Genomic DNA, 56,056 nt, shown 5'->3' on the forward strand with positions numbered 1-56,056 from the left:
CGACCGTCCGGTCATCATGGTGCTGCTCGATTCGAGCGGCAAGTACTCGCGCTTTGCCGACGCGACGCGCGTGCGCGCGTGGCTCGACAACGGCGGCGCCGATCAGCAGCCGCGTATCACGAGCGCGGATGCGGGCGGCGCGGGCACCTGAGCGAACGGCAGCGGCTGCACTTCAATGCAAAACGCCCCGCAGATGCGGGGCGTTGTCGTTTGAAGGCGTGAAAAGCGGCGGGCGGCGCAGACCCGCTCAGGCCGGCTGCGCGCTGCCCTCGGCGGCCTGCGAATGGTAGCCCAGCGACTCCGAGATCACGAGCGCCGTCTTGCTCAGCTGGCCGAGCCAGGAGTCCTGCAGGCGGTCGGCCGGCGCGGAGAGCGAGAGCCCGGCAACCAGCTTGCCCGTGTCGTCGTAAATGCCGGCCGCGATGCAGCGCACCCCCAGCTCCAGTTCCTCGTTATCGCGCGCGCAGGACTGCTGGCGCACGTGCGCGAGTTCGCGCTCGAGGCGGGTGAGGTCGGTGATGCTGTTGCGCGTATGGCCCGAGAGGCCCGTGCGCGTGGCATAGGCGCGCACGCGGTTCGCTTCGTCGGCGGCGAGAAAGAGCTTGCCTACCGAAGTGAGGTGCAGCGGCGCCCGGCCGCCGATCGCACGCACCACCTGCATGCCCGAGCGCTCGGAGTAGGCGCGTTCGATATAGACGATTTCATCGCCCTGGCGCACCGAGAGGTTCACCGTCTGTCCCGTGAGCCGGTGCAGCTCGCGCATGGGCGTGAGCGCGGCGTCGCGCACCGAAAGGCGCGCCTTCACGAGATTGCCCAGTTCCAGAAGACGCATGCCGAGCCGGTAGGTGCCCGGGTCGGAACGGTCGACGAGCCGGCAGCTCACCATGTCGTTCAGAATGCGGTGCGCCGTGGACGGATGGAGTTCGGTGCGCTGGGCCAGCTCCTTGAGGCTGACGGGGTCGCTGTGCGCGGCTAACGCGTCCAGCAGGCGCATCATGCGCTCGATGACCTGAATCGAGGTCTTCGGATCCGGCGTGCTTCCACTTTCGCTCATGGTTCAGATTCGCTTGGCGCTTAAGGCGGATGGGGCATTGTATCTCGTATCGTGAAAAAAGTAAGCGGCTGGCGGGATGGGCGCCGCGTCGCACCATCGACGGCGCGGGTAGACGATGCGTTGGTGCTTGCCGGGAAACGTCGGATAATCGGGGACGGTTTTTCAGAGGAGTCCCCATGCGAGTCGGTTTGTTCGTGACCTGCCTCATCGACACGATGCGCCCCGAAATCGGGTTTTCGGCGATCAAGCTGCTGGAGCACGCGGGCTGCGAGGTGCACGTGCCGCCCGCGCAGACCTGCTGCGGGCAGCCTGCCTACAACTCCGGCGAGCGCGGGCTCGCGCGCGACCTCGCCGAAAAGACCCTGCGCGAGTTCGAACAGTACGACTACGTGGTGGTGCCGTCGGGCTCGTGCGGCGGCATGATCCGCGCGCATTACGGCGATCTGTTTCGCGACGACCCTGAGCTGATGCGCCGCTACGGCCTCTTGCGCGAGCGCGTCTACGAGCTCACCGACTTCCTCGCCAACGTCGCGAAGGTATCGCTGCCCCCCGGCGAATTCCACGGGCCGGTTACTTATCACGATTCCTGTTCCGGCCTGCGTGAGCTCGGCGTGAAAGCGCAGCCGCGCGCGCTCCTTGCGCAGCGCGGCGTCGAGGTGCGCGAGATGAAGGACTGCGAGCACTGCTGCGGCTTCGGCGGCACGTTCGCGGTGAAGTACGGCGCGATCTCCACCGCGATCGCCGACGAGAAATGCGCGAACGTGCGCGCGAGCGGCACGGGCGCCGTGGTGCTGGGCGACCTCGGCTGCATGCTCAACATCGAAGGGCGCCTGCGCCGCACCGGCGACACCGCCACGCGCGTGCTGCACGTGGCCCAGGTGCTGGCCGGCGACGTCTGACGGCCGCTCGCTTTCCTGCGTCCGCCACTTCGCCCCCTTCGTTCCGCAGCCCTTCGCCCCAGGATCCCGCAACCATGCAAGTCCAGTCGATGCAGTTCAAGGCGCGCGCCGGCCAGAAGCTGGCCGACCAGCGCCTCCAGCAGAACCTCACGAAGCTCTCGACGAAGTTCGTTTCGGCGCGTGCCGAGGCGATGACCGCGCTCGACTTCCCGGCCACGCGCGCCGCGCTCAAGGCGCGCCGCAACCGCGCGCTGGACAACCTCGACGTCTGGCTCGAGCAGTTCGAGACCGAGGCCACGCGCCGCGGCGTGACGGTGCTCTACGCGGAAACGGCGCGCGACGCCGCGAAGCTGGTCGCCGACATTGCGCGCAAGCACGACGTGCGCAAGGTCATCAAGACGAAGTCGATGGTTTCCGAGGAGATGCAGCTGAACACCGTGCTCGAAGGGATGGGCGTGCAGTCGGTCGAGACCGACCTCGGCGAGTACATCCTGCAGATCAACGGCAACGAGCCGCCGAGCCACATCATTGCGCCCGTCGTCCACAAGGACAAGGACGAGATCGCCGACCTCTTCGCCAAGACGCATCACCGGCCGCGCCTGACCGAGATTCCCGACATGACGCGCGAGGCGCGCGAGATGCTGCGCCCGCATTTCCTTTCGGCGGACATGGGCGTGACGGGCGGCAACTTCCTCGTGGCGGAAACCGGCTCGGTCGTGCTGGTGACGAACGAGGGCAACGAAGGCATGTGCACGGTGATGCCGCGCGTGCATGTGGCGGTTACCGGCATCGAAAAGGTGCTGCCCACGCTCGAGGATCTCGCGACGGCCATGCGCCTCTTGCCGCGCTCGGCGACAGGGCAGGCCACCTCGAACTATTTTTCGGTGCTCACGGGGCCGCGCGGCAAGGACGACCTCGACGGACCCGAGCACATGTACGTCGTGCTCGTGGACGCCGGCCGCACCGGCCTCATCGGCGGCGAATTCCAGGAAATGCTGCGCTGTATTCGCTGCGGCGCCTGCATGAACCATTGTCCCGTCTATCAGAAAGTCGGCGGCCACGCCTACGGCTGGGTGTACCCGGGGCCGATGGGCTCGGTTCTGACGCCGAGCTATGTGGGCATCGAGAAGGCGCTCGACCTGCCGCAGGCGGCCACGCTTTGCGGCGAGTGCAACAGCGTCTGCCCCGTGGGCATCCCGCTGTCGGACCTGCTGCGCAAGCTGCGCGAGAAGCAGACCGAACGCCATCTGCGTCCGTGGCGCGAGCAGGCCGTGCTCGCGGTGTGGGGCTGGTTCGCGCTGCATCCGGGTGCCTACGCCATGCTGACGAAGCTCGGCGTGCGCGTGCTGGAGCGCATGGGCGGGCAGGCGCGGCTCATCCGCAGGCTGCCGCTGGCGCGGGGCTGGACCGAGGGCCGCGACATGCCCGCACCGGTCGGGCGCACCTTCCGCGAGCTCTACGCGGCTCAGCGCACGCATCTCGATGCGACGCGCCGGCAGACGGATGCGGGCTGACCCGCTGCCGAATCGAACTCGTCCACTGTTTAACTTGCGGCAACAGTGTGTTCGGCGTTGCCGGGTTTTTCCTGATTGCGGATGTCTATATCATTTCGACTGGCGATAGTGCGTCCCGCACTGGTCGCCCTCTAGTCGAGAGAGTCCGCATCATGAAAAAGAAAATATCGGTGTACTGGCCGCTGGCGCTGATCGTGCCCTGTGCGGCAATCGCATGGTCCCATGCATGGAATACGACGCAGCAGCAGATGCCGCTCGCGGCCGACCAGCTAAGCGCCGAACTGGCGCGCGCCGTGTCGTACGGCCTCGTCGGCAGCGAAGGCCCGGCGCCCGTCAAAGCCCCCGTCAAGGCGATCGGCGCCGGCGAGGCGTTGCCGCCCGCACGCGCCATCTGAGTGCCCGGCGCGATTGCGCCGGGCTTTGTATAATTAACAGTTTGGCTCGCTGCTCAAGAATGTCGATTCGATGAATAAAGTTTCCGTCTGTTTTGTGTGCCTCGGCAACATCTGCCGCTCGCCCACGGCTGAAGCCGTGATGCGGCACATGGTCGGGCAGGCGGGGTTGGACGGGCGCATCGACATCGATTCAGCGGGCACGGGCGACTGGCATCTGGGCGACGCGCCGGACGAGCGGGCTCAGCGCGCGGGCCAGCGCCGCGGCTATGATCTCGCGCCGCTGCGCGCCCGCCAGATCGGCGCTGGCGATTTCGAGCGCTTCGACTTCGTGGTTGCGATGGACGAAGCGAACATCACGGCGTTGCAGCAGGTGGCGCCGCCCGCGGCGCGCGGCAAGATCCGTCTGCTGATGGAGTTCGCGCCGCAGCTGGACACACGCGTCGTCGCCGACCCTTATTTCGGCGGCGAGGCGGGCTTCGAAACAGTGCTCGATCAGTGCGAAGCGGCCTGCGAGGGCTTGCTGGCGGCGCTGCGCGCCCGACTGGCCGAATAACGGGCTGAAAACGGGCCAGGTAGCGCAATGGCCGGCGCAAACCACGATTCACGGTTTGCGCTGTTTGGCTGCTGTGGGCTGCATGAAGCTTTTCGCAACATGCCTAATAACCCATCTGGCGGCGCGGATACTTGACTAAACTAGTCATGTATTTATACTTGACGAAAATTGTCGAGAATTGCGGTTCCCCTACATCATGAGACTCACCACGAAAGGCCGTTTCGCCGTCACGGCGATGATCGACCTGGCCCTGCGCCAGGAGCAGGGCCCGGTGACGCTTGCGGGTATCAGTCAGCGCCAGCACATCTCGCTGTCGTACCTCGAACAGCTGTTCGGCAAGCTGCGCCGTCATGAAATCGTCGAATCGGTTCGCGGGCCGGGCGGCGGGTACAACCTCGCGCGCCGCGCGGAGGATGTCACGGTTGCCGACATCATCATCGCCGTGGACGAGCCGCTCGACGCCACCCAATGCGGCGGCAAGGGCGCCTGCGAAGGCACCAAGCAGCACGACGGCCACTGCATGACGCACGAGCTCTGGTCCACGCTGAACCAGAAGATGGTGGAGTACCTCGATTCGGTGTCCCTCAAGGATCTGGTGGACAAGCAGCGCGCCCGCGAAGGCGCCGCGCCCACGGTCCTGCGCGACCGCCGCGCCGAGACGCCGGCCGTGGAGCCGGTGCGCACGGTCCCGCTTGGGCCCAACTCCATATTCAACATGGCCGGGTCCTGATCCCCGCGATCCCGAACCACGGCCAGCGCAATACACAGAGCAGCAGACAGAATCCCCGGAGCGATAGATGAATAACGACATTCCCCACCTGCCCATCTACATGGACTACAGCGCGACGACGCCTGTGGATCCGCGCGTGGTGGACAAGATGATTCCGTACCTGCGCGAGCAGTTCGGCAATCCGGCGTCGCGCAGCCACGCCTACGGCTGGGATGCGGAACGCGCCGTCGAGGAAGCGCGCGAGAACGTCGCCGCGCTCGTCAACGCCGACCCGCGCGAAATCATCTGGACCTCGGGCGCCACCGAATCGGACAACCTCGCGATCAAGGGTGCAGCGCACTTCTACAAGAGCAAGGGCAAGCACATCATCACGGTGAAGACCGAGCACAAGGCCGTGCTCGACACCTGCCGCGAACTCGAACGCGAAGGCTACGAAGTCACCTATCTGGACGTCAAGGACGACGGCCTGATCGATCTGGAAGCCTTCAAGGCCGCGATCCGTCCCGACACGATCCTCGTTTCCGTCATGCACGTGAACAACGAGATCGGCGTGATCCAGGACATCGAGGCGATCGGCGAGATCTGCCGCGAGAAGGGCATCATCTTCCACGTCGACGCCGCGCAATCGACGGGCAAGGCGCCCATCGACCTGCAAAAGCTCAAGGTCGATCTGATGTCGTTCTCGGCGCACAAGACCTATGGCCCGAAGGGCATCGGCGCGCTGTACGTGCGCCGCAAGCCGCGCGTGCGCATCGAAGCGCAAATGCACGGCGGCGGCCACGAGCGCGGCATGCGCTCGGGCACGCTGGCCACGCACCAGATCGTGGGCATGGGCGAAGCGTTCCGTCTCGCACGCGAAGAAATGGCCACCGAGAACGAGCGCGTGCGCATGCTGCGCGACAAGCTGCTGCGCGGCCTTTCGGAGATCGAAGAGACCTATGTGAACGGCGACATGGAGCAGCGTGTCCCGCACAACCTGAACATCAGCTTCAACTTCGTCGAAGGCGAATCGCTGATCATGGCGGTGAAGGACGTCGCGGTGTCGTCGGGCTCGGCGTGCACGTCGGCTTCGCTGGAACCGTCGTACGTGCTGCGCGCACTGGGCCGCAACGACGAGCTGGCGCACAGCTCGATCCGCTTCACGGTGGGCCGCTTCACGACCGGGCAGGACGTGGACTACGTCATCAACCTGCTGAAGTCGAAGATCGCCAAGCTGCGCGAGCTGTCGCCGCTGTGGGAAATGCACAAGGACGGCATCGATCTGTCGACCATCCAGTGGGCCGCGCATTAACACGGCAGCGCCGAACAACGACCCGGCCGCAGCGCAACTGTGAAGTGCAGCGCGGCCAACGAATCGAAGGAGTGTGATCATGGCATATAGCGAAAAGGTTCTGGACCACTACGAAAACCCGCGCAACGTCGGCTCGTTCGCGAAAGACGACGACACGGTGGGCACCGGCATGGTCGGCGCGCCGGCCTGCGGCGACGTGATGAAGCTGCAGATTCGCGTGGGCGCGGACGGCGTGATCGAAGACGCGAAGTTCAAGACTTACGGCTGCGGTTCGGCGATCGCTTCGAGCTCGCTCGTGACCGAGTGGGTGAAGGGCAAGACGCTCGACGAGGCGCTCTCCATCAAGAACACGCATATCGCGGAAGAGCTCGCGCTGCCGCCGGTGAAGATCCACTGCTCGATTCTCGCGGAAGACGCGATCAAGGCAGCCGTGGCCGATTACCGCCAGCGTCATACGACGGACGCGAAGGCCGAGGCCTGAGCGGGTCAGCGGGCGAGGCAGGAGCGCGGCGTTCGGCCAAAGCCGCGCGCTGCGGGATTAACGACTTTGAATGCAGGCAGGGTTGCGCTGCGGCGTGACGAAAACGCTATGGCAATTACGTTGACGGAAAAAGCGGCACAGCACGTGCAGAAGTACCTGACCCGGCGCGGCAAGGGCGTGGGTCTGCGTCTTGGCGTGCGCACGACGGGCTGCTCGGGGCTCGCCTACAAGCTCGAGTACGTGGACGAACTCGCCGCCGAAGACAACGTCTTCGAAAGCCATGGCGTGAAGGTCATCGTCGATCCGAAGAGCCTCGCCTATATCGACGGCACGCAGCTCGACTTCGTGCGCGAGGGGCTCAACGAAGGCTTCAGGTTCAATAATCCGAACGTGAAGGACGAGTGCGGCTGCGGCGAGTCGTTCCGCGTCTGAGCCCGCGCGATGTAGGTGTAAAGGCGGCCTGTGCCGCCTTTTTGACTTTTGATGGATGCGGCACACAATTCGATGACCTCGCGATGACCTCGCTTTCTTCGCTTTCCGATAGCCATTTCGTTCTCTTCGGCCTGCCCGGGCAGTTCGCGGTCGACGCCGACGCGCTCGATCGTGCGTACCGCACCGTGCAGGCGCAGGTGCACCCCGACCGTTTCGCCGCCGCCGGCGAGGCGCAAAAGCGCGTCGCGATGCAATGGGCCACGCGCGCGAACGAGGCCTACCAGACGCTGCGCGATCCGCTCAGGCGTGCGAAATACATGCTGCATTTGCGCGGCATCGACGTGGGCGCGGAGAACAACACGGCGATGGAGCCCGCCTTCCTGATGCAGCAGATGGAATGGCGCGAGGCGATCGAAGATGCCGTTGGCGCGAAGAACGTGGATGCGCTCGACGCGCTCATGAGCGAACTGCGCGACGACGAGCGCGCCCGGCTCGCGAAGCTCGCGGCGCTGATCGATAGCGGCTCGAACCAGGCGGCCGCCGAGGCGGTGCGCCAGCTCATGTTCATCGAGCGCGTGGCGAGCGAGATCGACGCGCAGATCGAGCGTCTGGAAGGCTGAAGGGGGCTGGCGTCGGCCCGCGCGGCGGGCAGGGCGCGAACCTGAACGATGACAGGACAGGGGCCGTCAAGGCCCGCACAAGACACATAGATGGCACTACTGCAAATCTCCGAACCCGGCATGGCGCCGGCGCCGCATCAGCGGCGGCTCGCGGTCGGCATCGACCTCGGCACGACGAACTCGCTGGTCGCCGCGGTGCGCAGCGGCGTGCCCGACGTGCTGCCCGACGAGGAAGGCCACGTGCTGCTGCCGTCCGTCGTGCGTTATCTCGCGAACGGCGGCCGCCGTATCGGCCGCACCGCGAAGGCCGAGGCGGCCACCGATCCGCGCAACACGATCGTTTCCGTCAAGCGCTTCATGGGTCGCGGCAAGACCGACGTGGAGGGCGCCGCGAACGCGCCCTACGAATTCGTCGAAGCGCCGGGCATGGTGCAGATCCGGACCGTGGACGGCGTGAAGAGCCCCGTCGAAGTTTCGGCCGAAATTCTCGCGACGCTGCGCCAGCGCGCCGAAGACACGCTCGGCGACGAACTCGTGGGCGCGGTCATCACGGTGCCCGCGTACTTCGACGAAGCGCAGCGCCAGGCGACCAAGGACGCGGCGCGTCTCGCGGGCCTGAACGTGCTGCGCCTCCTGAACGAGCCGACGGCGGCGGCGATTGCCTACGGCCTCGACAACGGCGCCGAAGGTCTGTACGCCGTGTACGACCTTGGCGGCGGCACGTTCGACCTGTCGATCCTCAAGCTCACGAAGGGCGTGTTCGAAGTGCTCGCGGCGGGCGGCGATTCGGCGCTCGGCGGCGACGATTTCGACCACGTGCTCTTCGACTACGCGCTCGCGCAAAGCGGCGTGGAGCGCGCAGCGCTCGCGCCTGAAGACGTGCGCCTGTTGCTGGACCACGCGCGCGAGGCGAAGGAAGCCCTGTCGTCGGCGCCCGAAGCACGCATCGACGTGACGCTGTCGAGCGGCAAAGTGATCGCGCTGACGATCGACGAAGCGTGTTTCGAAGCGCTGACGCAGGCGCTCGTGCAACGCACGCTCACGCCGACGAAGAAAGCCCTGCGCGACGCGAAGGTCACGCCGAAGGACGTGAAGGGCGTGGTGCTGGTGGGCGGCGCGACGCGCATGCCCGTGATCCGCCGGGCCGTCGAGCAGCATTTCGGCCAGCCGCCGCTCACCAACCTGGATCCGGACCAGGTGGTGGCGCTCGGCGCCGCGATCCAGGCCGACCTGCTCGCGGGCAACCGCGGCGGCGAAGACGACTGGCTGCTGCTCGACGTGATTCCGCTTTCGCTCGGCGTCGAGACGATGGGCGGCCTCGTCGAAAAGATCATCCCGCGCAACTCGACCATTCCGGTCGCGCGCGCGCAGGACTTCACGACGTTCAAGGACGGCCAGACGGCCATGGCGATCCACGTCGTCCAGGGCGAGCGCGAACTGGTCTCCGACTGCCGTTCGCTGGCCCGCTTCGAGCTGCGCGGCATTCCGCCGATGGCGGCCGGCGCGGCGCGCATTCGCGTGACTTACCAGGTGGACGCGGACGGCCTGCTCTCCGTGTTCGCGCGCGAGCAGCATTCGGGCGTGGAGGCGTCGGTCGTGGTGAAGCCGTCCTACGGTCTCGCCGACGACGAAATCGCGAAGATGCTCGAAGACAGCTTCAAGACCGCCGAGGTGGACATGCGCGCCCGCGCGCTGCGCGAGGCGCAGGTGGAGGCCGAGCGCATCCTTGAAGCGACCACGGCGGCGCTCGCTGCCGACGGCGAACTGCTCGACGCCGATGAACGCAAGGCGCTCGACGCGCTCATGGCCGCGCTGCGCAACGTCGCAACGGGCGACGACACCGATGTCATCGAAACGGCGACGAAAGCGCTCTCCGAAGGCACCGACGAGTTCGCCGCGCGCCGCATGGACAAGGGCATCAAGCGCGCGCTGTCCGGCAAGCGCCTCGACGAGATCGGCTGACGCGTCACGCGAAGAACCGCGATGGAAGCGCGGGATAGAAGCGGCGTGAGGACGATTCCCGCGCCGCGGCGCCTGCGTGCTTTCCCGATGCAGGAAACCGCGCGGCGCCAGTAGAATGGGCTCAGGCCGCCGTCGAGGACGGGGCGCTGCGCCCGATACGAATGTTATTGGATACGGAATTCACAATGCCTCAAATCGTGGTGCTGCCCCATGTCGAACTGTGCCCGGAGGGCGCGGTGATCGAAGCGAAGCCGGGCGAGAGCGTGTGCGACGCGCTGCTCGAACACGGCATCGAGATCGAGCACGCATGCGAGAAGTCGTGCGCGTGCACGACCTGTCACGTGATCGTGCGCGAAGGCTTCAATGCGCTCGAGCCGTCCGAGGAAGCCGAGGACGATCTGCTCGACAAGGCGTGGGGTCTGGAGCCGACCTCGCGGCTGTCCTGCCAGGCGCTCGTGCCGGAAGACGGCGACCTGGTGGTCGAGATTCCGCGGTACTCGATCAACCACGCGAAGGAAAACCACTAAGCCCAACGAGGAGCGTGCAGCCATGAAATGGACCGATGTGCAGGACATCGCGGTGGCACTGACGGACACTCACCCGGAGGTCGATCCGCAATACGTGCGCTTCACCGATCTGCATCGCTGGATCACGGAGCTCGAAGGCTTCGACGACGATCCCGAGCGTTCGAGCGAGAAGATCCTGGAGGCGATCCAGGCGGCGTGGATCGAGGACGCCGACTACTGAGCCCTTCGATCGGCTCATGTTTTGCATGACGTAAAAAGGCGATTCGCCCCGAAGGGCGAATCGCCTTTTTGTTTGTGTTTGCCTTGCCTGCGGTGTCAGACCGCAGCGTTAGCCCGCGACGAGCGTGCCGTTCTCCACGCGCACGCGCTCGCCTTGCTGGAACGGCGGCGCGTCGTGGTACGTGAAGTAGCGCGTCTTGCCGTTTTCCATGTGCACGCGCACCGAGTAGCTCGTCGTGCTGCGAATGTGCTTTTCGACCGAGTTGCCGGCGAAGCCGCCGCCGACCGCGCCCAGCACCGTCATGGCGGCGCGCCCGGTGCCGGCGCCGAACTGGTTGCCGATCAGGCCGCCGGCCACCGCGCCGCCCACGGCGCCGATGCCCGTGCCGTGGCCTTCATGCTTGACGGCGGAAATGGCTTCGACCGTGCCGCACGATTCGCACGGGGCTTGGGCGGGGGGCGCCTCCTGTGCATCTTGCTGCGCCTGCTGGCCATACTGCGGGGGCGGGGCGGCCGCGGCGCCCGGAGCAGGCTGCGCGGCCGGCGGCGGCTGCACGGGCGCGACCGCGGGCGCGTTGTTCTGTGCCACCTGTGCGCCTTGCGGGGGCGCTGCCGGCAGGGTGGAGTCGACAACCGGCTGCGAGGCCATCATGGCCGTCGTGGCCGTTTGGCCGGTCTGCGACTGCGCATTCTGTTCGGCGGTGCTGGAAGCCTTCGGGAATACGCCGGTGATGGCCGCCGTGGCCGCGAGACTCGCGACGATGACGGCCGCTGCCGCCGTGGCGATCAGAGGGTGAAGGCGTTTGCGTGAGGTGTTCGGGTCAGTCTGGTTCATGACAGGCTCCGTCTTTTAGCAGAGTTGGTTTTTGTAAGACATAGTCTGAGCCAGAACGATTCCCGGCGGGTTTCAATTTGTAACCCAAGCTGAGCGGCCTGCGTCATCCAACGGATGCATACGGGCGGCAGAGTTCGGCAAGGCGCTTCTGCACGCGTTGCGAAAGGTATGGCCGCGGTAGACCCATGTTCCGACCCCGGCAGCTTTTACCGATAGTTACAAACCAGGCGGTAAAAAAGCAAAGGGGCGCATGCGGCGTGAACCGCGTGCGCCCCTCGAACTTTCCGGCCGGCGCGGGCGGGGCGAGGATCAGTCCTCGCGGCGCAGGTGCGGGAACAGGATCACGTCGCGAATGCTCGGGCTGTCGGTCAGCAGCATCACGAGACGGTCGATGCCGATGCCGCAGCCGCCCGTCGGGGGCATGCCGTATTCGAGCGCGCGGATATAGTCGGCGTCGTAGAACATCGCTTCCTCGTCGCCGGCGTCCTTTTGCTCGACCTGTTTCTTGAAGCGCGCGGCCTGGTCTTCCGGATCGTTGAGCTCGGAGAAACCGTTGGCGATCTCGCGGCCCGTGATGAAGAGTTCGAAGCGCTCCGTGATGCCCGGCTGCGTGTCCGAGGCGCGCGCAAGCGGCGACACTTCGACCGGATAGTCGATGATGTAGGTCGGCTCCCACAGCTGCGATTCGGCCGTTTCTTCAAAGAGCGCGAGTTGCAGCGCGCCCACGCCGGCGTTCAGGAACGCGGGCTGGTTCGCGTCCACGCCGAACTTTTTCAGTTCGGTGCGCAGGAAGGCGGCGTCAGCGAGTTGCGCGTTGGTGTACTGCGGCGCGTACTTCTGGATCGCTTGCGTGATCGTGAGGCGGTGGAACGGCTTCGACAGATCCAGCTCGCGGCCCTGGTAGGTCAGCACGGCGCTGCCTTGCGCGTCGATGGCGGCCTGACGGATCAGCGCCTCGGTGAAGTCCATGAGCCACGTGTAGTCGGTGAACGCGGCGTAGAACTCCATCATCGTGAACTCCGGATTGTGGCGCGGCGAGACGCCCTCGTTACGGAAGTTCCGGTTGATCTCGAACACGCGCTCGAAGCCGCCCACGATCAGGCGCTTCAGATACAGCTCCGGCGCGATGCGCAGGAACATCTGCATGTCGAGCGCGTTGTGGTGCGTGACGAAGGGCTTGGCCGCCGCGCCGCCGGGAATCGGGTGCAGCATCGGCGTTTCGACTTCCATGAAGCCGGCGTCGGCCATGAAACGGCGCACCGACGAGATCGCCTTCGTGCGCGACACGAAGGTGTTGCGCGCCTCGGGCGTGGCGATCAGGTCGACGTAGCGCTGGCGGTAGCGCATTTCCTGGTCGGCAAGGCCGTGGAACTTGTCCGGCAGCGGGCGCAGCGCCTTCGAGAGCAGGCGCAGTTCCGTGCAGCGCACCGAGAGCTCGCCCTTGTTCGTGCGGAACAGCACGCCGCGCGCGGCCACGATGTCGCCCAGGTCCCACTTCTTGAACGCTTCGTAGGTTGTCTCGCCCACGTCGGCGGGCGTGATGAAGAACTGGATCTGGCCCGAGCCGTCGCGCACCGTCGCAAAGCTCGCCTTGCCCATCACGCGCTTGAGCATCATGCGGCCCGCGATCGACACTTCAAGCGCCTCAGCTTCCAGGGCGTCCTTGTCGGTGTCGGCGTGGTCGCGCTGCAGGTCGGCGGCGTGGTGGGTGGGACGGAAGTCGTTCGGGTAGGCGACGCCCGCTTCGCGCAGCGCGCGCAGCTTTTCGCGGCGCTCGGCGATGATCTGATTGTCGTCCGGTTCGGGCGCGGACGGCTGGGTCGGTTCGGTCATGTTGGCTCGGGTTCGGTGATGCAGATTCGATGGTCCGCGCGGGGCGCGATGCGCGCCGCCGCGCCCGGAGGAGCGGCCTCAGCAGCTTAGATGCCCTGTTTCAGGCTCGCGCTGATGAACTCGTCGAGGTCGCCGTCGAGCACGGCCTTGGTGTTGCTGATTTCGACGTTGGTGCGCAGATCCTTGATACGGCTGTTGTCGAGCACGTAGGAGCGGATCTGGTGGCCCCAGCCCACATCCGACTTGCCCGCTTCGAGCTTGTCCTGCTCCGACTGACGCTTGCGCATTTCGGCTTCGTACAGGCGCGATTTCAGCATGGCCATGGCTTCGGCGCGGTTGCGGTGCTGCGAGCGGTCGTTCTGGCACTGCACGACGATGCCCGACGGCATGTGCGTGATACGCACGGCGGAGTCGGTCTTGTTGATGTGCTGACCGCCCGCGCCCGAGGCGCGGTACGTGTCGATGCGCAGGTCGGCCGGATTGACCTCGATCTCGAACGAATCGTCGATCTCCGGATACACGAACACCGACGAGAACGACGTATGGCGTCCGCCCGACGAGTCGAACGGCGACTTGCGCACGAGGCGGTGAATGCCGGTTTCGGTGCGCAGGAAACCGTAGGCGTACTCGCCCTCGACCTTGATCGTCGCGCTCTTGATGCCGGCCACGTCGCCTTCCGACTCTTCGAGCACTTCGGTCTTGAAGCCCTTGCGCTCGCAGTAGCGCACGTACTGGCGCAGCAGCATCGAGGCCCAGTCGCAGGCCTCGGTGCCGCCGGCGCCGGCCTGGATGTCGATGAACGCGTTGTTGGGGTCGGCCGGGTTCGAGAACATGCGGCGGAACTCGACGTCGGCGACGCGCGCCTCGATCGCGGCGGCGTCGGCTTCGCAGGAGACGAGCGTGTCGTCGTCGCTTTCCTCGCGCGCCATGTCGAAGAGATCCTGGGTGTCGCGCACGTCGTTCTCTATGCCTTCGAGCACGTGTACCACGCCTTCAAGCAGCTTCTTTTCCTTGCCGAGTTCCTGGGCGTGCTTCGCGTCGTTCCAGACGTTCGGGTCTTCGAGCTCGCGGTTGACTTCGATCAGTCGCGTGGACTTGGCATCGTAGTCAAAGATACCCCCGTAGCTCGCCTGCGCGCGTGCGCAGGTCCGCCAGAGAGGCTTCGATCGCGTTGAGACGTTCCGCTTCCATTTGTGTCGTGATCCGGGGCGTAAAACCTTGAATTATAGCCGATTGGGCCTGCATCAAGGGCGTGGCGGCCCCGTCGCCGCCACGCTTGCGGACCCCGGTTGTCCGAGGGTTGTCTCCCGACGGCGCCTCAGTCGGCCGCGTGCTCCACCACGAGCTGCACGCGCGAAACGCCGTTCCAGGTGTCGCGCACGAGCCGGTAGGCGACGGTGGTGCGCTGCGGCAGCGGGTCGGTGTGATTGAACCAGATCGCATTGAAGCGCTGACGGCCGCGCAGGAGCTGCAGTTTCAGGTGCTTGTCCTTCACGAGCGCCTGCGAGGCCACTTCGAATTCGCCCGCGAACACCGGGGCCGGAAAGCCCTGGCCCCAGACGGCCGCGTCGAGCATTTCGACGAAAGCGGGCGTGAAGTAGGCGTCTTCGAGGTCGCCGTCGGTTTCCACGGTGCGCGCGAGCGCTTCCGCCGAAAGCCATTCGCGGCCCACGCGCTCGAAGGCGTCGGCAAAACGCGGCACGTCCGCGGCGGCGAGCGTGAGACCGGCCGCCATCGCGTGGCCGCCGAACTTGTGGATGATGCCCGCCTCGCGCTTCGAAATCAGGTCGACGGCGTCGCGCAGATGGAACCCGGGGATCGAGCGGCCCGAGCCCTTCACGAGTTCGCCGCCTTCGTCGGCGGGCGCGAACGTGAACGAGGGGCGGTGGAACTTCTCCTTCAGCCGTCCGGCCACGATGCCGATCACGCCCTGATGCCAGCCCGGATTGAACAGCGTGAGCGTGGCCTTGCCTTCCGGGTCGATGTCGGCGAGATCGGCGAGCGCCTGCTGCTGCATGCCGGCCTCGATCTCGCGCCGTTCGCGGTTCATCGTGTCGAGCTGCTGCGCGAGCGCCCAGGCGCGGCCCACGTCGTCGGTGGTCAGGCACTCGATGCCGAGCGACATGTCGGAGAGACGGCCAGCCGCGTTCAGCCGCGGGCCGAGCGCGAAGCCGAGATCGAAGCCCGACGCGCTGCGCGCTTCGCGGCCCGCCGCGCGAAAGAGCGCCGCGATGCCGGGCTGCATGCGGCCGTTGCGGATGCGCTGCAGGCCTTGCGCCACCAGCACGCGGTTGTTGCAGTCGAGCTTCACGACGTCCGCCACGGTGCCGAGCGCGACGAGGTCGAGCAGGCCGTCCAGACGCGGCTCGGGCCGGCCGTCCCCGAACGCGCCGCGGCGGCGCAGCTCCGCGCGCAGCGCGAGCAGCACATAGAACATGACGCCCACGCCCGCGATGCACTTGCTCTCGAACGCACAGTCCGCCTGGTTCGGGTTCACGATTGCGCGGGCGGCGGGGAGGCTGTCGCCGGGCAGGTGGTGGTCGGTGACGAGCACGTCGATGCCGAGTGCGTTCGCGGCTTCCACGCCGTCCACGCTGGCGATGCCGTTATCGACCGTGATCAGCAGGTCCGGCTTGCCGCCGGGGCGCTGCGCGGCCAGCGCGACGATCTCGGGCGTGAGCCCGTAGCCGTATTCGAAGCGGTTCGGCACGAGATAGTCGATCTGCGCGCCGAGCATGCGCAGCCCGCGCACGGCGACCGCGCAGGCGGTGGCGCCGTCGCAGTCGTAATCGGCGACCACGAGCATGCGGCGGTTCGCTTCGAGCGCGTCGGCGAGGAGCATCGCGGCGGCGTCGAGACCTTTCATCGCGGGCGGCAGCAGGCGCGCGAGGCCGGTCTCGATTTCGTCGGGCTGGCAGACGCCGCGCGACGCATAGAGGCGCGCGAGCACCGGATGCAGGCCGTGGCGGACGAGGGCTTCGGCGTCGGCGGGAGAGGAGGCGCGGGTGACGATTCGGGTCATGCGGGACGGCTTGTGTCGTTGGGGTTATTCGATGAAGAGCGACGCGAAGGCGCGGCGCCGCCAGAACTTGCGCAGGTCGCCGCGCGTGATCGAGAGATCGACCGAGCCCGTGTCGCCGCATAGCGTGAGGCCGAGCGCGCCCAGTTGGCCGGCTTCGAGCGCGGCGAGCGCGGGCGCGAGCCAGTCGCGCTCGAGTGCGGCGAACGCGGCGTTCCAGCGGCCCCAGTCCTGCTGGATGAACGGGGCGGAAAACGGGTCGAGCTCGACTAGCGTGGCGGCGGATTCGTTGTTCGGCGCGGCCGGCGGCTCCGATCCGCCTTGCGAGGCCCATGCGGCGAACGAGGCAGGCACGGCGCCCACCGCGACGCCCGCCGCCATGGCGACGCCGCGCGTGGCGGCCGCGTCCGAGCGCACGCGCGCGAACGGGCTCCGCACGGGGCGCAGCGTGCCCTGTGCGTGCAACCAGATCGAATTCACCGCGGGCAGGCCGCGGGCTTCGCGGGCTTCGTTGACGGGATGCTCGAACCAGGCCATCTGCACTTCGTTCTGCACCTTCATCCAGGCGCGCGAACGCTGGCCCGAGCCCGCCTCGTGCGGCAACCAGATCTCGATGTTGCGGCCGCTCGCTCGCAGCGGCGAGGCCGCGGCGAGCGTGCCGAAGGCGTCGCCCGAGAAATACCAGCGCGTGGGGGTGGGCGCCTCGACGCGCACGCCCAGCTCCTCGATGAGCGGCTTGGCGGCGGCATAGAGCGTGGCGGCGTCGGCGTCGTCGAGTTCGAGCGAGGCGGGGTCGATCAGCACCAGATGGTCGTGCGCGATGCGCACGTGCACGGGCTGCACGCAAGCCCAGGCGGCGTCGCCGGGCGCGCCACCGTCGGCCAGCAGCATATAGGGGGCGAGCGGGGCTTCGTCGTCGGGCGTCGGCCGGGCACCGTTCGCCCCTGAGCCGGCCGTACCCGCGGCCACGCCAAAGCGCCTCGCGACCCAGCGTTCGTGCGGCAGCGTGCGCTGGAAATCCTCGCCGATCACGGCCTCGCCCGCGCTCGCGCGCGCAACGAGCTTGTCGAGCGCCGGGGTGGCGAGACCGGCCAGCGCCGTCGAGGCCGCCGCGGCCGACGGCAGCGCGAACGGGATGAGCAGATGGAGTCGGTCGGCGGGCATGATGGGCCGAATTGTACTTCGCGGCCTCACCCCGCGGGCCGCCAGTGTGGCAAACTTCGCGCTTGATTCGAGCTTGATCGCCGCCGCGATACCGACCTGTTGCCGGATAACAGGGGCTTCCAGGACGGCGGTCGGCATAAGGCACGCAGACAAGGACACGCTTGAAACTTCCCTACGAATGGCAGATAGGCTGGCGCTACACGCGCGCCGGCAAGCGCACGACCGGCAACGGCTTCATCTCGTTCATCGCGCTCGTTTCGATGTCGGGCATCGCGCTCGGCGTCGCGGCGCTGATCGTCGTGCTCTCGGTGATGAACGGGTTTCAGCGCGACGTACGCGATCGCATGCTTTCCGTGCTGGCGCACATCGAGATTTTCTCGCCCACGGGTTCGATGCCCGACTGGCAGCTCACGGCCAAAGAGGCGAAAACCAACCGCGAGGTGATCGGCGCCGCGCCGTATGTCGACGCCCAGGCGCTGCTCACGCGCGGTGACAGCCTGAGCGGCGTCGCGCTGCGCGGCGTCGAGCCTTCCGAAGAACCGCAGGTCTCCGATATCGACAAGGAGATGAGGGCGGGCAGCCTCAACGACCTGACGCCCGGCAGCTGGAACATCGTGCTGGGCGCCGATCTCGCGTCGAGCCTTGGCGTGCAGGTAGGCGACAAGGTCACGCTCGTCGCGCCCGAGGGCTCGATCACGCCCGCGGGCATGCTGCCGCGCCTGAAGCAGTTCACCGTGGCGGGCGTGTTCGAATCGGGGCACTACGAATACGACAGCACGCTCGCGCTCGTCAACATCCGCGACGCCGAAATCCTCTACCGGCTGCCGGCGCCAAGCGGCGTAAGGCTGCGCCTGAAGGACATGCAGCTCGCGCCGGCCGTGGCGCGCCAGCTCGTGCATACGCTCTCGGGCGACCTCTATATCCGCGACTGGACGCAGCAGAACAAGACCTGGTTCTCCGCCGTGCAGATCGAAAAGCGCATGATGTTCATCATTCTCACGCTCATCATTGCCGTCGCGGCGTTCAATCTCGTTTCCTCGCTCGTGATGACCGTCACCAACAAGCAGGCCGACATCGCCATCCTGCGGACGCTGGGCGCCCAACCCGGCTCGATCATGAAGATCTTTTTCGTGCAGGGCGTGACGATCGGCTTCGTCGGCACCGGGCTTGGCGTGGCGCTGGGCTGTTTGATCGCCTGGAGCATTCCGTGGACCGTGCCGGCCATCGAGCATGTGCTCGGCGTACAGTTCCTGCCGCCGTCCGTTTATTTCATCAGCGAGCTGCCTTCGGAACTCGTCGCCTCCGACGTGATCCGCATCGGCTTGATTGCGTTCGTGCTGTCCGCGCTCGCGACGCTCTATCCGAGCTGGCGCGCGGCCAAGGTTCGCCCGGCGGAGGCGCTGCGCTATGAATGACCGTCAATCGCTGCTCGCCGCCGCAGGCGACTATCCCTACGTGCTCGAAGCGCACGGCGTCTCCAAGACGTTCGGCCAGGGCGGCCTCCAGGTCGAGGTGCTGCGCTACACCGAACTGAAGGTGCGGCGCGGCGAGAAGCTCGCGATCGTGGGCGCTTCGGGCTCCGGCAAGAGCACGCTGCTGCATGTGCTGGGCGGTCTCGACGAGCCCGGCGCGGGCAAGGTCTCGGTGCTCGGCAAGCCGTTCACCGAGCTTTCCGAGCGCGAGCGCAACGACCTGCGCAACCGCGCGCTCGGCTTCGTCTATCAGTTCCATCATCTGCTGCCGGAGTTCACGGCGCTCGACAACGTCGCGATGCCGCTGCGCATCCGCCGCCTGCCGCAGGACGCGGCGCGTCACGAGGCGCTCGCGATGCTGGACCGCGTGGGGCTCGCGCATCGCGCGAGGCATCGTCCGGGCGAGCTCTCGGGCGGCGAGCGCCAACGCGTGGCAATCGCGCGCGCGCTCGTGACGAAGCCCGCGTGCGTGCTTGCCGACGAGCCGACCGGCAACCTCGACGGCAGCACCGCCGACACGGTGTTCAACCTGATGCTCGAACTGTCCGACTCGTTCGATACGAGCTTCGTGATCGTCACGCACGATACCGACCTCGCGGCGCGCTGCGACCGCATCGTCCGGCTGCGCGACGGCATTCTGCACGAGGAGCCGGTCGTTCCGGTGTGAGCGCGCCATGTGGACCGATACGCACTGTCATCTCGACGCCGCCGAATTCGACGCGGACCGCGATGCGGTCGTCTCGGCGGCGCGTTCGGCGGGCGTCTCCCGCATCGTCATTCCGGCGGTGGCGCGCGAGAACTTCGCGACGGTGCGAGCGCTCGCGCATCGTGTGGAAGGCGCTGTGTACGCGCTCGGCATCCATCCGCTCTACACCCCTCAAGCTCGCGACGACGACCTCGATGCGCTGCGTCGCGAGATCGAGGCGAGTTTTGCCGATCCGCGCTTCATCGGCATCGGCGAGATCGGGCTCGACTACTTCGTTCCGGGACCCGACGACGCGCGCCAGCAGCACTTCTACGACGCCCAGCTGAAGCTCGCGCGCGAATTCGATCTGCCGGCGATCTGCCACGTGCGCAAGTCGCAGGATCAGGTGCTCAAGGGCCTGCGCCGCAACGGCGTGCATCGCGGCATCGCGCATGCGTTCAACGGCAGCTTCCAGCAGGCCCGCGCCTTCATCGACCACGGGATGCATCTGGGCTTTGGCGGCAACGTGACCTTCGAACGCGCGCTGCAGATCCGGCGGCTCGCGGAGCAGTTGCCGCTGGAGGCGATCGTCATGGAAACCGATGCGCCCGATATCGCTCCCGCCTGGCTCTACCGCGAGCGCAACACGCCGGACCAGGTGCCGCGCATCGGCGCGGTACTGGCAGGCTTGCGGGGCCTCGCTCCCGAGGAACTCGCCCTTGGCACAACGGCTAACGCTGCGGCGGCGCTGCCGCGGCTCGCGCTTTCGTCTGCATAATCGGTTCGAAGGCGGCGCGATGACAGCCTGCTGCGTGGGAGGCCTGCGCGGCCTGCGTTTGCGTCTCGCGTAATTTGCACCTCTTGCTCCATCGCGCCGCCTCGAATGCCGGGAGGGCCGATGCGGGCGGTATGGGGCGGATTCGCGCTGGGTGTGTTCGGGTTGCAGCAGCAGGCAGCGCTGCCGGGGTGGGGCGGCTGGCTCGCGCTTGTCGTTGCAGCGGCGGGCGCGGCGGGCTGGGCCATGTGGGCGCTCGCAGGCGCGCACGAAGACGACGGCGAGTCGGCGAATCCATCTGGCGACGAAGCACGGCGGTCTGCCCGACTGGCCGATGCTGAAGGCCGATTGCGCCAATGGCTTCGCAGCCCGCGACGCGCGAGCGGCTGGCTGGCCGTATGGCTGGCGGCGGCCTGCGCGGGCTTCGGCTACGCCGCGTGGCGCGCGGAACTGCGACTGGCCGAAGCCTTGCCTCACACCTGGCAGTCGCGCGATATCGAAGTCACCGGCTATATCGCGGGCTTGCCGGTTTATGCGCCGGACAGTGCGCGCTTTCCCTTCGTGGTTCAGACCTGGCATGCGCCGGCGACGAGCGGCCGACTGCCGGGCAGGATCCAGCTGACGTGGGCGGCCCGCGATGCGCCGCTTCCGGCGCTCGAACCCGGCGCGCGCTGGCGCCTCACGGTACGTCTGAAGCGCCCTCACGGCGAAGGCAATTTCGGCTTGCGCAATGCGGCGGAGGCCATGCTGGAGCGCGGCATTCGCGCAACGGGCTACGTCAGCGACGTCGCGCACGCGAGGCGTCTGCCCGACGATGAGCACGGCATCGGGCTCGCTGTCGAGCGCTGGCGTGCGGCGCTGCGCGGGCGTATCGATACGGTGCTTGCCGACGCGCCGCATCGCGGCATCATCGTCGCGCTCGCAACCGGCGCGCAGGACGCGGTCAGCGATGCCGACTGGCGTTTGATGCGCGGCACCGGCACGAGTCACCTGGTCGCTATTTCCGGTCTGCATCTTGCCTTTGTCGCCGGGCTGGCCGGCTGGCTGGCGGGCGCGCTCTGGCGGCGCGCCCGCTGGCGAGGCGTGGAGGCTCCGCTCGTCGTGCCCGCGCAGAAAATTGCGGTGGCCGGCGCTTTGTGCGCGGCCGTCGTCCACGCCGCGCTGGCGGGGTTCAACGTGCCGGTGCAGCGCGCGCTCTGGATGCTGGCTGTGGCCGCCGCGGCGCTGCTCTCCGGCCGCAACGTGGCGAGATCGCAGGTGCTGGCGTGGGCATTGGGGCTCGTGCTGGTGCGCGATCCGTGGGCGGTGACGGCTGCGGGCTTCTGGCTCTCGTTCAGCGCCGTCGCGGCGATACTCTTTGCGGCGTCGGGCGTGCCGAGGGTGCGCGGCCCGGGGCCACTCGGCGATCAGGCCGGAACGCCCGATCCGATGAGCGAGGCGGCCCGCACGAGCGTGCCGGACGCGAAGAAAGCGCGGCGCCCGTGGAGCGCCGCGCGCCGCTTCGGGGCGAAGCTGGCGGACGGCGCGCGCGTTCAATGGGCGGTGACGATTGCGCTCGCGCCGCTCACGGCGTACTGGTTCGCGCAGATTCCGCTGATCGGGCCGTTCGCCAACGCTCTGGCCATTCCGTTCGTGAGCATGCTTGTTACGCCCACCGTGCTCATGAGCGTGGCGTTGCCCGCACCGCTCGACGCCTGGGCGCTGCACCTCGCGCATGCCATGCTCGATGAGCTTGCCGCCATGCTCGCGTGGTTTGCCGACGTTCCCTGGGCCATGCTGCGCCTGCCGCAGCCGAATGCCTGGGCATTGGCCTGCGCAACGCTGGGCGTGGCATGGTGCCTCGCGCCGCGCGGCTGGCCGCTGCGCTGGATCGCGCCTTTCATGTGGCTGCCGCTCCTCGCTCCCGCGCCCACGGGCCCGCCCGCTGGCACGTTTCGCCTGACCGCGCTCGATATCGGACAGGGCAACTCGGTGCTCGTGGAAACGTCGCGGCACACGCTGCTCTTCGATACCGGACCGGGACCGGAATCGACCCACGCCGGGGAGCGCATCGTCGCCCCGTATCTGCTGGCGCACGGCGTACTGCGTCTGGATACCCTCATGGTGAGCCACGACGACTCGGATCACTCGGGCGGTGCCCAGGCGGTGCTCGACGAGATCGGCGTGGGCGAGTTCGTCGCAGGCATCCTGCCGCGGCATCGCCTCTGGGCCAGCGCTCGCCGGGCCGGTGCGCTGCCTGTCCAATGTGCCGCGGGCCAGCGCTGGCGTTGGGACGGCGTCGATTTCGAGGTGCTCTGGCCCGACGCCGGGCCGCTCGTCGGCAAGCCGAACGCGCATTGCTGCGTGCTGCGCATCTCGGCGGCGGGGCAGGGCGCGACCACCGCCGCGCTGCTTGCCGCCGACATCGAGGCGCCGGTCGAACGCACGCTCGTCGGCCGCGCGCGTACCGACGGCGGGAGGCGCGTCGCGCTGCGCGCAGACGTGCTGCTCGTGCCGCACCACGGCAGCCGCACCTCATCAACTGAACCGTTCCTCGATTCTGTCGCGCCGCGCATCGCCATATTTCAGGTAGGCTACTTGAATCGCTTTCACCACCCGAATCCGGGCGTGTTCGCGCGTTACCTGGCCCGCCATATCGTACTCACGCGCAGCGACGCGGATGGCGCGGTGCGCATCGAGGCGAGCCCTGGCGCGCTGACCGTCGAGCGTTATGGCGATACGCAGCGCCGCTACTGGATGGACGCTTCGGACGATGCTCCGGACAACGCATCGGACCAGTGAAGCGGCTCGGGCTCGCGCTCGCGTCGAAGCCGGAGCGGCCGAAAGAAGACCTGGATACGAAGAGGAGACAAGAACACTTTGAAGAACGTCATCCACTTTTCGCACGCGAACGGCTTTCCCGCCTCGACCTACCGGACGCTTTTCGCCGAACTCGGTGACAGCTACGAACTGCGCTATATCGAGCGCATCGGTCACGACGCGCGCTTTCCGGTCACGCGCGACTGGCCGCATCTTGTCGACCAGTTGCTGGAGGACATCGGCGGCCGCTACGAACATCCCGTGTGGCTGGTCGGCCATTCGCTCGGCGGCTATCTTTCGCTGATGGCGGCGCTGAGGAAGCCGCAATGGGTGCGCGGGGTCGTGATGCTCGATTCGCCGGTGATCGCGGGCTGGCGCAGCGGCATGCTGAGAATGTCGCAGTGGACGGGGCTCGACGAACACCTCTCGCCCGCGGCCGCGACACGCACGCGCCGCACCTCATGGGCGAATCGCGACGAAGCCTGGCGGCACTTCCATGCGAAGCCTGCCTTTGCGCGCTGGGACGAACGCGTGCTCTCCGATTATGTCGACTTCGGGATTCCTCAGACTTCGGCCGACGGCACGCGCACACTCGCCTTCGACCGCCGTACCGAGTATCTGATCTACCGCACGCTGCCGCATACGTTCGGCACGCGCCTCGTGCACGGCTCGCCGGTGCCGGTCAGCTTCATTGCGGGCACGCAGTCGAAAGAGGTTCGCCAGGTGGGGCTCACGGCGACGCGGCACCTGGCCGGCGAGCGGTTCGAATGGATCGAAGGCAGCCATCTCTATCCGATGGAGCGGCCCATCGAAACGGCGCGCGCGATCCAGCGCCTGCTGCACTCGATGGACGGTGTTGGCTGAGGAAGGGGCAGGGCCGCTGCCGGCATACAAGTGCACGCGCAAAAAGCAGGGTTAGCCCTTGCTTTACGGTATAATCCGTTTTTCCCGCGAGCATCCAGCGATGACCAAATATGTTTTCGTCACCGGCGGCGTAGTTTCGTCCCTAGGCAAGGGTATTGCCGCCGCCTCCCTCGCCGCGATCCTCGAATCGCGCGGTCTGAAAGTCACCCTCCTCAAGCTCGATCCCTACATCAACGTCGACCCCGGCACGATGAGCCCGTTTCAGCACGGTGAAGTGTTCGTGACGGAAGACGGAGCGGAAACCGATCTCGACCTCGGCCACTATGAGCGCTTCATCAGCACGAAGATGCGCAAGGCCAACAACTTCACCACGGGCCAGATCTACGAATCGGTGATCCGCAAGGAACGCCGCGGCGACTATCTGGGCAAGACCGTGCAGGTCATCCCGCACATCACGAACGAAATCCAGGCCTTCATCGAACGCGGCGCCGCATCGGCCACGTGCGGCGAGCCCGATGTGGCGATCGTCGAAGTGGGCGGCACGGTGGGCGACATCGAATCGCTGCCGTTCCTCGAAGCCGCGCGCCAGATGAGCCTGCGCCTCGGCCGCAACAGCGCATGCTTCGTGCACCTCACGCTCGTGCCGTTCATCGCCACGGCGGGCGAACTGAAGACCAAGCCCACGCAGCACAGCGTGCAGAAGCTGCGCGAAATCGGTATCTATCCGAACGTGCTGCTGTGCCGCGCCGACCGGCCGATTCCCGACGACGAGCGCTCGAAGATCTCGATGTTCTCCAACGTGCCCGAAGACGCCGTGATCTCGGTGTGGGACGCGGACAGCATCTACAAGATCCCGCAGATGCTGCACGACCAGGGCCTCGACTCGATCGTCTGCGACGAGCTCAAGCTCAGCGCCAAGCCGGCCGACCTCTCGATCTGGTCGGAAATGGTCGAGAAGCTCGAACATCCGAAGCACGAAGTCACGATCGGCATGGTCGGCAAGTACGTCGATCTGACCGAGTCGTACAAGTCGCTCATCGAGGCGCTGCGCCACGCGTCGATCAAGACCTCGACGAAGGTGAACATCGAGTACATCGACTCGGAGGAGATCGACGCGCAAGGCGTGGACAGCCTCAGGCATCTCGACGCGATTCTCGTGCCGGGCGGCTTCGGCCGTCGCGGCACCGAAGGCAAGATCAAGGCCATTCAGTACGCCCGCGAAGCGAAGGTGCCGTACCTCGGCATCTGCCTCGGCATGCAGCTCGCCGTCATCGAATTCGCGCGCGACGTGGTGGGCCTGAAGCACGCGAACAGCACCGAATTCGATCCGGACACGCCGGACCGCGTGGTCGCGCTCATCACCGAATGGGCCGACCGTGAAGGCAAGGTCGAAAAGCGCGACGAAGACTCGGACCTCGGCGGCACGATGCGCCTGGGTTCGCAGCGCTGCCCCATCAAGCCCGGCACGATGGCGGCGGAGATCTATGGCAAGGACGTGAACGAGCGTCACCGTCACCGTTATGAAGTCAATAACGGCTACGTGCCCAGGCTCGAGGCGGGCGGCCTTATCATCAGCGCCCGTACCCCGACCGAAGACCTGCCGGAAATGATGGAACTGCCGCGCGACATGCACCCGTGGTTCGTCGGCGTTCAGTTCCACCCGGAATTCACGTCCACGCCGCGTGACGGCCATCCGCTCTTCAAGGCGTATGTCGAAGCGGCACTCGCGCATCAGCTCTCGCGCGCCGAGGAGAAAGCATGAACCTGTGCGGTTTCGAGGTTGGCCTTGACAAGCCGTTCTTCCTGATTGCGGGCACCTGTGTCGTCGAATCGGAGCAGATGACGATCGACGTCGCCGGCCGCCTGAAGGAAATCACCGCGAAGCTCGGCATCCCGTTCATCTACAAGTCGTCCTACGACAAGGCCAATCGTTCGAGCGGCAAGTCGTTTCGCGGCCTCGGGATGGACGAGGGCCTGCGCATCCTTTCCGAAGTGAAGCGCCAGCTCGGCCTGCCGGTGCTGACCGACGTGCACACGGAAGATGAGATCGGGGCCGTGGCCTCGGTCGTGGATGTTCTGCAGACGCCCGCGTTCCTGTGCCGTCAGACCGACTTCATCCACGCGTGCGCGCGCTCGGGCAAGCCGGTCAACATCAAGAAGGGCCAGTTCCTCGCGCCGCACGACATGAAGAACGTGATCGACAAGGCGCGCGACGCGGCGCGTGAAGCGGGTCTCTCCGAAGACCGCTTCATGGCCTGCGAGCGCGGCGTCTCGTTCGGTTACAACAACCTCGTTTCGGACATGCGCTCGCTTGCGATCATGCGCGAGACCGGCGCGCCGGTCGTGTTCGACGCGACCCACTCGGTGCAATTGCCGGGCGGGCAGGGCACGAGCTCGGGCGGCCAGCGCGAATTCGTGCCGGTGCTCGCGCGCGCGGCGGTGGCCACGGGCATTGCGGGCGTATTCATGGAGACGCACCCGAAGCCCGCCGAGGCGAAGTCCGACGGTCCGAACGCCGTGCCGCTGAACCGCATGGCGGACCTGCTCGAAACGCTCGTGACGCTGGACCGGGCGGTCAAGCGCGCGCCGTTCCTCGAGAACGACTTCAACTGATCGAATGTGCGCGCCGCCGCGGTTACATAACCGGTTGCACGAGCGGCGCGATGGAGGAGTCACGCGGCGGCCGGCACGACATGTGTGCTGGCGCGCCGCGTAGTATGCAAGGCAGCGTGGCGGTGCCGCGGTTGCGCGAAGAGCGCGAGCGGGGCGCTGCGGAAAATTGAAACCGACGAGCGCGCCGCCTGTCCCAGATGACGATGTACCCCGAACGAGCGGAGAGGCGTCACGTTCGGGTGGAAGCAGGCGGCGCGAGCGTTATTGTCGGCAAGAGTTACTGTCATTTCCTGAGGAAACCATGAGTGCAATCGTAGATATCATCGGTCGCGAGATTCTGGATTCGCGCGGCAATCCCACCGTCGAATGCGACGTGCTGCTCGAGTCGGGCACGATGGGCCGCGCGGCAGTGCCGTCGGGCGCATCCACGGGCTCGCGTGAAGCGATCGAACTGCGCGACGGCGAAGCCGGCCGCTACAACGGCAAGGGCGTGCTGAAGGCCGTCGAGCACATCAACACCGAAATCTCTGAGGCGATCATGGGCCTCGACGCGTCGGAACAGGCCTTCCTCGACAAGACCCTGCTCGAACTCGACGGCACCGACAACAAGTCGCGCCTCGGCGCGAACGCCATGCTGGCCGTTTCGATGGCCGTCGCGAAGGCCGCCGCTGAAGAGGCCGGCCTGCCGCTGTACCGCTACTTCGGCGGTTCGGGCGCGATGCAGCTGCCGGTGCCGATGATGAACATCGTCAACGGCGGCGCGCACGCGAACAACAGCCTCGACATTCAGGAATTCATGATCGTGCCGGTGAGCCAGCCGACCTTCCGCGAAGCGCTGCGTTGCGGCGCGGAAGTGTTCCACGCGCTCAAGAAGATTCTCTCGGATCGCGGCATGAGCACGGCCGTGGGCGACGAAGGCGGCTTCGCACCGAACTTCGGCAGCAACGACGAATGCCTCTCGACCATCCTGCAGGCCATCGAGAAGGCCGGCTACCGTGCCGGCGAAGACGTGCTGCTCGCGCTCGACTGTGCGGCAAGCGAGTTCTACCACGACGGCAAGTACCAGCTCGCGGGCGAAGGCCTGCAGCTCTCGTCGGCCGAATTCGCCGACTACCTCGCGGCGCTCGCGGACAAATTCCCGATCGTCTCGATCGAAGACGGCATGCACGAGTCCGACTGGGCCGGCTGGAAGATCCTGACCGACAAGCTCGGCAAGAAGGTCCAGCTCGTGGGCGACGATCTCTTCGTCACCAACACGCGCATCCTGAAGGAAGGCATCGAGAAGGGCATCGCCAACTCGATCCTCATCAAGATCAACCAGATCGGCACGCTGACGGAAACCTTCGCGGCAATCGAAATGGCCAAGCGCGCCGGCTACACGGCCGTGATCTCGCACCGCTCGGGCGAAACCGAAGACTCGACGATCGCGGACATCGCCGTGGGCCTGAACGCCGGCCAGATCAAGACCGGTTCGCTCTCGCGCAGCGACCGCATCTCGAAGTACAACCAGCTGCTGCGCATCGAGGAAGATCTCGGCGATATCGCCAGCTACCCGGGCAAGTCGGCGTTCTACAATCTGCGTTGATTTTGCGTTGATCTGTAGCGGACGTCGGCAAGCGCCTTGCTGACCCTCTTCGATTCCGTTCTCCGCCGCCCTGCGTATAGCGCAGGGCGGCGTGTATTTATCCGGCACCTTTCATGCGGCTCGTCACTGTCGTTTTGATCATCCTGCTGGCGCTGATCCAGTATCCGCTCTGGTGGGGCCACGGCGGCTGGCTGCGCGTGCACGAACTGCAGGGGCAGCTTGCCCGTCAACTGAAGCAGAACGACGACGAGAAAGCGCGCAACGACCGTGTTGCCGGCGAGGTGCAGGATCTGCAGAACGGCACCGCGGCTGTCGAGGAACGCGCCCGCTATGAGATGGGCATGGTGAAGGACGGCGAGGTGTTCGTGCAGTTCGTCTCGCCGAACCAGCCGCTGCCGACACCGGCCGGCTCGTCGAATACGTCGACACGTGGCGTGATGTCGGACGCGCCCGTGAAGGTCGTGCCGAATCCCGTGTCGCGCGTGCCCGACAAGAAACACGCGCACGTGAAGGAAGCGAAGAAGAAGGCAGGTTGAGTGCGCGGTGAATAACCGGATTAAGCGGATTAAGCGGACTAGCCGGTCACCAGCCCCAACCCCAGCCGGGGTAGCCCACGCCGACCCCCGTACCCCAGCCGTGACCCCAGCCGCCGCCGTAATAGCTGCCGTAGAACGTGACGGGCGGTGCGTAGTAGCGCGACCAGGCCTCGGCTGCCGCTTCGGTTGCCATGGCGCGGTCCTGATCGGCCATCACCTGGCGGTCGATCGCGTCGTAGCGTGCGCGCTCTTCAGGCGTAAGCGGCTCGGCGCTCGCCGGAATGCCGGACTGGTCCGCGGGCAGGCGGCTGTAGATCGGCGAGGGTCCGCGCGGGTCCAGCGTACAGCCGCTCGTGAGTACGACGCCTGCGCCGAGCACGGCCAGCGTCGCGACTACCACAAGGCGCATGGTCGTAGTGTGTGACCCGTTCGTGGAGCCTTGTTTTTTCTTCATGCCTTTCTCCAATCTGTCGGACGCCTAAGTAACTGCCGCTGCCAGGCGGGGTCCGGGATGCTGCTTGTCCTCATTCTCGCATCGGGCGCCGCCGCATGCGCGGCGGCGTGCGCGTCACCGCGACGTGAACCGCGCTCAATGACGCCGGTCCGCCGCCGGAGCGACACCTTCTGAGAGCCCCGGCGCCGCGAAAAGTTGCGCCACATCCACGGGGTCGAACTCATAACGCTGGTTGCAGTAGTCGCAATGGATCTCGACATGCCCGCGTTCCTCCAGCACGCCTTCCACTTCCTCGTGGCCCAGCATCTTCAGCATCGAGCCCACCTTTTCGCGCGAGCAGGTACACTGGAAGCGCGTCTGCGCGGGTTCGAAATGACGCACGTTCTCCTGCCAGAAGAGGCGGCGGAACAAGGTTTGCGGCTCCTGCTCCAGCAGTTCTTCGCGCGACAACGTCCCGCCCAGCGTGCAGACGCGCTCCCACGTGTCGGCGTCGTGTTCCCCCGCGTGCGGCACGATGCCGCCGTCGCCGGGCAGCTTCTGCAGCAGCATGCCCACGGCGCGATCGTCGTTGGCCGCAAGCCACAGCCGCGTGTCGAGCTGCTCCGAGTGGCGCATGTAATGCTCCAGCACCTCGGCGATCGAGGGGAGCGGCCCGTTTTCGCCGTTCAGCGGCACGATGCCCTGGTACGGCTGCTGGCCCGGCTGCTTGCTGGCAGGGTCGAGCGTGATCACGCAGCGGCCCTTGCCGCTCAGGTTGATGAGGGCGGCCAGCGTCATGTCGGCCGGGAGGGCAGTTGCTTCCTCGGCCGAAAGACCGTCGGCGAGACGCGCCGTCGCGCGCATCGAAAGATCCGAGCCGCACTGCACGACCAGCATCCGCACGGGGCCGTCGCCGAAGATCTGCATGATCAGCGTGCCGTCGAACTTGAGGTTGGCGGAAAGCAGGGCGCACGCGGCCATCATCTCCCCCAGCACGGTCTGCACCGGCGCGGGATATTGACGGCGCGTCAGCACCTCTTGCCACGTGCTGCGCAGGGAGACGATCTCACCGCGCACCGGAGCGGCGCTGAACAAGAATTTCTGCAACTGGTCGTTCACTATCTTTTCCTTCGTTTCGAATCGTGTGGCGCAGCCGGGTCCGGCGAGCCGCAGAGGCCCAGAGGCGCCCTGCGGCCGCTAGCCGATCCGCACGAGCTGCGCCTTGAAAAACTCGCGACGCTTCGCATACACGTCGGCGTTGCGCTTGAGACCTGCGATGTCGGCCTCGGTCAGTTCGCGCACCACTTTTGCCGGTGCGCCGAGAATCAGCGAGTTGTCGGGGAACACCTTGCCTTCGGTCACCACCGCGCCCGCACCGACCAGACAGTTGCGGCCAATCACCGCGCCATTCAAGACCACGGCCTGAATGCCGATCAGCGCGCCTTCCTTCACCGTGCAGCCGTGCAGCATGGCCTGGTGGCCGATCGTCACGTTGGCTTCCACCGTGAGCGGGTAGCCCGGGTCCGTGTGCAGGACCGCGCCTTCCTGAACGTTGCTGCGCTCGCCGATCCTGATCGGCTCGTTGTCGCCGCGCAGCGTCGCGCCGAACCAGACGCTCGAATCCTCGGCGAGCGTCACATTGCCGACGATGGTCGCGTTGTCCGCCACGAACACGCTCTCGTGAATGTTGGGTGCGGCTTCGCCAAGCTTGTAGATGGTCACGGTGTTATGTCTCCGATGTGTTGTCGCGCTGGGTTGTCGCGACGTACTGCCGATAAGCGGCCGCGGCGCGCGGCGCCTCTACGCTGCGGCCCGAACCGCCCGGCGGGTGAATCGCGTATTGTAAACGGTTGCGCGAGGACGGCTTTCCGTGCCGTGCGGCGTGCCTGCTCCAATTTTCGCTTTCCCCTGGTTGCCGATGAGTTTCGTTGTTTCCCGTGATGCCGCGATGGCGGGCCATGTGCCGCACGCGCCCGAAAACTGGCGCCTTTGCGCGCTCGCCGCGCTGCGCGAGCGCGACCCTGTCGCCAAGGCCGCCGCGGTGCGGTCCCTGCACGCGCGCACGGTAGACGCCGGCGCGCGCGATGCGCCGCGCTGGGGCGCGCCGCTCAGGATCGCAGTGCCCGCTGGCCTGCCAGGGCGGCCAGCGCGGCCCGAACTGGTCGAGCCGCGTCTGCTGCAACGGCGCAGCATGAGCACGGCGCAAGGCCGCGTGGTGCTGCTGCACGCATTGGCGCATATCGAGTTCAACGCCATCAATCTCGCGCTCGACGCCGTCTGGCGTTTTCCGGACCTGCCCGACGCGTTCTACGCCGACTGGTTGAAAGTTGCTGCGGAGGAGGCGTATCACTTCTCGTTATTGCGGGCCCGCCTGTCCGATTACGGCCACGACTATGGCGATTTCCCGGCCCACAACGGACTGTGGGAGATGTGCGAGCGCACCCAGGACGACGTTCTCGCGCGCATGGCGCTCGTGCCGCGCGTGCTGGAAGCGCGCGGGCTCGATGCCTCGCCGCCGATCCGCGCGCGGCTCGTGCAGGCGGGCGATAACGAGTCGGCTGCGATTCTCGACGTGATCCTGCGCGACGAGGTGGGACACGTGCGGATCGGCAATCACTGGTTCCGCCATCTGTGCGACGCCCGAGGCCTCGATCCGCACACGGCCTGGCTCGCGCTGGCGCAACAGTACAACGCGCCGAAGATGCGCGGGCCGTTCAACCTGGAGGCGCGCCGCTCGGCGGGCTTCGATCAGGCCGAGCTGGATACGCTCGCCGCGCAGGATGCCGCGGAGCAGGCGGCCGCCGATATGCGCAGGCAACCGGGAGATCGCCAAAGCAGCGACGAAAAATAAGCGCAAGCATCTGACAGAATCGCCCGATATAATCGAACGATCATTCTTTTTCTGGCCTGCGCATGAACGCCTCCCGCTCCGAATTCGCCGAAGTCAACGGCATCCGTCTGCACGTGCGCCGCTGGGGTGCCGATGACGCCCCCATCCTGTTCATGCTGCATGGCTGGATGGACGTCGCCGCCTCGTTTCAGTTCGTCGTCGACGCGCTGGGCGGCAACTGGCAGGTGATCGCGCCCGACATGCGCGGCTTCGGCCTCTCCGATTGGCCGGCTGCCCGGCAGGGCGGCGGCAGCTACTGGTTCTACGACTACCTCGCCGATCTGGACGGCCTGCTCGAACGTTACGCGCCAGTTGGCGAGGTGAATCTGGTCGGCCACAGCATGGGGGCGAATATCTCGTGCCTCTATGCGGGCGTGCGGCCGGAGCGCGTGCGCCGGGTGGTCGATCTCGAAGGCTTCGGCATGCCGGCCACCGCGGCCGGCCAGGCGCCGAAGCGGGTACGCGCGTGGCTCGACGAGCTGCGCGAGCCGCCGGCGCTGCGCCGCTACGCGTCGCTCGACGACGTGGCCGCGCGCCTCGTGAAGACGAATCCGCGCCTCGCCGCTGCGCGGGCGCGTTTTCTCGCACAACATTGGTCGAAGCCCGACGGGGAGGGCGGCTACATGCTGCTCGCCGACGCAGCGCACAAGATGCGCAGCCCGCTCCTGTACCGAATCGACGAGGTGACAGCGATCTGGTCGCAGGTGCGTGCCAAGGTGCTGCACGTCGAGGCAGCCGGATCGGAGACGCTCGCGCGGCTGGCGGGCGCGGTGCCGATCGCGGAGTTCAGGGCGCGTTTCGAAGCGTTTCCCGACTGGCGCGAACGCATCATCGACGACGCGGGGCATATGGTTCATCACGACCAGCCGGAGATCGTCGCGCAGTTGATCGAGGCGTTCTGCGCATAGCCGCAAGACTCGCGACGAAAGCGTTCTGGCCCGAGTTTGTGCGCATAACATCGCGAGGCATCGTGAGGAGGATTGCCGCGAGCGGGCGGTTGTCCGGCCCCGGACGGCCTCATTGCATTGCAGTAAAATAACGGCTGATTCCTGACTGGATAGCGATGAACGCCGACCTGCACTGTCACTCCACCGTCTCGGACGGCCAACTGGCCCCCGCTGCCGTCGCACGGCTGGCGCACTCGGGCGGGGTGACGCTGTGGTCGCTCACCGATCACGACGAAGTGGGCGGCCAGCACGAGGCGCGCGAGGCGGCTACGGCGCTCGGCGTGCGCTACCTGTGCGGCGTCGAGATTTCGGTCACGTGGGCGTCGCGCACCGTGCATATCGTCGGGCTCAACGTCGATCCCGACTGCCAGGCGCTCCTGGAAGGGCTCGCGCGCACGCGCAACGGCCGCGCCGCTCGCGCCGAAGCGATCGGCGAGCGGCTTGGCGAACTGGGCATCCCGGACGCCTATGAAGGCGCGCTGCGCTATGTCTCCAATCCCGACCTGATCTCGCGCACGCATTTCGCCCGCCACCTCGTCGAATCGGGCCGCGCGCAGAACACCCAGGATGCGTTTTCGCGCTGGCTCGGCGAAGGCAAGCCCGGCTACGTCTCGCACCGCTGGGCCAGGCTCGCCGACGCCGTCGGCTGGATCCAGGCGGCGGGCGGCGAGGCGATCGTCGCGCATCCGGGCCGCTATCGCTACACGGCGCTCGAATTCGATACGTTCTTCGGCGAGTTCATCGACCTCGGCGGCAAGGCCATCGAGGTGGTGACGGGCAGCCACACGCCGGACCAGTACGGCGAGTACGCCGCCGTCGCGCGCCGCTTCGGCTTCGAGGCGTCGCGCGGCTCGGATTTCCACGCTCCCGGCCCGGATGTTATCCTGCCCGGCAGCCTGCCGCCCCTGCCTTCCGGCCTTACGCCCGTCTGGCAGCGATGGCTGTAGGCCGTGCGGCCCGCATGTCATGCGTGGCGCGTCTCGCACGCCTCGCACGCCGTCCCGCACCGCCTTTTGCGCGCTTCACCGCACCCCCGCCGCAGCGTTTGCCGCCCCTTGACGTACCGTGTGGCCGTACACACATTGAAAGACGCGGTTTGAAGTACGATCAGGCTCCCAACGTCTCCTGCCGCCTCTTGTTCGCTGATTAGCTGATCCCTGCCATGTCCCAGTACTTTCGGCTTCATCCCGAGAATCCGCCGCCGCGCTTGGTCAAGCAGGCGGTGCAGATCGTCCGCGAGGGCGGCGTGATCGCGCTGCCGACCGATTCGAGCTATGCGCTCGCGGCGCGTATCGACGACAAGGCGGCGGCCGAGCGTCTGCGCCGTATCCGCGGGCTCGACGAGAAGGCGCTGCTCTCGCTGATGGTGCGCGATCTCTCGGAGCTGGCGAATTTCGCGATGGTGGACAACCAGCAGTACCGGCTTATCAAGTCGGTGACGCCGGGGCCCTACGTGTTCGTGCTGCAGGCGACCAAGGAAGTGCCGCGCCGGCTCTCGCATCCATCGCGCAAGACGATCGGCTTGCGCGTGCCGGGCCATGCGATTCCGCTCGCGATTCTCGCAGAGCTCGGCGAGCCGCTGCTTGCCACCACGCTGATCCTGCCGCCCGACAGCGAGCCGCTCAACGACCCCGAGGAGATCCGCGAGCGCCTCGAAAAACAGCTCGACCTCGTGATCGACGGCGGCGCGTGTCCGCGCGAGCCTTCTACGATCATCGACCTCACGGGCAGCGAGCCGGTGCTCGTGCGCGCGGGGCGGGGCAGCCTCGCACCGTTCGGGCTCGAAGAAGAGGCCTGAGCCACCGCCGGCCCGCCAACCCGCCGACCGTAGGCCGGCGCATTGATACAATACCGCGCCATGGATGCTTCCCTGATACAGACGATCGTCGTCTACGCCCTCCCGGTCATCTTCGCCATCACGTTGCACGAGGCCGCGCACGGCTATGTGGCGCGCGCGCTCGGCGACAACACCGCCTACGTGCTCGGCCGCGTGTCGTTCAACCCGATGCGCCATATCGATCCGATCGGCACGATCGCGATGCCGCTGATCCTCTATTTCCTCACGAACGGCGCCTTCGTGTTCGGCTATGCCAAGCCCGTGCCGATCTCGTTCGGCAGCCTGCGCAATCCGCGCTGGGGCACGCTCTGGGTCGCGGCGGCGGGTCCGGCGTGCAACTTCGTGCAGGCGATCGTGTGGGGCGTGTTCGGCGTCGCGCTGGCGGTGCTCGGCATCGACGAGCCGTTCTTCACGCGCATGGCCGCGGCGGGCGTCGGCGTGAACCTCGTGCTCGGCGTGCTCAATCTCTTTCCGCTGCCGCCGCTCGACGGCGGCCGCGTGCTCGCGGCGCTCCTGCCCACGCGCGCGAGCATTGCGCTCTCGCGCCTCGAGCCCTATGGTTTCATCATCGTGATGGCGCTGCTCGTCTCCGGCATCTTCACCCGATTCTGGCTGCGCCCGCTCGTCTCGCTCGGCTACGACGCGGTCACGGCCCTCCTTACCCCACTCGTCTCGCTCTTTTCATAACATCATGTTCCCAGACCGTATCTTCTCCGGCATGCGGCCCACCGGGTCGCTGCACCTCGGCCACTACCACGGCGTGCTGAAAAACTGGGTGCGGCTCCAGTCGGAGTACCCGTGCTTCTTCTGCGTGGTCGACTGGCATGCGCTCACCACGCACTACGAAACGCCCGAGGTCATCGAAAAGAACGTCTGGGAGGTGCTGATCGACTGGCTCGCGTCCGGCATCGATCCGAACCAGGCCACGCTCTTCATCCAGAGCCGTGTGCCCGAGCACGCGGAACTGGCGCTCCTGCTCGGCATGAGCACGCCGCTCTCCTGGCTCGAGCGCGTGCCCACCTACAAGGAGCAGATCGAGAAGCTGCGCGACAAGGACCTCGGCACCTACGGCTTCCTCGGCTACCCGGTGCTGATGGCCGCCGACATCCTGCTGTACCGCGCTTCGCTCGTGCCGGTGGGCGAGGACCAGGTGCCGCACGTCGAGATGGCGCGCGAAATGGCGCGCCGCTTCAACTACATGTACGGCCGCGAGCCGGGCTTCGAGGAGAAGGCCAACGAGGCCGCGAAGAAGCTGGGCGGCAAGCGCTCGAAGCTCTATCACGAGCTGCGCAACGCGTACCAGCAGGAGGGCAACGAAGAGGCGCTCGAGCAGGCGCGCGCGATGTTGTCCGAATCGCAGAGCCTGTCGATGAGCGATCGCGAACGCCTCTTCGGCTATCTCGAAGGCTCGCGCAAGATCATCCTGCCGGAGCCGCAGGTGCTGCTCACCGAAGCGTCGCGCATGCCGGGCCTCGACGGCCAGAAGATGTCGAAGTCGTACGGCAATACGATCGGCCTGCGCGAAGATGCGCAGACCATCGAAAAGAAGGTCCGCACCATGCCGACCGACCCGGCGCGCGTGCGCCGCACCGATCCGGGCGACCCGGACAAGTGCCCGGTCTGGCAGCTGCACCAGGTCTACACGGACGAAACGACGCACGAGTGGGTGCAGAAGGGCTGCCGCTCGGCGGGCATCGGTTGCCTCGAATGCAAGCAGCCGGTGATCGAGGGCATTCTGCGCGAGCAGCAGCCGATGCTCGAGCGCGCGCAGAAGTACATGGACGACCCTTCGCTGTTGCGCGCGATCGTCGCGGACGGCTGCGACAAGGCCCGCAAGTTCGCGAACGAGACTATGCGCGACGTGCGCGAGGTCATGGGCCTGTCGTACAACTGAGCGCGATTGCCGTGAGCACGATGCCCGCAGAAGGCGCCGGCACGCTCTCCGAGCCGTCGCGCTGGGTGCGCCGCTGGGCGCATCTCGTCGCGCCGGGAGGCGCGGTGCTCGACGTGGCTTCGGGGGCCGGGCGCCATGCGCGCTTTTTCGCGGAGCGCGGTCATCCGGTGACGGCGCTCGATCGCGACGCGGCCGCGCTCGCCACGATGCGGGGCGTGACGGGCATCGAGACGCTCGAATGCGACCTCGAAGGCGCGCCCTGGCCGCTCGCGCCTGAGCGGCGCTTCGCGGCGGTCGTCGTGACGAACTACCTGCACCGGCCGTTGATGCCGCGTCTGATCGACGCACTCGCGCCGGGCGGCCTGCTGATCTACGAGACCTTCGCGCAAGGTAACGAGACGGTCGGCAAGCCCTCCAATCCCGCGTTTCTGCTGGCCCCGGGCGAGCTGCTCGCGGCCTGCACCCCCGCGCTGCGCGTGATCGCCTATCAGGACGGATTTCTCCCACAACCGCGTCAGGCGTTTGTCCAGCGGATCTGCGCGGTGCGCGAATTGCTCCGACAGCCTGCGTCCGACATGCCCGAAAAGGACGGTAATGGAGCTGCGACTCAGGTACTACCCGTACCGCGTTACGATCTGACCAGTTAATCCGCTACAATCGCGGTTTAACGTACTCATTTCTTTGACGTTTCATGGCTAACGGCATTCAGGACGGCATCACGCTGCGCGGCAGCATTCCCGCGATCGTCACCCCCATGCACGAAGACGGCAGTCTCGACCTGCCGGCATTCCGCAAACTGATCGACTGGCACGTGGAAGAGGGGACGGATGCGCTCGTCGTGGTCGGCACGAGCGGCGAGTCCGCCACCCTGAACGTCGAAGAGCACATCCTGATGGTCAGGACGGCGGTCGAGCACGCCGCGGGCCGCATGCCGATCATCGCCGGCGCGGGCGGCAATTCCACCGCCGAGGCGATCGAGCTCACGAAGCATGCGAAGGAAGTGGGCGCGCAGGCATCGCTTCAGGTCGTGCCCTATTACAACAAGCCGACCCAGGAAGGCATGTATCGCCACTTCGCGAAGATCGCGGAGGCCGTCGACCTGCCGGTGGTGCTGTACAACGTGCCGGGCCGCACCGTTGCGGACATGTCGAACGAGACGATCCTGCGCCTCGCGCAGGTGCCGGGCATCGTCGGCGTGAAGGAAGCCACGGGCAACCTCGACCGCGCCGCGCACCTGATCAAGCACGCGCCGGCCGGCTTCAGGATTTTCAGCGGCGACGATCCCACCGCGATCGCGCTGATGCTGCTGGGCGGCCACGGCAATATCTCGGTGACGGCGAACGTCGCGCCGCGCCAGATGAGCGAACTGTGCCGCGCCGCGATCGAAGGCGACGCGAAGACCGCGCGCGCGATTCATCTGAAGCTGCTGTCGCTTCACAAGAACCTGTTCATCGAATCGAACCCGATTCCGGTGAAGTGGGCATTGCAGGAACTCGGCCGCATGGAAGGCGGCATTCGCCTGCCGCTCACGCCGCTCGACGAGCGCTACCACGACGTGGTGCGTACGGCGATGCGCGAAGCCGGCCTGATTGGCTGACCGGTTCCCGATCCATTCCGGTCCGCCATCAAGCACCCGATATTCACAACCGACGCCACTTCCGCCCAAATCCACGACTGGTTCCGGCTTTGCGTTCCCGTATCACGAAGGTCTCCATGAAACGTTCTGCTCTCTCCCTCAACGCAACCCGCCTGGCGGTGGTGGCGCTGGCCATCGGCTCGCTCGCAGGCTGCGAGTCGCTGAACGACATGTTCGCGTCGGACAAGGTCAACTACAAGGACACGACGAGCGCGCCGCCGCTTACCGTGCCGCAGGATCTTTCGGCGGCGCCGAACGGCCAGCAGTACGTTGCACCGCCGGCCTCGCTGGCACTGGGCGGCGCACCCAAGGGCTCGGTGACGGCCGCGGGCAATACGACGATCGGTAGCCCGAGCGCGCAGGATCCGCTTGGCATGCATGTCGAGCGCGACGGTGATCGCCGCTGGCTCGTCGTCGACGGCCGCACGCCCGACGACCTCTGGCCGATCCTGCAGAGCTTCTGGCAGGACAACGGCTTCACGCTGTCCACCGACTCGCCGGACACCGGCATCATGGTGACCGACTGGGCGGAGAATCGCGCCAATATTCCGGACGACTGGTTCCGCCGCACGATCGGCCGCGTGATCGATTTCGCGTACTCGTCGGGCACGCGCGACCGCTTCAGCACGCTCGTGACGCGCGGAGCGAACGGCCAGACCGATATCTCGATCACGCAGAGCGCGCTGGAGGAAGTGCTGACGGGGCAGGACAAGACGACCTCGAAGTGGGTCGAGCGTCCGCGCGATCCGGCCCTCGAAGCAGAATTCCTCGCGAAGGTCATGCAGAAGTTCGGCCTGACCGACGCTCAATCGAAGCAACTGCTGACTGACGCGCACCCGTCCGGCGCCGTCGCCCAGATCGACCATACGGCCGACGGGACCACGCTCAATCTGCCGGAATCGTTCGATCGCGCCTGGCTGCGCGTGGGCCTGGCGCTCGACCGTACCAATTTCACCGTCGACAACCGGGACCGCGAGAAGGGCATCTATTACGTCCGCTACGCCGACTCGATGCAGGAGCTGAAGGGCGACGGCCTGTTCGGCAAGCTGTTCTACAACCCGAAGACGGCCGCGAAGAATCAGGGCGCGGAATACATGGTCGCCGTGCGCGCGAAGGGCGACGCGCAGACGCAGGTGGCGGTGGTGGACCAGAACGGCCAGATCGACACCTCGTCGGACGCGCAGCGCATCGTGACCGCGCTGCACTCGCAGCTCAACTAACATCGTCGTGCGTTTCGCGAGCCTCGGTAGCGGCAGCGAGGGCAACGCACTGGTCGTAGAAGCAGGCAGCGGCGCGCGCCCGACGCGCGTGCTGCTGGACTGCGGATTCTCGGCGAAGGAAGTCGAGCGGCGCCTCGCGCGGGCCGGTCTCGAGGCGGGCTGTCTCGACGCCATCCTCATCACTCACGAACACAGCGATCACATCGGCAGCGCGCTTACGCTGGCGCGCCGCTGGTCGATCCCGCTCTACACGAGCTGGGGCACGGCGCGGGCGGTGGGCGCCGACGACGCGGGCGTCGAGCTGAACGTGCTGTGGGGTGACGAAACGGTCGAAATCGGCGCGCTGGGCGTATTGCCTTACACCGTGCCGCACGATGCGCGCGAGCCGCTCCAGTTCGTTTTCAGCGACGGAGCGAGCCGTCTCGGCGTGCTCACCGACGTCGGCGAATCGACGCCGCATATCAACGCGGTGCTCGGCGGCTGCGACGCGCTCGTACTCGAATGCAATCACGACCTCGCGATGCTGGCGGCGAGCCGCTATCCGCCCTCGTTGAAGGCCCGCATCGGCGGCTCGCACGGCCATCTGAACAACGAAGCGGCGGCAGGGATCCTCGCGGCGCTTGACCGGTCGAAGCTGCAGCACCTGATTGCGGCGCACCTGAGCCAGCAGAACAACACGCCGGAGCTGGCGCGTGCGGCGATGGCGGCCGTGCTGGGCAACGCGCTGACGGAAATCGGCATCGCCTCGCAGGATGAGGGGTTCGATTGGGTCGTGCTTTGACTCGCCGTGATCCGGGATCGCCGGCAACAGGCGAAAAAAAGCCCATGACTTTCGTGTCATGGGCTTTTTTGTGTCCGCCTTAATGGCGGGATTCGACCCTCTTAGTTGCGATTGCCGCCGAAGATGCCGAGCAGCGCGAGCAGGTTCACGAAGACGTTATAGAGGTCCAGATAGATTGCGAGCGTGGCCGAGATGTAGTTGGTCTCGCCGCCGTTCACGACACGCTGCACGTCGAACAGCATGTAGGCCGAGAAGATCACGATGGCCAGCACGGAGACCGTGAGCATGAGCGCGGGCAGGTGCAGGAACATGTTCGCGACGCTAGCGAGCAGGATCACGATTACGCCCATGAACAGCCACTTGCCGAGGCCCGAGAAGTCGCGCTTGCTGACCGTGGCGATCGTGGCCATGGCGGTGAAAATGACGCCGGTGCCGCCGAAGGCGAGCATGATGAGCGACGGGCCGTTCGAGAAGCCTAGGATGAACGACAGCAGCCGCGAGAGCATCAGGCCCATGAAGAACGTGAAGCCGAGCAGCACGAATACGCCGACCGAGCTGTTCTTGGTGCGCTCGATGGCGAACATGAAGCCGAACGCGATCGCGAAGAACGCAAGCAGGCTCATCGCCGGGCTCGTGGCCGCGAACAGCGAGAAGCCGGTGGCGACACCCACCCACGCGCCGAGCACCGTCGGCACCATCGAGAGCGCGAGCAGCCAGTAGGTGTTGCGCAGTACGCGGTTGCGGGTCTCGGCCGGGATGACAGTGCCGCCGCGGCCGAAGTTGTAGGGGTACTCGTTCATGCTTTCTCCTTGCGTGAAACGCGTGGTTCGCGGCGCGCGGCAGGTGCGCGGTCCGCTCTTTCGTAAGATATGCGCGGCGGCCCGGAGTTTCAACAGGATGCCACGCGACTTCCGGTATGGTTACGAAGCCTAAGCGGTCATTCTTAAGCCTTGCTGAAAGGCTGGCGGAGCGGTTTTGCGCCCGGCTTCATACCCGTTCGGCCAGGCTTGCCGGCCAATGAGGGTCCAATCGCAATCATACATGGGAACATGCTACAATTGACGATTCGTTTGGATTTGTAACCTCTTAATTTTCTGGAGTTTTTATGGCGATCGAACGCACCCTGTCGATTATCAAGCCGGACGCAGTGGCGAAGAACGTGATCGGCCAGATCTACAGCCGCTTCGAGAACGCTGGCCTGAAGATCATTGCCGCCCGCATGGTTCACCTCTCGCGCGCCGACGCCGAGAAGTTCTATGCTGTTCACGCTGCACGCCCGTTCTTCAAGGATCTCGTCGACTTCATGATCTCGGGCCCCGTGATGGTGCAGGCTCTGGAAGGCGAGAACGCTATCCTGAAGAATCGCGAACTGATGGGCGCGACCGACCCGAAGAAGGCCGAGAAGGGCACGATCCGCGCCGACTTCGCCGACAGCATCGACGCGAACGCCGTGCACGGCTCGGACGCGCCGGAAACGGCTGCCGTGGAAGTCGCGTTCTTCTTCCCGCAAGTCAACGTCTACTCGCGCTAAGCGGGCGACGTCAGCAGCATCCAGGTCGCGAGCGGCAATGGCGTTCATCCCGGTCCCGGGCATTCGTTCCGAAGTCCCGCAAGGGTCCCGGAAGCTGCACCGTGGCCCGGCGAACGCGCTCTCGCGCTGAAGGCAGGATTGATATGACGAGCAGTTCCACCGTCAACCTTCTCGATCTCGACGCCGAGGGGCTCGTCGCATACTGCGAGAGCCTCGGCGAGAAGCCGTTTCGCGCCAAACAGCTGCAACGCTGGATCCATCAGTACAACGCCGCCGATTTCGACGGCATGACGGATCTGGCGAAATCGCTGCGCGAAAAGCTCAAAGGGCGCGCCACCATCGGCATGCCGGGCATAGTCAGCGATCACGTCTCGGCCGACGGCACGCGCAAGTGGCTCGTCGACATGGGCAACGGCAACGCCGTGGAAACCGTGTTCATCCCCGAAGAGACGCGCGGCACGCTGTGCGTGTCCTCGCAGGCGGGGTGCGCGGTCAACTGCCGGTTCTGTTCCACCGGCAAGCAAGGATTCTCACGCAACCTCACGACCGCCGAGATCATCGGCCAGCTGCGCATGGCGGAATTCGCGCTGCGCGCTTCGCTGCTGGGAGTCGAGGGCGGCCGGGCGACCGGCGGCGAGGGCAAGGGCGAGCGCGTCATCACGAACGTCGTGATGATGGGCATGGGCGAGCCGCTCCTGAACTACGACGCGGTCGTGCCCGCGCTGCGCCTGATGCTCGACGACAACGCCTACGGCCTGTCGCGCCGGCGCGTCACGCTTTCGACCTCGGGTGTCGTGCCGATGATGGACCGCCTGGGCGCCGAGCTGCCCGTGGCGCTCGCCGTTTCGCTGCACGCGCCGAACGACGCGCTGCGCGACGAGCTCGTGCCGCTGAACCGCAAGTACCCGCTGCGCGAGCTGATGGCGGCCTGCCGGCGTTATCTGGAAGTCGCGCCGCGCGACTTCATCACGTTCGAGTACTGCATGCTCGACGGCGTCAACGACACGGAAAAGCACGCGCGCGAATTGCTCGCAGTGACGCGTGACGTTCCGTGCAAATTCAATTTGATCCCGTTCAATCCATTCCCCGAATCGGGCTTGCTGCGCTCGAAACCGGAGGCGATCAAGCGTTTCGCGCAAATCCTGATGGATGCGGGCGTCGTGACGACCGTGCGCAAGACGCGCGGCGACGACATCGATGCGGCCTGCGGGCAGCTCGCGGGCGAGGTGAAGGACCGCACACGCCTCGCCGAGCGCACGGCGCGCAAGATCATAGAAGTGAGACCGGTGCAGCACTGAATGCACCGGCAGTGGGAGAGCCGGGACGAACGCACGGGGGACGCGTCGTCATCGGTTGTATTGAAAAGTAAGTTGCAGAAGCGATCGGAAGCGGCACAGACGCCGCGCATTTTGTTATAAACGATCTGCGAATCGGGGCGGGGCGCCAGAACAGGCGCCGGCCCGGCCGGTTCCAGGATAGAAAAGAATCGACGCAAGGATTTAGGGATGAGCGAGCCGCAGCACCCTTTCGGTACAGACACCAACGCAGGTCGTCCGGCGCCTGGTGGCGCGCCGTCGCCGGTGCAGCCGGTGCCCGATACGCTGGCTGCGGCGGGCGCGCGTCTCGCGCAGCTGCGTGAAGCGAAGGGGTGGTCGGTCGAGGACGTCTCGGCCCGCCTGAAAGTGGCGGTGAACAAGCTGCGCGCGCTCGAGGCAGGTGATCTCTCCCAGTTGCCCGATACCACCTTCGCGCTCGGCGTAGTGCGCAGCTACGCGAGGATGCTCGGCGCCGATCCCGCGCCGTTTTCGCAGGCGCTGCGCCAGGAGCGCGGCGTGCCGCAGCCGGATCTGTCGATGCCGGCTTCGGCCGGGGCGGACTTGCCGCGCGGCGGCCGTGTGTCGCTCACGCTCGGCGGCAGCGGGGCACCGCGCCGCCGTTCGTGGCTGTGGGGCGTGGCGGCGGTCATCGTCGCCGTGATTGCGCTTGCCATGTGGCACACCAACAGCGGCGAGTCGTCGGCCTGGTTTGCGCGCCTGAAGGCGATGGCTAACGGCGCGGCCGCCCAGCCCAACGCGGCGTCCTCGACGGTCACCGAGGGTCAGACCGCGGGCGCCCAAGGGGCATCGGCGGCCCAGGGCGATCAGTCGGCAGCGCCGGCCGACGAGGCGGCGAGCGAGGCGATCGCTTCGGGTACCGAGACGAATGCGCCGTCGGATGTCGCGCCGGCGGCGGCAGGCAGCGCGCCGCAGGCCGTGCCGAGCGCGCCAGCCGCAGTGGCGCCGGCCAGCGCGCCGGCCGCGGCGCAACCGGCTGCGGCAAGCACGCCAGCGGCGACGACAGCGGCGGCTGCGCAGTCCGCCTCATTGCCCGACGCGACGGGTGCGGACACCTCGACCTTCGCGATCCGCGTGACGCAGGACACCTGGGTCAATGTGCGCCAGAAGGACGGCAAGGAAGTGTTTTCCGGCTTGATCCACGGCAGCGACGCGCGCGAGATCACGGGCATCGAGCCGCTTAAGATTACGGTGGGCAACAAGGCCGGCATCGAGTCGATGACCATCGACGGCCAGCCGGTGGATGCGTCGAAGTACGCGTCGGCGCGCGGCAACGTGGCGCGCTTCGTGCTGCCCTGATCAAGACATGGCATGTGTCGCGGCCGGAACTGCCGGCCGCGGCGCTTTTTCAATTCGCGCGGCGCGAGAGGCGCAAGCCTGCCGCGGCGCGCGAGGCGTAAATGGGTTTTTCGATGCAAACCGACCAGCAATCTTCGTCCCGCATCAGCCAGATCTGTTCGACTGAACCGGTTCTCGGCGGCCACGCGCCGCGCCGCAAATCGCACGGCGTGCATGTGCGCTGGGGCGGCAATCTCGTGACGATCGGCGGCGACGCGCCCGTGCGCGTGCAGTCGATGACGAACACCGACACCGCCGACGCGATCGGTACCGCCATCCAGATCAAGGAACTGGCGCAGGCCGGTTCCGAGCTCGTCCGCATTACCGTCAACACGCCCGAAGCGGCGGCGGCGGTTCCGGCGATTCGCGAGCAGCTCGACCGCATGGGCGTGACCGTGCCGCTCGTCGGCGACTTCCATTACAACGGCCATCTGCTGCTGCGCGACTATCCGGGCTGCGCCGAGTCGCTCTCGAAGTACCGCATCAACCCGGGCAACGTCGGCCAGGGCGCGAAGCGCGACACGCAGTTCGCGCAGATGATCGAAGCGGCCGCGAAGTACGACAAGCCGGTGCGCATTGGCGTGAACTGGGGCAGTCTCGACCAGGATCTGCTGGCGAGGATGATGGACGAGAACGGCGCGCGCAGCGAGCCGTGGGAAGCGCAGAGCGTGATGTACGAGGCGCTGATCCAGTCGGCCATCGGCTCGGCCGAGCGCGCCGTTGAACTGGGCCTCGGCCGCGACAAGATCATCCTGTCGTGCAAGGTGAGCGGCGTGCAGGACCTGATCGCCGTCTATCAGGAACTCGCGAAGCGCTGTGATTTCGCGCTGCACCTCGGTCTGACCGAGGCGGGTATGGGCTCGAAGGGCATCGTCGCTTCGACGGCGGCGCTTTCCGTGCTGCTGCAGCAGGGCATCGGCGACACGATCCGTATTTCGCTCACGCCGGAGCCGGGCGCGCCGCGCACCGGCGAAGTCGTGGTCGGCCAGGAAATCCTGCAGACGATGGGGCTGCGTTCGTTCACGCCGATGGTCATAGCGTGCCCGGGCTGCGGCCGCACCACCAGCACGCTGTTCCAGGAACTCGCTTCGCAGATCCAGAACTATCTGCGCGCGCAGATGCCGCTGTGGCGCGACGAGTTCCCCGGCGTCGAGACGATGAACGTGGCTGTGATGGGCTGCATCGTGAACGGCCCGGGCGAATCGAAGCACGCGAACATCGGCATCAGCCTGCCGGGCTCGGGCGAAAACCCGGCCGCTCCTGTCTTCATCGACGGCGAGAAGGTGAAGACGCTGCGGGGCGATCATATTGCCCAGGAATTCCAGCAGATCGTGAGCGACTACGTCGCGCGCAAGTACGGCAAGGCCGAAGCGGGCAACGCAGTTGCCAGCTGAGCCGCGCGCCGGACCGTACGCACAACCGAACACCGTCTATCGCAACCAGATGACTGAACAGAAAAGAAAGCCCGAAAAGCTCACCGGCGTGAAGGGCATGAACGATATCCTGCCGCAGGACGCAGGGCTGTGGGACTTCTTCGAAACCACGGTGAAGTCGATGCTCCGTTCGTATGGATACCAGAACATTCGCACGCCGATCGTCGAGCACACGCAGCTTTTCACGCGCGGTATCGGCGAAGTGACGGACATCGTCGAAAAGGAGATGTACAGCTTCACCGACGCGCTCAACGGCGAAAACCTCACGCTGCGTCCGGAAGGCACGGCCGCGGCCGTGCGCGCGTCGATCGAGCACAACCTGCTCTATGACGGTCCGAAGCGCCTGTGGTATGTCGGTCCGATGTTCCGTCACGAGCGTCCGCAGCGCGGCCGCTATCGCCAGTTCCATCAGGTGGGCGTGGAAGCGCTGGGCTTCGCGGGCCCCGATGCGGACGCCGAAATCGTCCTGATGTGCCAGCGCCTGTGGGATGACCTTGGCCTCACCGGTATCAAGCTCGAGATCAACACGCTCGGCGTGGCCGAAGAGCGCGCCGCGCATCGCGTGGAACTGATCAAGTACCTCGAGCAGCACGTCGACGTGCTCGACGAGGACGGCAAGCGCCGCCTCTACACGAATCCGTTGCGCGTGCTCGACACCAAGAACCCGGCGTTGCAGGAGATCGCGAACAACGCACCGAAGCTGATCGACTTCCTCGGCGCAGAGTCGCGCGCCCACTTCGAGGGGCTGCAGCGCATCCTCAAGTCGAACAACATTCCGTTCAAGATCAATCCGCGTCTCGTTCGCGGTCTCGATTACTACAATCTGACCGTGTTCGAATGGGTGACCGACAAGCTCGGCGCCCAGGGCACGGTCGCGGCGGGTGGCCGCTACGATCCGCTGATCGAGCAACTGGGCGGCAAGCCGACGGCTGCATGCGGCTGGGCCATGGGCATCGAGCGCATTCTCGAGCTGCTGAAGGAAGAAGACCTCGTGCCCGAGGACGAAGGTTGCGACGTCTACGTTGTCCACCAGGGCGAGGCCGCGCGCGAGCAGGCCTTCATCGTGGCCGAGCGTCTGCGCGACACCGGCCTCGACGTGATCCTGCACTGCAGCGCCGACGGTCAGACCGCGAGCTTCAAGTCGCAGATGAAGCGTGCCGACGCGAGCGGCGCGGCGTTCGCCGTGGTGCTCGGCGAGGACGAGGTGGCGCAGGGTGTGGTGGGCGTGAAGCCCCTGCGCGGCATGGCCGCCGAGGCGCGCAACGAGCAGCAGACCGTGCCGGTCGAGGACTTGACCGAATATCTGATCAATGCGATGGTTGCATCCGCCGAAGACGGCGACGACTGAATAAAGAACAAGGAATCGCTTCGCGATGAGTTACCACGACGAACAGGAATCGATCGAGAGCTTCAAGGCATGGTGGGCGCAGTGGGGTAATGCCTCCACCTGGATCGTTCTGATTGCCTTGCTCGCCCTCGCCGGATGGAACGGCTGGAATTACTGGCAACGCCATCAGGCCGCCGAAGCCGCCGTGCTGTACGACCAGGTGCAGCAGGCCGCGAGCGGCAGCGACAAGGCGCTGCTCACGCGCATCGCCTCGGACATGGAAGACCGTTTCGGCGGCACGGCTTACGCGCAGATGACGGCGCTGGGCGTCGCGAAGGCGCTCTATATGGCCGGCGACGAAGCGGGCGCGAAGGCGCAGCTGCAATGGGCGGCCGACCATGCGAAGGACGACGAATTTCGCCAGATCGCGAAGCTGCGCCTCGCCTCGCTTCTGCTCGACGAGAAGGCCTACGACCAGGGCCTCGCGCTGATTCCGCAACCCGATTCGGGCCCGTTCAAGGGCATCGTGGCGGACGGCCGCGGCGACCTGCTGGCTGCCGCCGGCAAGCGCGACGACGCGCGCGCGGCCTACCAGCTTGCACTGGATAGCCTGCCGAAGAGCGATGCGTCCGAGCGTCAGCTGATCCAGTTCAAGCTGGACGCGCTGGGCGGCTAACGCGCAAAAGCGCCCGTCGGCGAATTCCCATTCAATCCACCCATTCATGCTTCGCTCACCGATGAACCTGCTGAAACGATACGTTGTGCCCGTCGCCTGTGCGATGACTGTCCTTGCACTCGCGGCCTGCTCGTCGAGCAAGGACGAGCGCCGCGACCCGGTGCCGCTCACCGAGTTCAAGCCGGTGCTCAACGTCCAGCAGGTATGGAAGGCGAGTGTCGGCAAGGCTGGCCGCTACCTGTTCTCGCCGGTCGCCGTGGGCGACGCTGTTTATGCGGCGGGCGCGAACGGCTCGGTCGCGAAGTTCGACGCGCAGACCGGCAAGGAAATCTGGAAGGTCAAGCTCAAGGACGACCTTTCGGCGGGCGTTGGCAGCGACGGCAACCTGACGGCCGTGGGCGGCCTGAAGGGCCAGGTCGATGTGCTCGACAACAACGGCAAGCTGCTGTGGCAGGCTACCGCGCCGGGCGAGATCATTTCGCCGCCGCTCGTCGGCAACGGTCTCGTGATCGTGCGGACGATCGACGGTCAGATCGTCGCGTTCAACGCGCAGACGGCCGAGCAGAAGTGGGTGTACCGCAACCGCGCGGTGCCGCTCAATCTGCGCGTGTCGGCCGGCATGACCTTCGCGGGCGATCAGGCCGTGCTGGCGGGCTTCCCGGGCGGCGCGTTCGCGGCGATCAACCTGCAGACGGGCGACGCGTTCTGGGAAACGCCGGTGTCCTATCCGAAGGGCGTGACCGAGGTCGAGCGCATCAATGACGTGAGCGGGCCGCCCACGCTGATCGGCGCGACGACGTGCGCGGTCACGTTCCAGGGCCAGCTTGGCTGCTTCGATGCGAATTCGGGCCGCGCGCTGTGGGAAAAGCCGTTCTCGAGCGTGAGCGGCATTGCCCAGGACGATGCCGCGGTGGTTGGCGCGGACGACTGGTCGGTCGTGCATGCCTATAGCGTGGCAACGGGCGCGCAGGCGTGGAGTTCGGACAAGCTCAAGAACCGCGACCTGAGCGTGCCGGTGCTGCTCGGTCACGCCGTCGTGATGGGCGACTATCAGGGTTACGTGCACTTCCTCTCGCTCGACGACGGCAGCTTCGTCTCGCGCGTGAAGACCGACGGCAGCCCGATCGTCGCGGCGCCGGTGCTGGCCGGCAACACGCTCGTCGTGCAGACGAAGGACGGCGACCTGTACGGTCTGCGTCCGCAGCAGCAGTAAGCGATGTTCGTTGCGCGAGCCGCCTGAGGGTGACTCGCCGAAACTTCGCAGAGCTTCATCGACGATCAGGGCGCGCCGGCAAGGCCGGGCGTCGCCCTCCCAAGGCCGGCTCAAGCCGGCCGCGCGCGTTTTGAACGGCGCAACAGTCGCGGGCGGCGACTTCGTTCCATCCGCTTTCCGGGCAAACGCCCGACATTTCGGGTCCGCTGGCCCGTACGCCGGGCTCGGGCATCGCGCCCGTTTCGTGATAATTTGCAACCGATGCCACCCTGCAGGCGCAGGGCGTTGCTGCGCGGCGTGCCGGACTTTCCGGCGTCGCGCCTTACCGTAGAAAAGATCAGATGAAACCCGTAATCGCCCTCGTCGGGCGCCCCAATGTGGGGAAATCCACGCTGTTCAACCGGCTCACCCGCTCGCGCGACGCGCTGGTGGCCGACCTGCCTGGCCTCACGCGCGATCGCCACTACGGCGAGGGGCGGGTGGGCGAGCGTCCATACCTCGTGGTCGATACCGGCGGCTTCGAGCCCGTCGCGAAAGACGGCATCCTGCACGAGATGGCGCGCCAGACGCGCCAGGCCGTGGAAGAGGCGGACATCGTCGTGTTCATCTGTGACGGACGCAACGGCCTCGCGCCCCAGGACAAGCATATCGCCGACTACCTGCGCAAGACGGGCCGCCCGATCTTCCTCGTGATCAACAAGGCCGAAGGCATGAAGTACACGTCGGTTGCGGCGGACTTCTACGAGCTGGGTCTCGGCGACCCGCGCGCGATTTCGGCCGCGCACGGCGACGGCGTGACCGAGATGATCAGCGAAGCGCTCGATCAGGCCTACGCCGACCAGCCCGAGGAAAGTGAAGAGGACGCCGAAAAGCATGGCGTGAAAATCGCGATCGTGGGGCGCCCGAACGTCGGCAAGTCGACGCTCGTGAACACGCTGCTCGGCGAGGACCGCGTGATCGCCTTCGATATGCCGGGCACGACGCGCGACTCGATCTATATCGACTTCGAGCGCGGCGGCAAGAAGTACACGCTCATCGACACGGCCGGTTTGCGCCGCCGCGGCAAGGTGTTCGAGGCCATCGAAAAATTTTCGGTGGTGAAGACGCTGCAGTCGATCTCGGATGCCAACGTCGTGATCCTGATGCTGGACGCGCATCAGGAGATTTCCGACCAGGACGCGCACATCGCGGGCTTCGTGGTGGAGCAGGGCCGTGCGCTCGTGGTGGCCGTGAACAAGTGGGACGGTCTCGACGAACACGCGCGCGAGCAGATCAAGCACCACCTGCAGCGCAAGCTGAAGTTCCTCGAATTCGCGAAGTTCCACTTCATTTCGGCGACGGAGAAGTTCGGCATCGGCGCGCTGATGCGCTCGGTCGACGCCGCCTATGCCGCGGCGATGGCGAAGCTGCCCACGCCGAAGCTCACGCGCGCGCTCATCGACGCGGTGGAGTTCCAGCAGCCGCGTCGCCGCGGCCCGGTGCGGCCGAAGCTGCGCTATGCGCACCAGGGGGGGCAGAACCCGCCCATCATCGTGATCCACGGCAACGCGCTCGATGCGGTCACGGAAACCTACAAGCGTTATCTGGAGAACCGTTTCCGGGAAACTTTCTCGCTGACCGGGACTCCATTGCGCATAGAGTTTCGTTCCTCGACGAATCCCTACACTGACAAAAGCTGAGTTCTGTGCGCTCGCGCGCATGGCGGCTCTCATGGCCCCTGGCCGGACGGTCCGGATGCGCGCCAGCCTGTGAGAATCGGCTATAGTGTAGCGATTGGGTGCCGGATTTCTTTTTCTTCGGCCCCAATCCAAGTTAAACCTGCAAAAAAATACGGAGTTTGCTATGAGCAACAAAGGGCAATTGTTACAAGACCCGTTTTTGAACGCGCTGCGCAAGGAGCACGTGCCTGTTTCGATCTATCTGGTCAACGGCATCAAGCTTCAAGGGAACATTGAATCGTTCGACCAGTACGTCGTGTTGCTCCGTAATACGGTTACACAGATGGTGTACAAGCACGCCATTTCCACGGTCGTGCCCGCTCGTCCGGTGAACTTCCACCCGGACACGGAAGCGTCCTGATCCACGGTACGGCCGGTCCGGAGCGCCGCCAGGGCGAGCCGGACCGGCCGTTTTCATTTTGACATCCGCTAATTTGACCAACGCCGCACTTGTCGGCATCGACTTCGGCAAGACCGATTTCGACGCCAGCCTCGAAGAACTCAGCCTGCTCGCACAGAGTGCGGGCGCCAATCCCGCCGTCACGCTCACCGGCCGACGCTCGAGCCCCGATGCCGCCATGTTCATCGGCAGCGGCAAGGCCGACGAACTGCGTCTTGCCTGCGAGGCGAACGACGTCGAAATCGTCATCTTCAATCACGCACTGTCGCCCGCCCAGCAACGCAATCTGGAGCGCACGCTGGACCGCCGCGTGGTGGATCGCACGAGCCTCATTCTCGACATCTTCGCGCAGCGCGCCCGCAGCCACGAAGGCAAGCTGCAGGTCGAGCTCGCGCAGCTGCAGTATCTCGCCACGCGCCTCGTGCGCGCATGGACCCACCTCGAGCGCCAGAAGGGCGGTATCGGTCTGCGCGGCCCCGGCGAAACGCAGCTCGAAACCGACCGCCGGCTGATCGGCGAGCGCATCAAGATGCTGCAGGGGCGGCTCGCCAAACTGCGCCGTCAGCACGGCACGCAGCGGCGCCAGCGTCAGCGCAACCAGACCATGTCGGTGTCGCTCGTCGGCTATACGAACGCGGGCAAGTCCACGCTCTTCAATGCGCTGACGAAGGCGCAGGCGTATGCCGCCGACCAGCTGTTCGCGACGCTCGATACCACGTCGCGGCGCGTCTGGCTGGGCGGCGAGGTCGGGCAGATCGTGCTCTCGGATACGGTCGGATTCATCCGCGAGCTGCCGCACCAGCTCGTCGCCGCGTTTCGCGCGACGCTCGAAGAAACCGTGCAGGCCGATCTTTTGCTGCACGTCGTGGACGCGTCGAGTTCCGTGCGCCTCGATCAGATCGATCAGGTGAACGCGGTGCTGCACGAGATCGGCGCAGATACGATCCGCCAGGTGCTGGTATTCAACAAGATCGACGCGGTACCCGAACTGGCGGCCCGCGGCGGGACGGTCGAGCGGGACGAATATGGTAATATTTCGCGCGTCTTTTTGAGCGCGCGCACGGGCGTCGGACTGGATGCGCTGCGCGCCGCCATTGCCGAAATCGCGGCGGCTGAACCGATGAACAACGGGATGACCAGCGCGATCGCCGACGCGTCACAACCGCTCGCCGCCGACTGGAACGCGGTGCCCCACGAATCTCGCAGGGAATCGGAACACGGCCACTGACGCCGTGCCCGGCGCCGGCCGGTGGAGGCGGGCGCGGCCCGCACGCATTGATCCGCTGTCTACTCTGGTGAACGAACACAGGTGAACGATTACAACAAGCGGTCTGGCTGGCAGCGCGCGCGCACCCTCTTCTCGCTGAACGACCCCCGTTGGGGGCGCGGTGACGGCGACGGCCAGCGCACGGACGAGTCGCGCCGGCCGCCGGGCAAGAACGGCAACGGCAATGGCGATGGCCCGCCCGACCTCGACGAGATGTGGCGCGATTTCAATCGCCGGCTCTCGGCGTTCTTCGGCCGCAAGGGCAAGGGGCCCGGCGGCCTCGGCTCGCGTCCCGACAACGGCAACGGCGCGCGCATCGGCGTCGGCATCGTGATTGGCGTGCTCATTGCGATCTACGTGGGCAGCGGCGTCTATGTCATCCAGGAGGGGCAGGCCGGCGTGGTGCTGCAGTTCGGCCAGTACCGGCAGACCGTCGGGGAAGGCGTCCACTGGCGCCTGCCGTATCCGTTCCAGACGCATGAGGTGGTGAACGTCGGACAGATCCGCTCGGTCGAGATCGGCCGCAGCAATCTCGTGCGCCCGGCCAACGTCAAGGACGCGTCCGTGCTCACGCACGACGGCGACATGCTCGACGTGCGCTTCACGGTGCAATACCAGGTGAAGCAGCCTACCGACTATCTGTTCCAGAGCGTCGACCCGGACCTCGCCGTCACGCAGGCCGCGCAGGCCGCAGTGCGTACGGTGGTCGGCGCGCGCAGCACGAACGACCTGCTGTATGCCGACCGCGAACCGATCCGCGCGCAGCTCGCCGACGCGATCCAGCATTCGCTCGACGAGGCGAAGACCGGGCTCGGCGTGACCGGCGTCACGATCCAGAGCGTGCAGGCGCCCGACCAGGTGCAGGCGGCTTTCGACGATGCGGCCAAGGCGCACCAGGACCGCGAACGCGCGAAGCGCGACGCGCAGGCCTACGCCGACGAGCTGCTGCCGCGCGCGCAGGCGGACGGTGCCCGTCTGATCGACGACGCGAAGGCTTATAGCGAACGCGTGGTTGCCGAAGCTCAGGGCGACGCGGACCGCTTCATGCAGGTCTACGCGCAGTACGCGAAGGCCCCGGCCGTGATTCGCGAGCGCATGTATCTGGAGACCATGCAGCATATCTACTCGAATACGACGAAGGTGTTCGTCGACAGCAAGTCCGGCAACAACGTGATCTATCTGCCGCTCGACAAGATCGTCGACGCGACGCGTCAGCGTGCCGCCGCCGCGGCGTCGGGTGCCGCGCCGGCCGCTTCGGAAGCGTCGCCCGCGGCGGCGCCCGCCTCGAGCGATGCGCAGCCGCAAGGCGCCCAGGACGGCGCGCAGCAGCAGGGCACCGCAGAACCGGCCACCGCCGCCTCCGCGCCTTCAGCCAGCGACGCCGCTGCGGCCGCGAGCGACGCATTGCGTTCGCGCGATGCGTTCCGCAGCCGCACTCGCGAAGACGACGTGCAATAACGGAGCGCACCCCATGAACCGAATCATTGCGCTCGTCGTTGTCGTTGTCGTGGCCGCGCTCGTTGCCTCGTCGTCGGTGTTCGTCGTCGATCCGCGTCACGTTGCCGTCGTTTCGTCCTCGGGCGGCAGCCCGGCGACGCTCGCGGGGCCGGGGCTGCATGTGAAGCTGCCGCCGCCGTTCCAGACCGCGACCTACATCGATACCCGCGTCCAGGCGTTCGACGCGCCCGATGCGGACCGCTACACGACGTCCGACAAAACGGAACTGCTCGTGAACCCGGTGATCCGCTACCGTATCGCCGACCCGCTCAAGCTCTTTGCCGCGACGAAGGGCGATCCGCAGACGCTCGCCGACCGGCTCGCCTCGCTGTCGCGCGACGCGCTTTCCGACGCGTTCTCGAAGGTCACGCTGACCGCTGCGCTCGCGCAGCAGGAAGCCGTCGCCAACGGCGCGCGCGACGCGCTGCGCGAGGCGGCGGCGCCGCTCGGCATCGACGTGATCGACATCGAACTCACGCGCGTCGACTATCCGCCCGAACTTGCGGATGTCGTCTACAAGCGCATGAGCGCCGCACGCGAGCAGGCCGCCGCCGCCGAGCGCGCGCAGGGCGCCGCCGAGGCGCAGCAGATCAAGGACGATGCCGAGCGCAAGCAGCAGGGCGTGGCGGCGGATGCCTATGCGCAGGCGCAGGCCATCAAGGGCGAAGGCGACGGCAAGGCCGCCGCGATCGCCGCCGAGGCCTTTGGCCGCGACCCGCAGTTCTACCAGTTCTATCAGAGCATGCAGGCGTTGCGCGACAGCTTCAAACCCGGCGACGTCGTCGTGGTCGATTCGTCGAGCGACTTTTTCCGCTTCATGCGCGGCCCGAACGGCGATACGGCGCCGGCAGCGGCTCCTGAGCACAAACACTAAACGAGACACCGCGCGCACGGCGCGTTCTTTGGCATGAACCTGGCTGGCTCCCTGTTGCTCGCGATCGCGCTGATGCTGATTATCGAGGGCATGTTCCCGTTCGTTTTTCCGACGGCCTGGCGCGATACGTTTCGTCGAATCGCCGAGCGGCCGCCGCATCACATCCGGATCGGCGGGCTGATCGTGATGGGCCTCGGCCTCGTGATCCTGATGCTCGCAACCTGATTGCCTTCACAGTAGTAGGACTCAACCGATGTCGACCTGGTTACTTCCCGAGAATATTGCGGACGTGCTGCCGTCCGAGGCGCGCAAGATCGAAGAATTGCGCCGCCGCCTGCTGGACCGCTTCCGCGCATATGGCTACGAGATGGTCATGCCGCCGCTGCTCGAATATCTCGAGTCGCTGCTCACAGGCGCCGGGCGCGACCTGAACCTGCGCACGTTCAAGCTCGTCGATCAGTTGTCGGGCCGCACGCTCGGCCTGCGCGCGGACATCACGCCGCAGGTGGCGCGTATCGACGCGCACTTGCTGAACCGCCAGGGCGTGACGCGCCTGTGCTACGCGGGCAACGTGCTGCATACGCGTCCGCGCGGCCTGCATGCCACGCGCGAGCAGATCCAGATCGGCGCCGAAATCTATGGCCATGCGGGGCTCGAAGCCGACCTCGAAATCCAGCAATTGCTGCTCGACGCGCTGCGTCTCGCGGGCCTTGCCAAGGTGCGTCTCGACCTGTCCCATGCGGGCGTGCTCGCGGCGCTGGTCGAAGCCGATCCGGCCGTAGCGGCGCTTGGCGACGCGCTCCATGAAGCGCTGGCAGGCAAGGACGTGCCGCGCCTCGCCGAGCTGACCGAGGCGCTCGCGCCGCTCACGCGCGACGCGCTCCGTGCGCTGCCCTCGCTCTACGGCGACGCCGGCGTGCTGGCGCAGGCGCGCACGCGCCTGCCGGCGCTGC

General features: G+C 66.5%; 56 protein-coding genes (2 of these 56 running past the window's edge). 46 read left to right on the forward strand and 10 right to left on the reverse strand.

Going from position 1 to position 56,056, the window contains the following annotated elements; genetic code table 11:
• Nucleotides 1–151: the final stretch of a D-alanyl-D-alanine endopeptidase gene (gene pbpG / locus BAC01S_RS03395; protein WP_027793492.1), read on the forward strand. The gene continues 1,043 nt to the left of window position 1, outside the view; the window shows 151 of its 1,194 coding nt (coding positions 1,044–1,194); its start codon lies off the left edge, out of view; it ends in the stop codon at nt 149–151.
• Between the two features lie 96 nt (nt 152–247).
• Here pbpG and BAC01S_RS03400 read toward each other — a convergent pair whose 3' ends face one another.
• The gene (locus tag BAC01S_RS03400) at nt 248–1,054 is read right to left on the reverse strand and encodes an IclR family transcriptional regulator (protein WP_027793493.1); all 807 of its coding nucleotides are present in this window, start codon (nt 1,052–1,054) and stop codon (nt 248–250) included.
• A gap of 176 nt (nt 1,055–1,230) precedes the next feature.
• On the opposite strand from BAC01S_RS03400, the gene BAC01S_RS03405 reads away from it, so the two are divergent.
• The 12 genes from BAC01S_RS03405 (at nt 1,231) to iscX (ending at nt 10,678) form a co-directional block, all read left to right on the forward strand.
• A complete protein-coding gene (locus BAC01S_RS03405) occupies nt 1,231–1,953 on the forward strand; it encodes a (Fe-S)-binding protein (protein ID WP_027793494.1) in 723 nt (240 codons plus the stop codon).
• 74 nt (nt 1,954–2,027) lie between these two features.
• Nucleotides 2,028–3,467: a lactate utilization protein B gene (locus tag BAC01S_RS03410; protein ID WP_027793495.1), complete on the forward strand. Its 1,440-nt coding sequence runs from the start codon at nt 2,028–2,030 to the stop codon at nt 3,465–3,467.
• A gap of 152 nt (nt 3,468–3,619) precedes the next feature.
• Nucleotides 3,620–3,862 carry a hypothetical protein gene (locus BAC01S_RS03415; protein ID WP_027793496.1) on the forward strand — a complete coding sequence of 81 codons (243 nt, stop codon included), beginning with the start codon at nt 3,620–3,622 and terminating at the stop codon, nt 3,860–3,862.
• A 70-nt stretch (nt 3,863–3,932) separates the two neighbouring features.
• Nucleotides 3,933–4,415: a low molecular weight protein-tyrosine-phosphatase gene (locus BAC01S_RS03420; protein WP_027793497.1), complete on the forward strand. Its 483-nt coding sequence runs from the start codon at nt 3,933–3,935 to the stop codon at nt 4,413–4,415.
• A 196-nt stretch (nt 4,416–4,611) separates the two neighbouring features.
• Entirely contained in the window at nt 4,612–5,145 is a 534-nt protein-coding gene (iscR, locus tag BAC01S_RS03425) for a Fe-S cluster assembly transcriptional regulator IscR (protein ID WP_027793498.1), read from the forward strand.
• A 67-nt stretch (nt 5,146–5,212) separates the two neighbouring features.
• Nucleotides 5,213–6,436, forward strand: coding sequence for an IscS subfamily cysteine desulfurase (locus tag BAC01S_RS03430; RefSeq protein WP_027793499.1), 1,224 nt, complete (start codon nt 5,213–5,215; stop codon nt 6,434–6,436).
• Between the two features lie 79 nt (nt 6,437–6,515).
• Entirely contained in the window at nt 6,516–6,917 is a 402-nt protein-coding gene (iscU, locus tag BAC01S_RS03435; RefSeq protein WP_027793500.1) for a Fe-S cluster assembly scaffold IscU, read from the forward strand.
• A 108-nt stretch (nt 6,918–7,025) separates the two neighbouring features.
• Nucleotides 7,026–7,349, forward strand: a complete 324-nt coding sequence (iscA, locus tag BAC01S_RS03440) for an iron-sulfur cluster assembly protein IscA (protein WP_027793501.1) — start codon at nt 7,026–7,028, stop codon at nt 7,347–7,349.
• An 83-nt stretch (nt 7,350–7,432) separates the two neighbouring features.
• On the forward strand, nt 7,433–7,969 hold the full coding sequence (hscB, locus tag BAC01S_RS03445) for a Fe-S protein assembly co-chaperone HscB (protein WP_027793502.1): 537 nt from the start codon (nt 7,433–7,435) through the stop codon (nt 7,967–7,969).
• A 90-nt stretch (nt 7,970–8,059) separates the two neighbouring features.
• Nucleotides 8,060–9,931 (forward strand): Fe-S protein assembly chaperone HscA, encoded by a 1,872-nt coding sequence (gene hscA, locus BAC01S_RS03450; protein WP_027793503.1) that lies wholly within the window; start codon nt 8,060–8,062, stop codon nt 9,929–9,931.
• A 185-nt stretch (nt 9,932–10,116) separates the two neighbouring features.
• A complete protein-coding gene (fdx, locus tag BAC01S_RS03455; protein WP_027793504.1) occupies nt 10,117–10,458 on the forward strand; it encodes an ISC system 2Fe-2S type ferredoxin in 342 nt (113 codons plus the stop codon).
• 22 nt (nt 10,459–10,480) lie between these two features.
• Nucleotides 10,481–10,678, forward strand: a complete 198-nt coding sequence (gene iscX / locus BAC01S_RS03460) for a Fe-S cluster assembly protein IscX (RefSeq protein ID WP_027793505.1) — start codon at nt 10,481–10,483, stop codon at nt 10,676–10,678.
• A gap of 108 nt (nt 10,679–10,786) precedes the next feature.
• On the opposite strand, the gene BAC01S_RS03465 is transcribed toward iscX, so the two are convergent.
• From BAC01S_RS03465 to BAC01S_RS03485, 5 genes are all read right to left on the reverse strand, one after another.
• Nucleotides 10,787–11,512, reverse strand: a complete 726-nt coding sequence (locus BAC01S_RS03465) for an outer membrane lipoprotein (RefSeq protein WP_027793506.1) — start codon at nt 11,510–11,512, stop codon at nt 10,787–10,789.
• Between the two features lie 309 nt (nt 11,513–11,821).
• Nucleotides 11,822–13,345 (reverse strand): lysine--tRNA ligase, encoded by a 1,524-nt coding sequence (gene lysS, locus BAC01S_RS03470; protein WP_027793507.1) that lies wholly within the window; start codon nt 13,343–13,345, stop codon nt 11,822–11,824.
• Between the two features lie 86 nt (nt 13,346–13,431).
• A protein-coding gene (gene prfB / locus BAC01S_RS03475) for a peptide chain release factor 2 (protein ID WP_156954293.1) occupies nt 13,432–14,536 on the reverse strand; the annotation gives its coding sequence in 2 pieces (ribosomal slippage) (nt 13,432–14,454 and nt 14,456–14,536; 1,104 coding nt in all).
• A gap of 127 nt (nt 14,537–14,663) precedes the next feature.
• A complete protein-coding gene (gene recJ, locus BAC01S_RS03480) occupies nt 14,664–16,367 on the reverse strand; it encodes a single-stranded-DNA-specific exonuclease RecJ (protein ID WP_027793509.1) in 1,704 nt (567 codons plus the stop codon).
• A 24-nt stretch (nt 16,368–16,391) separates the two neighbouring features.
• Nucleotides 16,392–17,528, reverse strand: a complete 1,137-nt coding sequence (locus BAC01S_RS03485; protein WP_043201048.1) for a hypothetical protein — start codon at nt 17,526–17,528, stop codon at nt 16,392–16,394.
• A gap of 161 nt (nt 17,529–17,689) precedes the next feature.
• Here BAC01S_RS03485 and BAC01S_RS03490 point away from each other — a divergent pair, with 161 nt between their 5' ends.
• From BAC01S_RS03490 to ftsB, 9 genes are all read left to right on the forward strand, one after another.
• Nucleotides 17,690–18,943, forward strand: a complete 1,254-nt coding sequence (locus BAC01S_RS03490; RefSeq protein ID WP_027793511.1) for a lipoprotein-releasing ABC transporter permease subunit — start codon at nt 17,690–17,692, stop codon at nt 18,941–18,943.
• The gene (locus BAC01S_RS03495; RefSeq protein WP_027793512.1) at nt 18,936–19,667 is read left to right on the forward strand and encodes an ABC transporter ATP-binding protein; all 732 of its coding nucleotides are present in this window, start codon (nt 18,936–18,938) and stop codon (nt 19,665–19,667) included. The genes BAC01S_RS03490 and BAC01S_RS03495 overlap by 8 nt, the downstream gene beginning before the upstream one ends.
• Nucleotides 19,668–19,674: 7 nt before the next feature.
• Nucleotides 19,675–20,463 (forward strand): TatD family hydrolase, encoded by a 789-nt coding sequence (locus BAC01S_RS03500; RefSeq protein ID WP_027793513.1) that lies wholly within the window; start codon nt 19,675–19,677, stop codon nt 20,461–20,463.
• A gap of 120 nt (nt 20,464–20,583) precedes the next feature.
• Nucleotides 20,584–23,241 carry a ComEC/Rec2 family competence protein gene (locus BAC01S_RS30200; protein ID WP_043201051.1) on the forward strand — a complete coding sequence of 886 codons (2,658 nt, stop codon included), beginning with the start codon at nt 20,584–20,586 and terminating at the stop codon, nt 23,239–23,241.
• Nucleotides 23,242–23,319: 78 nt separating this feature from the next.
• Nucleotides 23,320–24,123 (forward strand): alpha/beta fold hydrolase, encoded by an 804-nt coding sequence (locus BAC01S_RS03510; RefSeq protein WP_027793514.1) that lies wholly within the window; start codon nt 23,320–23,322, stop codon nt 24,121–24,123.
• A 100-nt stretch (nt 24,124–24,223) separates the two neighbouring features.
• Entirely contained in the window at nt 24,224–25,885 is a 1,662-nt protein-coding gene (locus BAC01S_RS03515) for a CTP synthase (RefSeq protein WP_027793515.1), read from the forward strand.
• Nucleotides 25,882–26,736 (forward strand): 3-deoxy-8-phosphooctulonate synthase, encoded by an 855-nt coding sequence (gene kdsA, locus BAC01S_RS03520; protein WP_027793516.1) that lies wholly within the window; start codon nt 25,882–25,884, stop codon nt 26,734–26,736. Before BAC01S_RS03515 ends, kdsA begins: the two co-directional genes overlap by 4 nt.
• 301 nt (nt 26,737–27,037) lie before the next feature.
• Nucleotides 27,038–28,321 (forward strand): phosphopyruvate hydratase, encoded by a 1,284-nt coding sequence (gene eno, locus BAC01S_RS03525; protein WP_027793517.1) that lies wholly within the window; start codon nt 27,038–27,040, stop codon nt 28,319–28,321.
• Between the two features lie 113 nt (nt 28,322–28,434).
• Complete coding sequence (gene ftsB / locus BAC01S_RS03530; RefSeq protein WP_027793518.1) at nt 28,435–28,857, forward strand: cell division protein FtsB; 423 nt, start codon at nt 28,435–28,437, stop codon at nt 28,855–28,857.
• A 46-nt stretch (nt 28,858–28,903) separates the two neighbouring features.
• On the opposite strand, the gene BAC01S_RS03535 is transcribed toward ftsB, so the two are convergent.
• The 3 genes from BAC01S_RS03535 to BAC01S_RS03545 all read right to left on the reverse strand — a co-directional run bounded on the left by BAC01S_RS03535 (nt 28,904) and on the right by BAC01S_RS03545 (nt 31,012).
• A complete protein-coding gene (locus BAC01S_RS03535; RefSeq protein WP_027793519.1) occupies nt 28,904–29,266 on the reverse strand; it encodes a hypothetical protein in 363 nt (120 codons plus the stop codon).
• Nucleotides 29,267–29,446: 180 nt separating this feature from the next.
• Nucleotides 29,447–30,409 carry an Hsp33 family molecular chaperone HslO gene (gene hslO / locus BAC01S_RS03540; protein WP_027793520.1) on the reverse strand — a complete coding sequence of 321 codons (963 nt, stop codon included), beginning with the start codon at nt 30,407–30,409 and terminating at the stop codon, nt 29,447–29,449.
• A 78-nt stretch (nt 30,410–30,487) separates the two neighbouring features.
• Entirely contained in the window at nt 30,488–31,012 is a 525-nt protein-coding gene (locus tag BAC01S_RS03545; protein ID WP_027793521.1) for a gamma carbonic anhydrase family protein, read from the reverse strand.
• Nucleotides 31,013–31,238: 226 nt separating this feature from the next.
• On the opposite strand from BAC01S_RS03545, the gene BAC01S_RS30205 reads away from it, so the two are divergent.
• From BAC01S_RS30205 to BAC01S_RS03595, 10 genes are all read left to right on the forward strand, one after another.
• Complete coding sequence (locus tag BAC01S_RS30205; RefSeq protein ID WP_043201064.1) at nt 31,239–32,141, forward strand: ferritin-like domain-containing protein; 903 nt, start codon at nt 31,239–31,241, stop codon at nt 32,139–32,141.
• A gap of 62 nt (nt 32,142–32,203) precedes the next feature.
• Nucleotides 32,204–33,088 carry an alpha/beta fold hydrolase gene (locus tag BAC01S_RS03555; protein WP_027793522.1) on the forward strand — a complete coding sequence of 295 codons (885 nt, stop codon included), beginning with the start codon at nt 32,204–32,206 and terminating at the stop codon, nt 33,086–33,088.
• Nucleotides 33,089–33,243: 155 nt separating this feature from the next.
• Nucleotides 33,244–34,074, forward strand: a complete 831-nt coding sequence (locus BAC01S_RS03560) for a 3',5'-nucleoside bisphosphate phosphatase (RefSeq protein ID WP_027793523.1) — start codon at nt 33,244–33,246, stop codon at nt 34,072–34,074.
• A gap of 215 nt (nt 34,075–34,289) precedes the next feature.
• Nucleotides 34,290–34,925, forward strand: a complete 636-nt coding sequence (locus tag BAC01S_RS03565) for an L-threonylcarbamoyladenylate synthase (protein WP_027793524.1) — start codon at nt 34,290–34,292, stop codon at nt 34,923–34,925.
• A 60-nt stretch (nt 34,926–34,985) separates the two neighbouring features.
• Nucleotides 34,986–35,651 (forward strand): site-2 protease family protein, encoded by a 666-nt coding sequence (locus BAC01S_RS03570; protein WP_027793525.1) that lies wholly within the window; start codon nt 34,986–34,988, stop codon nt 35,649–35,651.
• A gap of 4 nt (nt 35,652–35,655) precedes the next feature.
• On the forward strand, nt 35,656–36,858 hold the full coding sequence (locus BAC01S_RS03575) for a tryptophan--tRNA ligase (RefSeq protein WP_027793526.1): 1,203 nt from the start codon (nt 35,656–35,658) through the stop codon (nt 36,856–36,858).
• A gap of 20 nt (nt 36,859–36,878) precedes the next feature.
• Nucleotides 36,879–37,505 (forward strand): class I SAM-dependent methyltransferase, encoded by a 627-nt coding sequence (locus tag BAC01S_RS03580; protein WP_027793527.1) that lies wholly within the window; start codon nt 36,879–36,881, stop codon nt 37,503–37,505.
• A gap of 44 nt (nt 37,506–37,549) precedes the next feature.
• Nucleotides 37,550–38,455, forward strand: a complete 906-nt coding sequence (dapA, locus tag BAC01S_RS03585) for a 4-hydroxy-tetrahydrodipicolinate synthase (protein WP_027793528.1) — start codon at nt 37,550–37,552, stop codon at nt 38,453–38,455.
• 116 nt (nt 38,456–38,571) lie between these two features.
• Nucleotides 38,572–39,714, forward strand: a complete 1,143-nt coding sequence (bamC, locus tag BAC01S_RS03590; RefSeq protein WP_027793529.1) for an outer membrane protein assembly factor BamC — start codon at nt 38,572–38,574, stop codon at nt 39,712–39,714.
• Between the two features lie 7 nt (nt 39,715–39,721).
• On the forward strand, nt 39,722–40,495 hold the full coding sequence (locus tag BAC01S_RS03595; protein ID WP_027793530.1) for an MBL fold metallo-hydrolase: 774 nt from the start codon (nt 39,722–39,724) through the stop codon (nt 40,493–40,495).
• Nucleotides 40,496–40,596: 101 nt separating this feature from the next.
• On the opposite strand, the gene BAC01S_RS03600 is transcribed toward BAC01S_RS03595, so the two are convergent.
• A complete protein-coding gene (locus BAC01S_RS03600) occupies nt 40,597–41,295 on the reverse strand; it encodes a Bax inhibitor-1/YccA family protein (RefSeq protein ID WP_027793531.1) in 699 nt (232 codons plus the stop codon).
• A gap of 305 nt (nt 41,296–41,600) precedes the next feature.
• On the opposite strand from BAC01S_RS03600, the gene ndk reads away from it, so the two are divergent.
• From ndk to BAC01S_RS03675, 14 genes are all read left to right on the forward strand, one after another.
• Complete coding sequence (gene ndk / locus BAC01S_RS03605) at nt 41,601–42,026, forward strand: nucleoside-diphosphate kinase (RefSeq protein ID WP_027793532.1); 426 nt, start codon at nt 41,601–41,603, stop codon at nt 42,024–42,026.
• A gap of 143 nt (nt 42,027–42,169) precedes the next feature.
• On the forward strand, nt 42,170–43,324 hold the full coding sequence (rlmN, locus tag BAC01S_RS03610; protein ID WP_027793533.1) for a 23S rRNA (adenine(2503)-C(2))-methyltransferase RlmN: 1,155 nt from the start codon (nt 42,170–42,172) through the stop codon (nt 43,322–43,324).
• A gap of 207 nt (nt 43,325–43,531) precedes the next feature.
• Nucleotides 43,532–44,659 carry a helix-turn-helix domain-containing protein gene (locus tag BAC01S_RS03615; protein WP_027793534.1) on the forward strand — a complete coding sequence of 376 codons (1,128 nt, stop codon included), beginning with the start codon at nt 43,532–43,534 and terminating at the stop codon, nt 44,657–44,659.
• A gap of 101 nt (nt 44,660–44,760) precedes the next feature.
• The gene (gene ispG, locus BAC01S_RS03625) at nt 44,761–46,092 is read left to right on the forward strand and encodes a flavodoxin-dependent (E)-4-hydroxy-3-methylbut-2-enyl-diphosphate synthase (protein WP_043201066.1); all 1,332 of its coding nucleotides are present in this window, start codon (nt 44,761–44,763) and stop codon (nt 46,090–46,092) included.
• 49 nt (nt 46,093–46,141) lie between these two features.
• On the forward strand, nt 46,142–47,479 hold the full coding sequence (gene hisS / locus BAC01S_RS03630; RefSeq protein WP_027793536.1) for a histidine--tRNA ligase: 1,338 nt from the start codon (nt 46,142–46,144) through the stop codon (nt 47,477–47,479).
• Between the two features lie 25 nt (nt 47,480–47,504).
• The gene (locus tag BAC01S_RS03635; protein WP_027793537.1) at nt 47,505–48,134 is read left to right on the forward strand and encodes a tetratricopeptide repeat protein; all 630 of its coding nucleotides are present in this window, start codon (nt 47,505–47,507) and stop codon (nt 48,132–48,134) included.
• Between the two features lie 61 nt (nt 48,135–48,195).
• A complete protein-coding gene (gene bamB / locus BAC01S_RS03640; protein WP_027793538.1) occupies nt 48,196–49,347 on the forward strand; it encodes an outer membrane protein assembly factor BamB in 1,152 nt (383 codons plus the stop codon).
• A 341-nt stretch (nt 49,348–49,688) separates the two neighbouring features.
• On the forward strand, nt 49,689–51,026 hold the full coding sequence (der, locus tag BAC01S_RS03645; protein WP_027793539.1) for a ribosome biogenesis GTPase Der: 1,338 nt from the start codon (nt 49,689–49,691) through the stop codon (nt 51,024–51,026).
• Nucleotides 51,027–51,189: 163 nt separating this feature from the next.
• Nucleotides 51,190–51,426 carry an RNA chaperone Hfq gene (gene hfq / locus BAC01S_RS03650; protein WP_027793540.1) on the forward strand — a complete coding sequence of 79 codons (237 nt, stop codon included), beginning with the start codon at nt 51,190–51,192 and terminating at the stop codon, nt 51,424–51,426.
• A 73-nt stretch (nt 51,427–51,499) separates the two neighbouring features.
• The gene (gene hflX / locus BAC01S_RS03655; RefSeq protein WP_027793541.1) at nt 51,500–52,693 is read left to right on the forward strand and encodes a GTPase HflX; all 1,194 of its coding nucleotides are present in this window, start codon (nt 51,500–51,502) and stop codon (nt 52,691–52,693) included.
• Nucleotides 52,694–52,774: 81 nt separating this feature from the next.
• The gene (gene hflK / locus BAC01S_RS03660; protein WP_027793542.1) at nt 52,775–54,190 is read left to right on the forward strand and encodes an FtsH protease activity modulator HflK; all 1,416 of its coding nucleotides are present in this window, start codon (nt 52,775–52,777) and stop codon (nt 54,188–54,190) included.
• Between the two features lie 13 nt (nt 54,191–54,203).
• A complete protein-coding gene (locus BAC01S_RS03665; RefSeq protein WP_027793543.1) occupies nt 54,204–55,103 on the forward strand; it encodes an SPFH domain-containing protein in 900 nt (299 codons plus the stop codon).
• Between the two features lie 33 nt (nt 55,104–55,136).
• Entirely contained in the window at nt 55,137–55,328 is a 192-nt protein-coding gene (locus BAC01S_RS03670; RefSeq protein WP_027793544.1) for a DUF2065 domain-containing protein, read from the forward strand.
• Between the two features lie 28 nt (nt 55,329–55,356).
• Nucleotides 55,357–56,056, forward strand: the 5' portion of a protein-coding gene (locus tag BAC01S_RS03675) for an ATP phosphoribosyltransferase regulatory subunit (protein WP_027793545.1). Its footprint extends 452 nt past the window's final position; only the first 700 of its 1,152 coding nucleotides appear in the window; its start codon is at nt 55,357–55,359; its stop codon lies off the right edge, out of view.

Source organism: Paraburkholderia acidipaludis NBRC 101816 (genome assembly GCF_000684975.1).
GTDB classification, from domain to species: domain Bacteria; phylum Pseudomonadota; class Gammaproteobacteria; order Burkholderiales; family Burkholderiaceae; genus Paraburkholderia; species Paraburkholderia acidipaludis.

Bases quoted from the DNA above. Each gene is read 5' to 3' on its own strand.
- BAC01S_RS03415 (WP_027793496.1), top strand. From the start codon at position 3,620: ATGAAAAAGAAAATATCGGTGTACTGGCCGCTGGCGCTGATCGTGCCC.
- hfq (WP_027793540.1), top strand. From the start codon at position 51,190: ATGAGCAACAAAGGGCAATTGTTACAAGACCCGTTTTTGAACGCGCTG.
- iscR (WP_027793498.1), top strand. From the start codon at position 4,612: ATGAGACTCACCACGAAAGGCCGTTTCGCCGTCACGGCGATGATCGAC.
- iscX (WP_027793505.1), top strand. From the start codon at position 10,481: ATGAAATGGACCGATGTGCAGGACATCGCGGTGGCACTGACGGACACT.
- BAC01S_RS03570 (WP_027793525.1), top strand. From the start codon at position 34,986: ATGGATGCTTCCCTGATACAGACGATCGTCGTCTACGCCCTCCCGGTC.
- BAC01S_RS03400 (WP_027793493.1), bottom strand. From the start codon at position 1,054: ATGAGCGAAAGTGGAAGCACGCCGGATCCGAAGACCTCGATTCAGGTC.
- iscA (WP_027793501.1), top strand. From the start codon at position 7,026: ATGGCAATTACGTTGACGGAAAAAGCGGCACAGCACGTGCAGAAGTAC.
- BAC01S_RS03665 (WP_027793543.1), top strand. From the start codon at position 54,204: ATGAACCGAATCATTGCGCTCGTCGTTGTCGTTGTCGTGGCCGCGCTC.
- BAC01S_RS03465 (WP_027793506.1), bottom strand. From the start codon at position 11,512: ATGAACCAGACTGACCCGAACACCTCACGCAAACGCCTTCACCCTCTG.
- BAC01S_RS03515 (WP_027793515.1), top strand. From the start codon at position 24,224: ATGACCAAATATGTTTTCGTCACCGGCGGCGTAGTTTCGTCCCTAGGC.
- bamC (WP_027793529.1), top strand. From the start codon at position 38,572: ATGAAACGTTCTGCTCTCTCCCTCAACGCAACCCGCCTGGCGGTGGTG.
- lysS (WP_027793507.1), bottom strand. From the start codon at position 13,345: ATGACCGAACCGACCCAGCCGTCCGCGCCCGAACCGGACGACAATCAG.
- BAC01S_RS03535 (WP_027793519.1), bottom strand. From the start codon at position 29,266: ATGCGCCTTGTGGTAGTCGCGACGCTGGCCGTGCTCGGCGCAGGCGTC.
- BAC01S_RS03420 (WP_027793497.1), top strand. From the start codon at position 3,933: ATGAATAAAGTTTCCGTCTGTTTTGTGTGCCTCGGCAACATCTGCCGC.
- BAC01S_RS03485 (WP_043201048.1), bottom strand. From the start codon at position 17,528: ATGCCCGCCGACCGACTCCATCTGCTCATCCCGTTCGCGCTGCCGTCG.
- BAC01S_RS03495 (WP_027793512.1), top strand. From the start codon at position 18,936: ATGAATGACCGTCAATCGCTGCTCGCCGCCGCAGGCGACTATCCCTAC.
- hscB (WP_027793502.1), top strand. From the start codon at position 7,433: ATGACCTCGCTTTCTTCGCTTTCCGATAGCCATTTCGTTCTCTTCGGC.
- BAC01S_RS03670 (WP_027793544.1), top strand. From the start codon at position 55,137: ATGAACCTGGCTGGCTCCCTGTTGCTCGCGATCGCGCTGATGCTGATT.
- rlmN (WP_027793533.1), top strand. From the start codon at position 42,170: ATGACGAGCAGTTCCACCGTCAACCTTCTCGATCTCGACGCCGAGGGG.
- iscU (WP_027793500.1), top strand. From the start codon at position 6,516: ATGGCATATAGCGAAAAGGTTCTGGACCACTACGAAAACCCGCGCAAC.
- dapA (WP_027793528.1), top strand. From the start codon at position 37,550: ATGGCTAACGGCATTCAGGACGGCATCACGCTGCGCGGCAGCATTCCC.
- fdx (WP_027793504.1), top strand. From the start codon at position 10,117: ATGCCTCAAATCGTGGTGCTGCCCCATGTCGAACTGTGCCCGGAGGGC.
- BAC01S_RS03635 (WP_027793537.1), top strand. From the start codon at position 47,505: ATGAGTTACCACGACGAACAGGAATCGATCGAGAGCTTCAAGGCATGG.
- ispG (WP_043201066.1), top strand. From the start codon at position 44,761: ATGGGTTTTTCGATGCAAACCGACCAGCAATCTTCGTCCCGCATCAGC.
- BAC01S_RS03580 (WP_027793527.1), top strand. From the start codon at position 36,879: ATGCCCGCAGAAGGCGCCGGCACGCTCTCCGAGCCGTCGCGCTGGGTG.
- ftsB (WP_027793518.1), top strand. From the start codon at position 28,435: ATGCGGCTCGTCACTGTCGTTTTGATCATCCTGCTGGCGCTGATCCAG.
- BAC01S_RS03430 (WP_027793499.1), top strand. From the start codon at position 5,213: ATGAATAACGACATTCCCCACCTGCCCATCTACATGGACTACAGCGCG.
- recJ (WP_027793509.1), bottom strand. From the start codon at position 16,367: ATGACCCGAATCGTCACCCGCGCCTCCTCTCCCGCCGACGCCGAAGCC.
- BAC01S_RS03615 (WP_027793534.1), top strand. From the start codon at position 43,532: ATGAGCGAGCCGCAGCACCCTTTCGGTACAGACACCAACGCAGGTCGT.
- BAC01S_RS03500 (WP_027793513.1), top strand. From the start codon at position 19,675: ATGTGGACCGATACGCACTGTCATCTCGACGCCGCCGAATTCGACGCG.
- BAC01S_RS03600 (WP_027793531.1), bottom strand. From the start codon at position 41,295: ATGAACGAGTACCCCTACAACTTCGGCCGCGGCGGCACTGTCATCCCG.
- BAC01S_RS03410 (WP_027793495.1), top strand. From the start codon at position 2,028: ATGCAAGTCCAGTCGATGCAGTTCAAGGCGCGCGCCGGCCAGAAGCTG.
- kdsA (WP_027793516.1), top strand. From the start codon at position 25,882: ATGAACCTGTGCGGTTTCGAGGTTGGCCTTGACAAGCCGTTCTTCCTG.
- BAC01S_RS30200 (WP_043201051.1), top strand. From the start codon at position 20,584: ATGCGGGCGGTATGGGGCGGATTCGCGCTGGGTGTGTTCGGGTTGCAG.
- ndk (WP_027793532.1), top strand. From the start codon at position 41,601: ATGGCGATCGAACGCACCCTGTCGATTATCAAGCCGGACGCAGTGGCG.
- bamB (WP_027793538.1), top strand. From the start codon at position 48,196: ATGAACCTGCTGAAACGATACGTTGTGCCCGTCGCCTGTGCGATGACT.
- BAC01S_RS03555 (WP_027793522.1), top strand. From the start codon at position 32,204: ATGAACGCCTCCCGCTCCGAATTCGCCGAAGTCAACGGCATCCGTCTG.
- BAC01S_RS03565 (WP_027793524.1), top strand. From the start codon at position 34,290: ATGTCCCAGTACTTTCGGCTTCATCCCGAGAATCCGCCGCCGCGCTTG.
- hisS (WP_027793536.1), top strand. From the start codon at position 46,142: ATGACTGAACAGAAAAGAAAGCCCGAAAAGCTCACCGGCGTGAAGGGC.
- BAC01S_RS03575 (WP_027793526.1), top strand. From the start codon at position 35,656: ATGTTCCCAGACCGTATCTTCTCCGGCATGCGGCCCACCGGGTCGCTG.
- BAC01S_RS03405 (WP_027793494.1), top strand. From the start codon at position 1,231: ATGCGAGTCGGTTTGTTCGTGACCTGCCTCATCGACACGATGCGCCCC.
- BAC01S_RS03560 (WP_027793523.1), top strand. From the start codon at position 33,244: ATGAACGCCGACCTGCACTGTCACTCCACCGTCTCGGACGGCCAACTG.
- der (WP_027793539.1), top strand. From the start codon at position 49,689: ATGAAACCCGTAATCGCCCTCGTCGGGCGCCCCAATGTGGGGAAATCC.
- eno (WP_027793517.1), top strand. From the start codon at position 27,038: ATGAGTGCAATCGTAGATATCATCGGTCGCGAGATTCTGGATTCGCGC.
- hscA (WP_027793503.1), top strand. From the start codon at position 8,060: ATGGCACTACTGCAAATCTCCGAACCCGGCATGGCGCCGGCGCCGCAT.
- BAC01S_RS30205 (WP_043201064.1), top strand. From the start codon at position 31,239: ATGGCGGGCCATGTGCCGCACGCGCCCGAAAACTGGCGCCTTTGCGCG.